This window comes from Neorhizobium galegae, assembly GCF_017877055.1.
GTDB classification, from domain to species: Bacteria; Pseudomonadota; Alphaproteobacteria; order Rhizobiales; family Rhizobiaceae; genus Neorhizobium; species Neorhizobium galegae_D.
On the sequence record NZ_JAGIPG010000003.1, the window covers coordinates 690,439 to 747,538 of the forward strand.

A 57,100-nucleotide genomic window follows, 5' to 3' on the forward strand; every position below is an offset into this window, starting at 1 on the left:
CCCGACAAGCGCTGGGTGGAGCCGGTCGCCGAGGCGTTTGTCCTTCAATCGGCCGTCGAACCGGTCCTTGAAAGCATGACGCCGACCGCTGAAATTGCCGTGATCGACCCGTCGACGACCTTGCGCCACTGGGCACCGGAAGAACGTCACGCGGCGGAAAAACACGATCTCGGCGTCTACCACGCCCTGGTCGAGGCGCGCCTTCCCTTCGAACTCCTGTCCGATCAGGTGCTCACCAAGGACAATCTCGACCGCTTCAAGGTGATCATCCTCGCCAACGCGTCCTGCCTTTCGGATGCACAGAACGAGGCGATCCGCGCCTATGTGGCGCGCGGCGGCAGCGTCGTCGCCTCCTATGAGACCTCGCTTCGCGATGAATTCGGCAAGACGCGGCCCGAATTCGGGCTGTCGGACGTGCTTGGCGCGAAATTCGTCTCCGGTCCGCGCGGCATCGTCAAGAACACCTATGTGGCCCTGTCCGGCGACCACCCGGTCAACAAGGGTTTTGATGGAGCCGAACGGATCATGGGCGGCACAAGGCTGATCCATGTCGAGCCGACGGCAGGCGCTGAAACGCCTTTCCTCTACGTTCCCGATTTCCCGGATCTTCCCATGGAAGAGGTCTATCCTCGCAAGGCGCCGGAAGGGGCGGCGGTCATCGCCTGCGAAACCGGCAAGGGTGGCCGCACGGTCTATATTCCGTGGAATATCGGCGAAATCTTCTGGGAAGTCTTTGCGGTCGATCACGGTCGCCTGTTGTCCAATTCCGTCCACTGGGCGCTCGGCAAGACCCCGCGCGTCACCGTCAAAGGCCCGGGCGTCATTGACCTGGCACTTAGGGAAAACGCCGAGGGTATCGCCCTCAGCCTCTTCAACCTCACCAATCCGATGATGATGAAAGGGCCGATCCGCGAAAATTATCCGCTGGCGGCCCAGACCGTTTCAGTGGAAGTTCCAGAGGGCAAGTCAGTTACGAAAGCCTGGCTGGTGGTTGCGGACAGGACGGCAAGCTTCAGCGTGAAGGACGGACGCGCGGAAGTGGAGGTGCCTGGAATAGAGCGGCTGGAAGTGCTGCATCTCACCTGGAAATAGGGTGGGAGACTGAAATGGAGGAGCGTTTCCGGCCTGGAGGGGCCGGAAGCGGATGGAGATCCGAAGGTGACGCCGAAACGGCGTCTTCAACGGGAGGAGAACTATTCCGATGCTTGGCTACATCTTCAAGCGCGTGCTCTACATGATCCCGACCTTGTTCGGCATGTCGCTGATCTCGTTCCTGATCATTCAGCTGCCGCCGGGTGACTACCTGACGTCGATGATCGCCACGATGAGCGACAGCGGCCAGGCGGTCGATCCGGCCCAGATCGAGCGGCTGAAGGAAATCTACGGCTTCGACGATCCCTTCTACATCCAGTATCTCAAATGGATCTGGGGCATCGTCAGCCGCGGCGACTTCGGTCATTCGTTCGAATGGAACCAGCCCGTCTCCGGCCTGATCTGGGGCCGGATGGGTTCGACGCTGGTCATTTCGCTCTTAAGCCTGCTGTTCGTCTGGATCGTCGCGCTGCCGATCGGCATCTATTCCGCCGTCCGCCGCCATTCGATCGGCGACCACGTCTTCACCTTCTTCGGCTTCATCGGGCTTGCCGTGCCGAACTTCATCCTGGCGCTGGTGCTGATGTATTTCGCCTACCGCTATCTCGGCCAGAGCGTCGGCGGTCTCAACTCTCCCGAATATGCCGAAGCCCCCTGGAGCCTTGCCAAGGTCGGCGATTTCCTCGCCCATCTGTGGATCCCGATCATCATCATCGGGGCCTCGGGAACGGCGGCGCTGATCCGCGTCCTGCGCGCCAACCTGACCGACGAACTGCACAAGCCCTATGTGATCACCGCCCGCGCCAAGGGCCTGCCGGAATACAAGGTCATTCTCAAATATCCGGTGCGCATCGCCCTCAATCCATTCGTCTCGGCGATCGGCTGGGTGCTGCCGCATCTAGTCTCCGGCGTGACGATCACCGCCATCGTACTCAACCTGCCGACCGCCGGCCCGCTTCTGTTTCGGGCGCTGGTCTCGCAGGACATGTATCTCGCCGGCAGTTTCATCCTGCTTTTAAGTGCCCTCACCCTTGTCGGCATGCTGCTCTCGGATCTGCTGCTGGCGCTGCTCGATCCGCGCATCCGGTTCAACTGAGGGAGGCCGCATGAGCACGCACGAGACATTCGGAACCTATTCCGGCCCCGTTCATACCGTCGCCGACGGCCCCTCGATCAGTCCGCTGAAAGCGGGCAAAACCGTTTCGACCGCAACCGTCGGCCCCTGGAGGCTGATCGCCGGCAAGCTGGTCCGCCAGAAGGTGGCGATGTTCGCGGGTGCGGTGATCCTTATCCTCTATCTGATCGGCCTGTTTGCCGAATTCCTGGCACCCAGCCTGCCTTCGACCTCTCGGCCGCAATATACCTATGCGCCACCGCAGGGCTTGAGCTTCTTCGTCACCAAGCCGGACGGCAGTACTGAATTCAATTTCCATGTGAAGGGCTACAAGGTCGAGATCGAGAAGGTGGCGCTGCGTCGCACCTTCGTCGTGGATGACACCAAGGTCGTGCCGATCGGCGTGTTCGTCAAAGGCCCACGTTATGAACTCTGGGGCCTCATCCCGATGGACCGCCATTTGATCGGTCCGCTCAACCCCAACGACCCGATGTATCTGCTCGGCGCCGACCGCCTCGGACGCGACGTCTTCTCGCGGCTGGTCTACGGCACCCGGATTTCCATGTCGATCGGCCTGGTTGGCGTCGCCATGTCGCTTGTGCTGGGCGTCGTGCTCGGCTCGATATCGGGCTTTTACGGCGGCTGGGTCGATACCGTTATCCAGCGCATGATCGAGGTGGTCAGCGCCATGCCGACCATCCCACTCTGGCTCGGTCTTGCGGCGGCGATCCCGCTCACATGGTCGCCGGTCAACGTCTATTTCGTCATCACCATCATCGTGTCGCTGCTCGGCTGGACCAGTCTTGCGCGCGAGGTGCGCGGCCGTTTCCTGGCGCTGCGAAGCGAGGATTTCGTGACCGCCGCCATGCTCGACGGATCGAGCGAGAAACGGCTGATCTTCCGCCATATCCTGCCGTCGCTGACGAGCCATATTCTCGCCGTCGTGACGCTTGCCGTGCCGACCATGATCGTTGCCGAAACCTCGCTGTCCTTCCTCGGCATCGGCCTGAAACCGCCGGTCGTCAGTTGGGGTGTACTGCTGCAGGACGCCCAGAACATCCGCACGGTGGCAACCGCCCCATGGCTGCTGATCTGGCCTTCTCTTGCGGTGATCGTCGCCGTGCTGTCCTTCAATTTCTTCGGCGACGGCCTTCGCGATGCCGCCGATCCCTATGACAATTGAGGAGGAACCCATGACCGATCCTGCCGAAGACGTCGTCCTCTCCGTCGAAAACCTCTCGATCGATTTCCGGTTGAGAACCCATATCCTGCATGCCGTCGAGAATGTCAGTTTCGAGCTGAAGCGCGGCCAGACGCTCTGCCTCGTCGGCGAGAGCGGCTCGGGCAAAAGCGTCACCGCCCGCTCACTGCTGCAGATTGTCGATAGGCCCGGCAGCATCGTCGGCGGGCGCATCCTGTTGCGCAACGGCAGCGCGGTCACCGACATCGCCAGGCTCGATCCGGATGGCCAGGCCATGCGCGCCATTCGCGGCCGCAGGATCGGTTTGATCTTCCAGGAACCGATGAGCTCGCTGTCGCCGGTCCATACGATCGGCTCGCAGATCATCGAAGCAGTCCGCCTGCACAGCGATCTCGACAAACGCGCCGCGCGGGCGAAAACGGTCGAATTGCTGCGCCAGGTCGAAATCCCCAATCCGGATCAGATGGCCGACCGCTACACCTTCGAATTTTCCGGCGGCATGCGGCAGCGGGCAATGATCGCCACGGCGCTCGCCGGCAATCCCGATATCCTCATCGCCGACGAACCGACGACGGCGCTCGACGTCACCACCCAGGCCGAAATCCTCGACCTGATCAAACGGCTGCAGGTGGAACGCGGCATGGCGATGCTACTCATTACCCACGACATGGGCATCGTCGCCGAGGTCGCGGACGATGTTGCCGTGATGCGCTTCGGCCGTATCGTCGAGCGCGGCCCCGTCGATGCGATCTATCACGAGGCCCAGCATCCCTATACGCGGCAACTTCTCGCCTCGACGGTGAAGCTCACCCGCCATGTCGAAGGTCGGGTGCCGGCGGCGGCTGCATCGTCGCAGCCGCTGCAACCGATCCTCTCCGTCCGCAATCTTGGGAAGACGTTCGGCTGGCACGGCAAAACCAGTTCGCTTCGGGCGGTCGATGACGCCAATTTCGATCTCTATCCCGGTGAAAACCTCGGCATCGTCGGCGAAAGCGGTTCCGGCAAGACGACGCTCGGCCGGCTGATCCTGCGCACCGTCGAACCGACAACGGGCAGCGTCATCTACCGCGACAAGGATGGCGGCGAAGTCGAGGTCACCAGCCTGACCAAGAAGGAGCTGCGCGGTTTTCACCGGGAAGTCCGCCTCGTCTTCCAGGATCCGTTCGCCTCGCTCAATCCGCGCATGACGGTCAAGGACGTGATCGGCGATCCGCTGATCGTCAACGGCCTGGCCAAGGGCAAGGCGCTCGAAGAACGCGTCGCCGAACTGATGCGTCTCGTCGGGCTCGATCCGATGGGCATGGAACGTTATCCGCATGCCTTTTCCGGCGGCCAGCGGCAGCGCATCGGCATTGCCCGGGCGCTTGCGCTCGATCCGCGCATCATCATCGCCGATGAGGCGACGTCGGCGCTCGACGTGTCGATCCGCAGCCAGATCCTCGACCTGCTGCTCGATATCAAGAAGCGCCTCAACCTGAGCTTCATCTTCATCTCGCACGACATTTCGGTGGTGCGCTATTTCTGCGACCGCGTTGCCGTCATGCATCGCGGCAAGATCGTCGAGCTCGGCGAGGCCGAGCAGATTTGCACCGCCCCGCAGGAGGCCTATACCAAGAGCCTGATTTCCGCCGTTCCCAATCCCGACCCCCGCGACAAGCGCATGCTGCACCGGCACCGCTTCGTCGCGCCCGTACTCTGAGGACAGTGCCAGTGCCGAAATTCTCCGCCAATCTCTCCTTTCTCTACCAGGACCTCCCTTTCCTCGATCGTTTCGCCGCCGCCGCGAAAGACGGTTTCGGCGGGCTCGAATATCTCGGCCCTTATGCGGAACCGAAGGAAAAAGTCGTCTATGCATTGAAGGCGAGCGGCCTCGTCCAGGCCCTCTTCAACGTGCCCTCGGGCGACTGGGCCGCCGGCGAGCGCGGCATCGCCTGCCTGCCGGACCGTATCCAGGAATTCCGCGACGGCGTCGCCCTGGCGCTTGACTACGCCAAGGCGCTCGGTTGCGGGCAAGTCAACGTCATCTCCGGCCTCGTGGCCAAGGGCGCCGATGTCGAGACCCTGGAAAAGGTGCTGGTCGAAAATCTGAAATATGCCGCGCCGCGCTGTGCAGACGCCGGCGTCAAGCTGCTGATCGAGCCGATCAACCTGCGCGACATTCCCGGCTTCTTCCTGACGACGACCGATCATGCGCAACGCATCCTCGATAGGGTCGGCTCCGACAATCTCTACATCCAGTACGATTTCTACCACATGCAGATCATGCAGGGCGATCTCATCCCCACCTTCAGCCGCCTGAAGGACCGGATTGCCCATGTCCAGATCGCCGACAATCCTGGCCGCAACGAGCCGGGCACTGGCGAGATCAACTATGATTTCATACTCCGGGAGCTCGACCGCCTCGGTTACGACGGCTGGGTCGGCTGCGAATACAGGCCGAAAGCCGGCACCAGCGACGGCCTGACGTGGATGAAGCCCCATCTCGCCGGAGGGCCTCGCTAAGATCAACGCTTTTCGGAACTAACCGGACGCCATCTTCGCCGCTTCCAAACCGGAGCTTTTCTTCGGAGGGCGGAGCCATGTCCGAACATCGATGAAGAAGGACAGGACCATGCTTAGAAACGATATCCAATTCCCCTACGGCGCCGTCTATTTCCGCAAGTCCAATCCGCCCCGCGAAGACTGGGAGCGTGATTATGCAACGGCGGGAGAAGACGGCCTCAACATCTTCCGTCACTGGTTCATGTGGAGCGCGATCGAGACCTCGCCCGGCGTCTATGACTGGGAGGAATACGACCGGCAGATGGACCTCGCCGCCCAAAACGGCATCAAGACGGTTATCGCCGAGCTCATCCATGCCGTGCCCGACTGGGCGGTGCGAAAATATGCCGATGCGCTGCAGGTCAATGCCGACGGCACCAGGCTCGGCTCCTATATGGGCGTCTCGGCGGCGACCGGCGGCTTTTCAAACAATGGCGGCGGCGCCGGCGCGCTGACGCTCAACTGCCCCGAAGTGAAGGAAGCTGCCGGCAGGTTCCTCACCGCACTCGCCACCCGTTACAAGGACCATCCGGCGATCTATGGCTACGACGTCTGGAACGAGTGCAACTATTCCGCCGATGTCGATTACAGCAGCTATGCGAAATCCGCCTTCCGCACATGGCTGGAAAAGAAATACGGCACGCTGAAAACGCTCGCCAAGGCCTGGCATCGCTACAGCTATGCGGAATGGGAGGACGTGGAGCCGCCGGTCCACATAGCGCCCTATCCCGAATGCATCGACTGGCTGCAGTTCAAGCGCGACAATTTCTACGACCAGATGCAGTGGCGCATCGACACGATCCGCGCCGTCGACCAGAAGAATACAATCGCGGCCCACGGGATATCAGGCGCGATCCCCAATATGGCGGCGAACGGCTGCGACGACTGGCTTGCCGCCTCCAAGGTCGAGGTCTACGGCTTTACCTGGATCCAGGCCCGCAAGGGTTCGGAGGCCTGGAAGAACTGGTACGGCGTCGACATCAACCGCGCCGCGGCGCGTGGAAAGCCCTTCTGGCATGCCGAGCGCCAGGGCGGGCCGCTGTGGCTGCAGCCGCAGGTGATCGGCCGCGACAAGGACGACGGCCGCGTCGCCGAGCCCGAGGATATCCGCCTGTGGAGCATGACCTCATTTGCGGGTGGTGCCCGCGGGGTGCTGAACCTGCGCTGGCGCCCGCTGCTCGACGGGCCGCTTTTCGGCGCCTTCGGTGCATATGGCATGGACGGCGCCCGCACGCCGCGCTCGAAGATGCAGAGCCACATGGCGAGATGGGCGAACGATCCGGCACAGGCCGCTCTTTGGGAGGCAAAGCCGGTGTGCGGCGAAATCGGCATCCTGGTCGTTCCCGAGACGCAAGAATGGGATTACCTGCTGAACTATGACCGCAAGGAAAAACCTTACCCGGAAGCCATGTGGGGTGCCTACCGTGCTTTCCTCGAAAACGGCGTCCAGCCGGACTGGGTGCATATCGACGATATCGATGCCTATGACCGCCTCTATTTCCCCTATCCGATCATGTTCACCGCCGAGCAGGCAAAACGGCTTACCGCCTGGGTGGAAAAGGGCGGCACGCTGATTGCCGAAGCCTGCCCCGGTTATTTCGGCGACCGCGGCCATGTCGGGCAGGTGCAACCGAACATGGGCCTCGACAAGGTGTTTGGCGCCCGCGAGGATCAGGTCGAGTTCATGCCGGATATCGGCGACCGCATCCATTTCGAGTTGGGCGGAGCGGCGGTCGATGGGGGAGGTTTCCTGCAGTCCTATGTGCTAACCGGCGGCACCGCGCGCGGCAATTTCGACGACGGACGGCTTGCCGTGGTCGAGAACGCTTATGGCAAGGGCCGCACGCTGCTGATCGGCACCAATCCGTCGGTCGCCTATTACAAGTCGCAGGGCAAGGCGAACGGCGCCTTCTTCGCCGAATTGCTGCGCTGGAGCGGCTGCGCGCCGCATGCGGCCCTGTCGAACAAGGCGCTGTTCGCACGTATCCATAAGAGCGAAAAGGGCAGCTTCCTCTGGCTCGTCAATCCGACCCGCGCGGCGCAGGCGACCGAGGTGAAGCTCGCCGAAGGCCATGGCCGGCTTGCCGCCGGCAAGGCCGTCTGGCCGGTCGGACATGCCCGTGACGGCGGCAAGATCGAGGTGCCGGCCCGCGATGTCCTGATCCTGCCGCTCGACTAACCGGTCCGCCGCCCTCGGGTATCGATGCCCGAGCGCGGCGTGATCCTGATCGCTCCCTTCCGGCCTGATGGACGTCCTCAACCACTTGCGGTAATGGCAAAGGCAGGAAGATCGTCGGAGAAAAGAATGCCTGAGCGGGATGCCATCGTCGTCGGCGCGGGGTTCACGGGCCTGAGCGCCGCGCTGGAGCTTGTCGATGCGGGGCTCGACGTGCTGCTGATCGAGGCGCGCGACCGGGTCGGCGGCAAGGTCGAGTCCGAGACGCTGTCGGACGGTACGCGCGTCGATACCGGCGGGCAGTTCTTCTGCCGTGATATGAGCCAGCTGATGGCGCTGATCGGCGAGAGCGGCAAGACGCCGGTCATGACCCACTATGACGGCGAAATGATCTACCGGCCGCCGGTCTCGCCGCAACAGGGTTTCGCGCGCTGGCAGGGGGTCGATGCGCTTCGCGACAGGATGATCGCCACCGATCCGGATGATCCGGATCTCGCGAGACTGACGGTGGCCGATTGGGTGGCACGACAGGACGACGTGTCGGCCGACATCAGGAAAAGCTTCCTGCGGCTGATCAAGGGCCTCTGGTGCCGCGCGCCTGAAGAAGTCGCTTTCACCTGGCTCGCCTCGAACGATCGGCGCATCACCAATACCTATTCGGAAATGGAAATGTTCCTGCCGGACACGCTGCATGCGCTGGCCGACCAACTCGCCGCCAGGCTCGGCGACCGGCTGCGCCTTGGCATCGCGGTGACCGGCATCGACTATTCCGATACCGGCGTCACTGTCATTGCCGGCGATCAACAGTTCTCGGCGAGACGCCTTATCCTGGCGGTGCCGCCGGTGATGATCCGCCGGCTTGCGTTTTCGCCCGCTCTTCCAGAGCGGCTGCAGAAGGCGCTTTCCACCTGGGCGCCCGGCCTTTCGATCAAGTTGCAGGTCAGTTACGACAAGCCGTTCTGGCGCGAGCAGGGGCTTTCCGGCGCCGTCATGTGGCACGAACCCCAAGGCCTCTACGCCTGCGACGCCAGCCGTGGCGACTATGCGGGCCTGATCATCTTCATTGGTGGCCCGGAAGCTCAGCAATGGCACGGGCGGCCGCGCAAGGAACTCACCGCCTTCATCCGCGAGCAGCTGACCGAAGCTTTCGGCCCCGAAGGCGGCAATCCGCGCGACATCCATGTCCGCGACTGGGTCGACGATCCCTGGAGCGGCGGCGCCTATAGCGACGTGATCATCGATCTGGATGCGCGTTATGCGGAAGAGATCATCAACGAAGGCGTTTCGCCGGTACATTTCGCGTCGTCGGAGCTCTCCCCGTCCTATCCGGGTTATGTCGAAGGCGCGATCGTCGCGGGCAGGCTGGCGGCAGCGCGGGTCATCGCTGCCACGCTAAGAGGCCAGCCCGAGGTCAGCGATTGAGGCTCGCAGGACATCGATGCAATCAAACTGCACCACATCCGTTCTCTCATCCTGAGGGCTTTCCTGTCGACAACACGTGTGCAATTGTCCTGCCGCATTGGCTTGCGACGCGGATACGGTAAACGATGGCGAAGAACGAACCTGCAGAAACGGATATCCCCCGCACCCGCGGCTCCGGGACGCAGAGTGTCTATACGATCCTGCGCCGGGAAATTCTCGCCATGACCTTGGCCCCTGGCAGCCCGCTCGACGAGGTTCGGTTGTCGGAGCGTTTCGGCATGTCGCGCACCCCGATCCGCGAAGCATTGCTGCGGCTTTCCGGCGATGGCCTCGTCACCACGCTGCCGAACCGCAACACCATCGTCGCGACGATCGATTTCGCCTCTCTGCCTCCTTATTTCGATGCGCTAACGCTGATGTACCGCGTCACTACCCGCGGTGCCGCCATGCGCGCGACGCCGCAGGCGATGGGCGAGATTCGCAAGCGGCAGGCGGAGTTTGCTGCAGCGGTTGCCGCCCACGACGCCTTCGCGATGATCGAGGCAAACCGGGAATTCCACGTGGCAATCGCCGAACTTGCCGGCAATTCCTATTACACCACCTTCTTCGCCCGGCTGCTCGACGAGGGGCGCCGCATCCTGCGCCTCTATTATCGTACGTTCGATGATCGGCTGCCTCGCCAGTATGTCGACGAACACGAGGAGATGATCGCCGCCATCGAAGCGCGCGACGTCGAGCGCTCCGACAGGCTTGCCATCAAGCATGCGGAACAGATCGTCCGGCAAATCCAGGATTATATCGCCCGCGATCTCGGCAATCCGATCGATCTTGCCGCTTCCTGACCCGCCACCTTCCGCATTCGTTTCACAGGACAGAAATCATGGATTCCACTTCGGTCGACGCCGTTGTCATCGGCTCGGGCATCATCGGCACGATGTCGGCGCACTACCTGCTGGAGGACGGCCGTTCGGTGCTGATCATCGAGCGAGGCGAAGTGGCGCGGGGTGCGAGCAGCGGCAATGCCGGCATTCTCGCCTTTCCCGAGATCATCCCGATCGCCGCACCCGGCATGATGTGGAAAGCGCCGAAATGGCTGCTCGATCCGCTCGGCCCCCTCAGCCTGCCGCCTTCCTATGCGCTCAACATGGTGCCGTGGCTGTGGCGCCTCTGGCGTGCCAGCGCCCGGCCGGCCTATGAGCGCACCGTGGGCGTGCATGCCAGGATGATGCCCATGGCGCGCAGCGAAATGCTGCAAACCGTCGAACGCGCTGGCCTTCGGGCAATGGTGAAGCAGACCGGCACGCTCGATCTCTACGACAGGGAGGCAAGCCTCAATGCCGCATCTGACGACTGGCAGGCGAAACGCAAGGCCGGTTTTGAATTCCAGAAGGTTGGCCGCAGCGAGATCGATTCCCTGCAGCCGGGCCTTGCGCCGCAGTTCCGGCATGGCATCTTTACGCCCTCCGGGTTGCAGGTCTCCGATCCGCTGGAATTCACCCAAGCCCTGTTCGGTAACGCCATGTCCCGGGGCGCATCGCTGAGAATTGGTGAAGTCATCCGCATCGAGCCGATAAACGATGGCGCCAGGGTTATCCTTGCGGATGGCGCAGTCTTCGACGCGAAGACCGTCGTACTGGCCGGCGGCGCCTGGTCGAAGAAGATCTTAACCGGCCTCGGTGACCATGCCCCGCTCGAAACCGAGCGCGGTTACAACACAACGCTGCCGCTAGGCGCCTTCCCGCTCCACCGTCAGCTCTATTTCAACGACCACGGCTTCGTCGTCACGCCGCTCTCCTCCGGTATCCGCGTCGGAGGCGCCGTCGAGCTCGGCGGGCTGACACTGGCGCCGAACTACAAGCGCTCGGAGGCGATGCTGAAAAAGGCGAAAAGCTTCCTGCCCGACCTGAAGACCGAGGGCGGTCGCCAATGGATGGGTTTTCGTCCCTCCATGCCCGACTGCCTGCCGGTAATCAGTGCCTCGACCGCGACGCCGGCGATCATCTATGCGTTTGGCCACGGGCATCTCGGGCTCACGCAGTCGGCGGCGACCGGCCGGCTGGTCGCCGATATTGCCGCACGCAGAACCCCCGCCCTCGATATCGAACCTTACAGCATCAGCCGGTTTCGCTGACATCGGCGACAGCAGAATGCCGGGCCGCCGAGCTGCGCCAAATATCTCTGTCGACAAACTGACTACAAAGCGATATAACCGCGGCGAAATCGAAAGGAAGCGGAATGGTCTGGTCTCACCCCGTCCCGAAGATCACCGACAACGAGCGGCGGCAGCGCCTTGTCCGACTGCAGGCGTCGCTGGAGGAAAAGGGACTGGGCGGCATTTTGCTCGGCGCGAGCGAGAGCCTGCGTTATTTCACCGGCCTCGTCTGGCACCAGAGCGAGCGCCTGCTCGGCGCGCTGGTGACGCCGAAATCGGTGACCTACATCGTGCCGGGGTTCGAACAGAGCCGGGTCGAGTGCCTGCCCCATCTACCGGGCGAGATCGCCGTCTGGCAGGAGGATGAAGCGAGCGCGGTGCTGGTCGCTTCGCTTCTGCCTTCCAATATGAAGCTTGCGCTCGACGACGCGCTGCCGCTGTTCGTCTACCACCAGCTCGCCGCCGTCTTCGGGGCCGACCGGCTCGTCGACGGCGGCCGGCTGATCCGCGATCTGAGGCTCCGGAAGTCGAAGGCCGAGATCGACCTCATCCAATACGGCATGAACCTGACGCTGGAAGTGCATCGCCGCGCCCATGCCTTCATCAAGCCCGGCGTGCTTGCCTCCGACGTGGTCCGCCATATCGACGAACAGCATCGCGCACTCGGCGCCTCCGGCGGATCGAGCTTCTGTATCGTTTCCTTCGGGGTCGCGACCTCGCTTCCCCACGGCGCCGACGGCGACCAGGTCTATGCGCCCGGCGACGTGGTGCTGGTCGATACCGGCTGCAGGCTCGACGGTTATCATTCGGATCTCACCCGCACCTACGTGCTGGAGGAGCCAACGAAGGAATTCGCGGCCGCCTGGGCGATCGAGCGCGAGGCGGAACAGGCCGTTTTCGAGGCCGCCCGCCTCGGCGCCACCTGCGGCAGCCTCGACGACGCGGCCCGCGAGGTGCTTGCCAGGCACGCGCTCGGCCCGGACTATGTCCTTCCCGGCCTGCCGCACCGCGCCGGGCACGGGCTGGGCCTCGAAATCCACGAGGAGCCCTATATCGTGCGAGGAAATGCAACCGTGCTCGAACCCGGCATGTGCTTCTCGAACGAACCGATGATCGTTTTCCCGGACCGTTTCGGCATCCGTCTGGAAGACCATATCCACATGACCGAAACCGGTCCGCAATGGTTCACCCAGCCGAGCAAGGGGCCGGCCGAACCCTTCGCGTGACAGATATCAGCGCGACCGCGCATAGTATGACCCATCAACCAGAGGAGTGCTTTTTATGACCACAGGCTGGAGCGGCGTTTTCCCCGCAGTGACGACACAATTCAACGAAGACTTCTCGATCGATCTGAAGGCGACGCAGGGCGTGCAGGATGCGCTCGTCAATGACGGCGTCAACGGCCTGATCGTCATGGGCACCTGCGGCGAGAACAACTCGCTCGATCCGGAGGAAAAGCGCACCATCCTGAAGGCCGCCGTCGAGGTGGTGAACGGCCGCGTGCCGGTCGTAACGGGCGTCTCCGAATTCGACACCCGCCGCGCCGTCGCCTATGCCCGCGACGCCGAAAAGCTCGGCGCCGATGGCCTGATGCTGCTGCCGGCCATGGTCTATGTACCGAAGCCGGAAGAACTGGTCGCGCATTTCAAGACGGTCGCTGCAGCCACCTCGCTGCCGATCATGCTCTACAACAACCCGCCGGCCTACCGCGTCAATATCGGCGCCGACGTGCTGCGCCAGCTCGAAGACGTGCCGAACATCAAGGCCGTCAAGGAAAGCGCACCGGATCCGCGCCGCTTCACCGACCTGATCAACGTCTTCGGTGACCGCTTCGATATCTTCGCCGGCCTCGACGACGTGGCCCTCGAAGGCCTGATGCTGGGGGCCAAAGGCTGGGTCTCTGGCCTGACCAGCGCCTTTCCGCAGGAATCGGTTGCCCTGGTGGCCGCCGCCGCCCGCGGCGACTGGGTCGAGGCCCGCGCCATCTATCGCTGGTTCATGCCGTTGTTGCATCTCGATGCCGAGCACGACCTCGTCCAGTCGATCAAGCTCGCCGAGCAGATCATGGGCCGCGGCTCCGAGCGCGTTCGCATGCCGCGCATGCCGCTGACCGGTGCGCGCCGTGCAGAAGTGACGGCGATGGTCGAGAAGGCGGCTGCGACGCGGCCGACGCTTGCCAAGAAGGCTGCTTGAGGGAGCTACTCGCTCCTCTTTCAATAAAGAAGAGGGCGCGTCTTGCCGATCTCCCCCTTGCGGGGGAGATGCCCGGCAGGGCAGAGGGGGGTGACGCGGCACACTCTTCAGCAGTTGAGCTCGTAGCGCCACCCCCTCTGTCATCTCCGATGACATCTCCCCCAAGGGGGGAGATCAAGGAGGCGCGCTGTCGCGCCGAGACGACGGTGACAGAATTATCTCTGTCCGCCCGGCTCGCCGCTCTGGTCCAGAACCCGGCTGAGGCTGAGCGCAGCGATGGTGCAGATCGCACCGGAGATCAGATATCCGCCGATGAAGATGATGCCGAAACTGCTGGCGAGGCCGAGTGCCACCAGCGGCGCGAAGCCGGCACCGATCAGCCACGCGAGATCGGAAGTGAGTGCTGCACCGGTATAACGGTAATATTGCCCGAAGCGCGACGAGACGGCGCCCGAGGCCTGGCCGAAGGAAAGGCCGAGGATCCCGAAGCCGATGATGATGAAGGCATCCTGCCCCTTGCCGCCGGCATCGAGCAGGAACGGCGCCGAGAACGAGAAAATCGCGATGATGATAGCGCCGATCATCAACTGGCTACGGCGACCGATGCGGTCGGCGATCAAGCCGGACAGGATGATACCGATAATGCCGACGGCAGCGCCGATCACCTGAACGAACAGGAATTCCGCCGCCGACTGTCCACCATAGAGCGTCACCCAGCTCAATGGGAAGATCGTCACCAGGTGGAACATGGCGAAGCTGGCAAGCGGCACGAACGCGCCGAGCACGACGTCATGGGCGTGCTTGCTCAGCATTTCGAAGATCGGCCGGGCCTGTAGCTCGTTGGCTTCGAGCGCCGAGCCGAACTCCTTGCTGGCGACAATGCGCAGGCGGGCGAACAGCGCCACAACATTGATCGCAAACGCCACGAAGAACGGATACCGCCAACCCCAGGAAATGAAATCCGCTTCCGAGAGATTGGCGACGAAATAGCCGAACAGGATGCTCGCCAGCGCAAAGCCGATCGGTGCGCCGAGCTGTGGGATCATCGCATACCAGCCGCGCCGGTTGGGTGGCGCATTGAGGTTGAGCAGCGAGGCGAGCCCGTCCCAGGCGCCACCGAGCGCGAACCCCTGCCCCATTCGGAACAGCGCCAGCAATGCCACGGCCCAGTAGCCGATCGTGTCGTACCCCGGCAGGAAGGCGATCGAGGCCGTCGAGCCGCCGAGCAGGAACAGCGCGATCGTCAGCTTGGTGCCGCGCCCATAATTTCGGTCGATCCACATGAAGACGAACGACCCGACGGGCCGCGCCATGAAGGCGAGCGGGAAAATCGCGAACGACATCAGCGTTGCGGCGACCGGGGTCGGCGCAAACGGGAAGATCAGCTTTGGAAAGACGAGGACGGAGCCGAGCCCGTAGACGAAGAAGTCGAAGAACTCCGACATGCGACCGATGATCACGCCAAGCGCGATGCTGCCCGGTGAAATCGGCTTGTCGTCATGAATGCGGCGGGCGTCCCTTTCGAGGCCGGACGATGTCGGGCCTGTTGACGCGGGATTGACGACCGTGGTCATGAATTCCTCCTGGCGATAGTTCGCCTCGTCCCGAAATGTTGATCAACATGCACCCGAGATCAAGGAACAAGGCTAAAAAAACCTGACATTTGCGGCAAGCCGCCACCGTCTTCTCGTCCACACCCTCTGGTCAGCCCGGTCGGTTGTCCTAGATTTCCGGTTGGCGGAGGTAGATGCCGAGTATGCCGGTCGTGCCGCAAAACGGTGCTGAAGGCCATGCGGTTTTTTGCTGCACTGCGACAGATTGCTGCACTGCGACGAACGACCTCATTTCAGCCTGGACCGGAACAAGCCTATTCCGAACTAGACAAAACGCAAATTTGAGCCCGAGATGACCCCTCAGTTGAAAATCGTAGCACGGTTGTTCGCTCTCTTGGTCCTTGTAGGCCTTTCCGGATGTGATCTGGTCGTCATGTCGCCCGCCGGCGATATCGCCAAACAGCAGGCCAACCTGATCATCGTCGCCACGGTGCTGATGCTGATCATCATCGTACCAGTCATCTTCCTCACGCTGTTCTTCGCCTGGCGCTATCGCGGCTCCAACACCAGTGCGCCCTATGATCCCGAATGGCACCATTCGACGTGGCTCGAAGTCATCATCTGGTCCGCACCGCTCGCCATCATCATCGCGCTCGGCGCCGTTACCTGGATCAGCACCCACAAGCTCGATCCTTACCGGCCGCTAGAACGGCTGGACGCCCAGCGCGCCGTGCCGGCGGAGACAAAGCCGATCACGGTAGAGGTCGTGGCGCTCGACTGGAAATGGCTGTTCTTCTACCCGGACTACGGTATCGCCACCGTCAACGAGATGGCGGCCCCAGTGGACGTGCCGATCAACTTCAGGATCACCGCCTCGTCGGTAATGAATTCCTTCTACGTGCCGGCGCTTGCCGGAATGATCTACGCCATGCCTGGTATGGAGACCAAGCTGCATGCCGTCATCAACAAGCCGGGCGAATTCGAAGGCCTCTCCTCGAACTACAGCGGCGACGGTTTTTCTCACATGCGCTTCAAGTTCCATGGCGTCGACCAGGCCGGTTTCGACCAGTGGGTGGCCCGCGTCAAGCAGAACGGCACGGCGCTCAACCGCGACGCCTATCTGAAGCTCGAGAAGCCGAGCACCAAGGAACCCGTGCGCTATTTCGCCAATGTTGAGTACGGTCTCTACAAGACCGTACTCAACATGTGCGCCACGCCCGGCAAGATGTGCATGGACGAAATGATGCATATCGACATGACGGGCGGCGGCGGAATTGAGAGCCACGAAAACCGCGCCAGGCTAGAGCATGACAACCGCCATGCGGGCGAAGCGAGCCATGCGGCACCTGCCGCGACCTTTCCGGCGACGGGCAACCCGGCCCGCAGCGATCAGCCGGCCGAGGGCGTCGACCAGAATTCCGGGCAGCCGCAATCGCAGGCGCCATCGGCAAACCACGACATGCAAGGCCACACGATGCCCGGAGGCAATCCGGGCGGCGCGGCGCCGGCGCAGCTCAACAACAATGCCCCGGCGCGGCCGTAAGGCCGCGTTTCAACAGATCTGGTAGAGACCCATGTTCGGTAACACCACCCTGACGCAATTCCTTTTCGGACGGCTCACGCTTGAAGCCATCCCCTATCACGAGCCGATTCTCGTCGTGACCTTCATCGTCGTCGCGCTGCTCGGCATCGCCATTCTCGGGCTCGTGACACGATATCGGCTCTGGGGTTATCTGTGGAGCGAGTGGTTCACCAGCGTCGATCACAAGAAGATCGGCATCATGTATATCGTGCTCGCCATCGTCATGCTGCTGCGCGGTTTTGCCGATGCGATCATGATGCGCATCCAGCAGGCGATCGCCTTCAACGGAAACGAGGGCTACCTCAACCCGCATCACTACGACCAGATCTTCACTGCCCATGGCGTGATCATGATCTTCTTCGTGGCGATGCCCTTCGTTACCGGTTTCATGAACTACGTGGTGCCGCTGCAGATCGGCGCGCGCGACGTCTCCTTCCCCTTCCTCAACAACTTCTCCTTCTGGATGACCACGGCCGGCGCCGTCATCATCATGATGTCGCTCTTCGTCGGCGAATTCGCCCGCACCGGCTGGCTCGCCTATCCGCCGCTCTCGGGTGCCGACTACAGTCCGGGCGTCGGCGTCGATTATTACATCTGGGGCCTGCAAGTGGCGGGCGTCGGCACAACGCTATCGGGCATAAACCTGATCGCCACGATCGTGAAGATGCGCGCGCCGGGCATGACCTTCATGAAGATGCCGATCTTCACCTGGACCTCGCTCTGCACCAACGTGCTGATCGTTGCAACCTTCCCGATCCTGACCGCAACGCTCGCGCTGCTGTCGCTCGACCGCTATGTCGGAACGAACTTCTTCACCAACGACCTCGGCGGCAATCCGATGATGTACATCAACCTCATCTGGATCTGGGGCCATCCGGAAGTCTACATCCTCGTGCTGCCGGCCTTCGGCATCTTTTCCGAAGTCGTCGCCACCTTCAGCGGCAAGCGGCTGTTCGGTTACGCCTCGATGGTCTATGCCACCTGCGTGATCATGATCCTCTCCTACCTCGTGTGGCTCCACCACTTCTTCACGATGGGCGCGGGCGCGAGCGTGAACGCCTTCTTCGGCATCACGACGATGATCATCTCGATCCCCACTGGCGCGAAGATGTTCAACTGGCTTTTCACCATGTATCGCGGCCGCATCCGCTACGAGCTGCCGATGTACTGGACGATCGGCTTCATGGTCACCTTCGTCATCGGCGGCATGACCGGCGTCATGCTGGCCATCCCGCCGGCCGACTTCGTGCTGCACAACTCGCTCTTCCTGATCGCCCACTTCCACAACGTCATCATCGGCGGCGTGCTCTTCGGCCTCATGGCGGGCGTCGTCTACTGGTGGCCGAAGGCCTTCGGCTACAAGCTTGACAGGTTCTGGGGTCTCATAAGCTTCTGGTGCTGGCAGATCGGCTTCTTCGTCGCCTTCATGCCGCTCTACGTGCTCGGCCTGATGGGCGTCACCCGCCGCGTCAATCAGTTCGAGGATCCTTCCCTGCAGATATGGTTCGTCATCGCCGCCATCGGCGCCGGGATCATCGCCTGCGGCATCGGAGCCTTCATCATCCAGCTTGTCGTCTCATTCATGCGCCGCGACCAGCTGCGCGAGACCTCTGGCGATCCATGGGACGGGCGCACGCTGGAATGGTCGACTTCCTCGCCGCCGCCGGACTACAACTTCGCCTTCACGCCGGTCGTGCATGATCATGACAGCTGGTACGACATGAAACTCCGCGGCTACGAACGCCCGCTCGGCGGCTTCAAGCCGATCCACATGCCGAAGAACACCGGCACCGGGATTATCCTGGCTGGCATCAGCATCGTCTTAGCCTTCGCGATGATCTGGTACATCTGGTGGCTGGCGGCCGTCTCCTTCATCGCGATGGTCGCCACGGCGATCGGCCATACCTTCAACTATAACCGGGATTTCCACATTCCCGCCGAAACCGTGACGGCAACAGAGGACGCGCGCTCGAAGCTGCTCGCGGAACGGGCCTGACACCATGAGCCAGACGCAAGTTCAATCCAACGGCATGGAAACCGAAAAGCCGCAATTCTACCTCACGGAAGATCATCATCCGGAAGGCAGCACGATGCTGGGCTTCTGGCTCTACCTGATGAGCGATTGCCTGATCTTCGCGGTGCTTTTCGCCACCCATGGCGTACTCGGCCGCAATTATGCAGCCGGTCCCTCGCCCGCCGACCTGTTCGACCTGCCGCTTGTCGCCATCAACACGGCAATGCTGCTCTTCTCGTCGATCACCTACGGCTTTGCCATGCTGCAGATGGAAAGGGGCGCGAAGACCGAGACCCTGTTCTGGCTCGGCGTGACGGGCGTGTTCGGCGCCGCCTTCCTCGGCCTAGAGCTTTACGAGTTCAATCACCTGATCCACGAGGGCGCCGGGCCGACCCGTTCGGCCTTCCTCTCCTCCTTCTTCACGCTGGTCGGTACCCACGGCCTGCACGTCACCTTCGGCATCATCTGGCTGATCACGCTGATGGTGCAGGTCGGCAGATACGGCCTGATCCCGGAAAACAAGCGCCGCCTGATGTGCCTTTCGATGTTCTGGCACTTCCTCGACGTCGTCTGGATCGGCGTCTTCTCCTTCGTTTATCTCATGGGAGTCCTTGGATGAGTTCGCACGGCCAAACCCCGCACGCTCCCGCTCACGAAAGTGCCTCCCAGGCCCATCATGGCCATAGCAACGGCCACCAGGCCGGCCACGGCACGCTAAGAAGCTACCTGATCGGCTTCAGCCTGTCGGTGATCCTGACGGCCATTCCGTTCTGGCTGGTGATGAGCGGCGCCATCGACAGCAAGCTGTTCACCGCCTTCCTCGTCATGGGGCTCGGCGTCATCCAGATCGTCGTGCACATGGTCTATTTCCTGCACATGAACCCGCGCTCCGAAGGAGGCTGGACGATGATGGCGCTGCTGTTTACCCTGGTTCTGGTCGGCATCACGCTTGCCGGGTCGCTGTGGGTCATGCATCATCTGAACACCAACATGATGCCGATGTCGCCGGAGATGATGAAGAACATGCCGTGATCCCCGGAGGGGATGAGCCTCGAAAGGATAGACGCATGGCTGTCGATCATCCTTTGACCGGAGAAACGGTGGATGCGGAGCCGGCCCGTTCCCGGCTCATCTTCACGGGGGCGATGCTCTTCCTGACGCTGATCTTTATCGGGCTCGGCACCTGGCAGGTGCAGCGGCTTTTCTGGAAACTCGATCTGATCGCCCGCGTCGACGCTCGCGTCACCGCGACGCCGGCACCCGCTCCCTCATTGCCATCCTGGCCCGCGATCAACGCGGAAAACGACGAATATCGCCGCGTCACCGCCGCCGGGGTTTTTCACCACGGCAAGGAAACACTGGTTCAGGCCGTCACCGACCTCGGTCCCGGCTTCTGGATCCTGACGCCGCTGGAACAGAAGGACGGAACCACCGTCCTCATCAACCGCGGCTTCATCCCCGCCGACCGCCGCGATCCGGCGGCACGCGCGGACGGCGCGATCGAAGGCCCCGTGAAGATCACCGGCCTCATCCGCATCAGCGAGCCGGGCGGCGCCTTCCTGCGCTCCAACGACCCCGCCAGCGGTCGCTGGTACTCGCGCGACGTGGCCGCGATCGCGGCAACAAAAGGCCTCGAAAAGGTGGCGCCCTATTTCATCGACGCCGACGCGACGCCGATCCCGGGCGGCCTTCCCGTCGGGGGATTGACGGTGATCCGCTTCCGCAACAGCCACCTCGTTTATGCCGTCACCTGGTATCTGCTGGCGGTGATGAGCGCGGGCGGCGCCTACGCAATCCAGCAAAAGCGGCTTGCCTGAACTCGGGCGTGGATTTCCACTGAATAGCAGGCTGGCAACCTGTTCATCTCGCCCCGAATTTCCCATAGTCCGAGAAATGGCCTTTGCCCGCGCCGCAGGCGGCCAGTTTAGAGCGGATCGATATATGCGCCAGTTTTTCAACTCGAAATACAAGATCATCCTGGCGGCAGCGCTGTTCATCCTGACGTCGATCTTCATGTCGATTTCCGCGACAGGGCATGTCAGCGGCAGCTACATCGCCATCGTCTTGGTCGCGTTCCTGTTCACGATCCTGTCGCTATATTCGACCGCCCGATCGCAACATGCCGAATACCTTATCATCGGCAGCCTGCTTCTGTCCCTTTCGACATTGGTCGGGATTACCGAGGTGCTGACCAAGAAGATCTCCAACATGGAGTACGGAATTTACTTCTTCGCCTTCCTCGGCTGCGTCGGCCTGGTTTCGCTCGGCCTGATCGCACGCTACCTCACCAGCGAGGGATGGGGTGTCAGCTCCGAAAAGACCCGCGAAGCGCTATCCGTCTGCGCCACGATCCTCGGATTCGTGCTGGCGATCGCCTCGGCTTTCGTGCCGACCTGAAAAGTCCGCCATTTTAACAGCATTGAAAAAGGTACCCGGACGTAGCTCCGCTACGTCCGGGCGATTTTGGTCGATCAGACGAGATCGAAACGATCGGCGTTCATGACCTTGGTCCAGGCCGCGACGAAGTCCTTGACGAACTTTGCCTTGGCGTCGGACTGGCCATAGACTTCGGCGATCGCACGAAGCTGCGAGTGCGAACCGAAGATCAGGTCGACGCGGGTGCCTGTCCACTTGGGTGCCTTGGTCTTGCGGTCACGGCCTTCGTAAACGCCATCCTGACCGGCAACAGGCGACCATTCGGTGCCCATGTCGAGCAGGTTGACGAAGAAGTCGTTCGTCAGCGTCTCGGGCTTGTCCGTGAAGACGCCATGTTCCGGCTGTCCGGCCTTCAGCACGCGCAGGCCGCCGAGGAGAACCGTCATTTCCGGTGCTGTCAGCGTCAGCAGCTGGGCGCGATCCACCATGGCCTCTTCAGCCTTCATAAACTGCTTCCTGCTGTTGTTGACATAGTTGCGGAAAGCGTCGGCACGGGGTTCCAGGGCGGCGAAGGAAGCGGCGTCGGTCTGCGTTTCGGACGCATCCATGCGACCCGGCGTGAAGGGCACGGCGATGTCATTGCCACCTGCCTTTGCAGCCTTCTCGACACCGGCAGCGCCGGCAAGCACGATCAGGTCGGCCAGCGAGATCTTCTTGCTCCCGGTATGGGTCGCGGAAAAATCCTTCTGGATGCCTTCGAGAACGCCCAAGACCTTGGCGAGCTGCGCCGGCTGGTTGGCCTCCCAGTCCTTCTGCGGTGCAAGCCGGATGCGTGCGCCATTGGCACCGCCGCGCTTGTCGGAACCGCGGAAGGTCGAGGCGGAAGCCCAGGCGGTCGAGACCAGTTCCTGCACCGTGAGGCCGGATGCCAGGATCCTGGACTTCAGGTCGGCGACATCATGGTCGTCGACCAGATCGTGATCGACCGGCGGGATCACGTCCTGCCAGATCAGGTCTTCGGCCGGCACTTCCGGACCAAGGTAGCGAACCTTCGGCCCCATGTCGCGATGGGTCAGCTTGAACCAGGCGCGGGCAAAGGCATCGGCGAACTCAGCCGGGTTTTCGAGGAAGCGACGCGAGATCTTCTCGTAGGCCGGGTCGAAACGCAGTGCCAGGTCGCTGGTCAGCATGGTCGGGAGCTGCTTCTTCGACGGGTCGAAGGCGTCCGGAATGGAAGCTTCGGCATTCTTCGCCACCCATTGCTTGGCGCCGGCGGGGCTCGTGGTCAGCTCCCATTCGAAGCCGAACAGGTTTTCGAAGAAGTAGTTGCTCCACTGGGTCGGGGTCTGTGTCCAGGTCACTTCCAGGCCGCTGCCGATCGCATCGCGACCAATGCCAGTGTTGAACTTGCTCGCCCAGCCGAGGCCCTGGGCTTCGAGTTCGCCGCCTTCCGGGTCGATACCGACAAACGACGGATCGCCAGCGCCATGGGTCTTGCCGAAGGTGTGGCCGCCGGCGATCAGCGCCACGGTCTCTTCGTCGTTCATCGCCATGCGGGCGAAGGTTTCGCGGATGTCACGGGCGGATGCCAGCGGATCCGGCGTGCCGTTCGGGCCTTCCGGATTGACATAGATGAGGCCCATCTGCACTGCGCCGAGCGGTTCTGCCAGCTCGCGTTCGCCGCTGTAGCGCTCATCGCCCAGCCATGTGCCTTCAGGACCCCAGTAGAGCTCTTCCGGCTCCCAGACGTCGGCGCGGCCGCCGGCGAAACCGAACGTCTTGAAGCCCATCGATTCGAGCGCGACATTGCCGGTGAGGATCATCAGATCCGCCCAGGAAATCTTGTTGCCGTATTTCTGCTTGATCGGCCAGAGCAGGCGACGGGCTTTGTCGAGGTTGACGTTGTCCGGCCAGCTGTTGAGCGGTGCGAAACGCTGCTGCCCCTGACCAGCGCCGCCGCGGCCGTCGGTGATTCGGTACGTGCCGGCGCTGTGCCAGGCCATGCGGATGAACAGGCCGCCGTAATGACCGAAGTCGGCCGGCCACCATTCTTGGCTATCGGTCATCAGGGCATGAAGGTCTTTCTTCAGGCCCTCGAGATCGAGCGTCTTGAACTCTTCGGCATAGTTGAACGCCTCGCCCATCGGATCGGAGCGCACTGAGTGCCCATGAAGGATCTGGACATTCAGCTGATTAGGCCACCAGTCGCGGTTCGATCTGCCGCGAGGGGTATGGGCGACCGGACATTTGCCGGCGTTTTCGCTAGATTTCGCATCCATGACTATCTCCTTGATTACTTTTATTATCTGCCGTGCAAAAGAGGGCAATTTCTCCCGGACCGCCCGGTCCGGCTGCGCTGTTTTCGACTGTAGTCCCCGCCTGCTGGTCGGAGCAAGCCAATCGCGCACCCTCCCTCGTATCCCTTCTTATCGGAAGCGGCTCATAAATTTAAGTTGGATTTACTGATCGCTGCGATAAGCTGGGGTTATGAAAAATCTTACCCTCAAGCAGCTCCGTTATTTCGAAGCCCTGGCGCGGGATGGGCGCTTTCGCCGCGCGGCAGACGCCTGTGCGATCTCTCAACCGGCCTTGTCGATGCAGATCAAGGAACTCGAACAGGAAGTGGGCGGCGACCTCTTCGAGCGGAATGCCCGCGAGGTGAAACTGACCGCCTTCGGCCAGACCTTCGCGCTGCGGGTTCGCGACATCCTGCGGGCTGTGGATGAACTGGCGGACCTCGCTCGGGCTTCGCGCGATCCTTTCCTGGCGCGCCTGCGCATCGGCATCATCCCGACGATCGCGCCCTATCTGCTGCCGGCGATCATAAACGATCTGAACAGAACTTTCGACGGAATTGAAATACAGGTGCGCGAGACACAGACGGCAAAGCTGGTCCAGGAACTGGCTCAGGGCGAGCTGGATCTCGCAATCGTCGCCCTGCCGGTATCGGAACCGTTCCTGACCGAGCTCACATTGTTCGACGAGGAGTTTGTTCTGGTCCGGCGGCGCGAGGACGAGGGCAAGCCGGTACCCGAGCGCGAGGCTCTGCGCGAAATGCGCCTGCTTCTGCTGGAGGAAGGCCACTGCTTCCGCGATCAGGCTCTGTCGTTCTGCAAAATAGGGACGACCCGCCTCCGCGAGGTGATGGAAGGCAGCTCGCTGTCGACGCTGGTGCAGATGGTCAGCGCCGGTATCGGCATCACACTGATACCGGAAATGGCTGTGCCGGTGGAAACGCGCTCGGCACAGGTTTCGATCTCCCGCTTCCAAGCGCCGCGGCCCTCACGCACCATCGGAATGATCTGGCGCAATTCAACGCCCTTGGTCACCCAACTCCTGCAGATTTCCGAGGTGGTTCGCGGCTCGGCCGACACCATGCGCAGGCAACACGCCATGCAACCCTGAGACCTCAGCGAAGCGGCTCCCGAAGGGAGCCGGCGGGCTACGCGCAATTGTTTAGAAAGGCGTTAAGTATTTGATCTTGGTAGGGATCAAATCGGAATGGTGCCCAGAAGAGGACTCGAACCTCCACACCCTTTCGGGTACCAGCACCTGAAGCTGGCGCGTCTACCAATTCCGCCATCTGGGCGACGGAGAGCCATGTACGGGTGTGACCTTCCCCTGTCAACTGGCTTTTTGAAGTTTCCGTGCCTGTCGCCAAAAAACCTTCACGGATCTGTCACGGGCGGCCTCGGCTCTCGCTGTCTTCCCTCGCCTTGCGGTCCAGGTGGCCGAGATCGCGGTCCGGGTCGATCATGTCGCGCACCCGCTGCTTCAGCTCCTTGGGTCCGGGAAACCCACCGTCTCGCTTGCGTTCCCAGATGAGTTCGCCATTCACCTGGATCTCGAAATTGCCGCCGGTGCCGGGGATCAGCGCCACTTCGCCGAGCGCGTCGCCAAAGGTCTGCAGAAGCTCCTGCGCCATCCAGCCGGCCCTGAGCAGCCAATTGCACTGGGTGCAATAGAGAATCGTAATGCGCGGTTTTTCCATCATGTTTTGCCTTCTACCCTAGTCAATTCGGTCTCACAATAATGTCAACCAGGACGGTCAGGTTTTGAACGCGCGCATCTCGACAGAAAGGGCGCGAACGTCAATTTGGGCTGCACCACGATAGTCTCGTCGTTTTCATAAAAAGAGGTCCCATGGCTCTTCAATCCACCACCCGCTCCCGCCTGATCATTCCGGCGCTCGCCCCTGTCTATACCTCCGCCCATGAGATCGTCGAGACGATCCTGCGCGTGACGGCCGGCGTGCTGCTGGTCACCCATGGTTTCGGCAAGATCACCAATCCGTTCGGCGCGGTCGGCATGGTGGAAAGTCTCGGCTTCTATCCGGGCGCCTTCTGGTCGCCGCTGCTCTCCGCCACGGAATTCTTCGGGGGCATCCTCGTCGCCATCGGCCTCTTCACCCGCCCGGCCTCCTTCGCGGCGATGATCGTGCTTCTGGTCACCGTTTATTTCCATGGCATCGCACAGAACCAGGGTCTCGCCGGCGCGGAGAAATCCATTCTGTGGGCGGCAATCTTCCTGTTCTTCGCCCTGCGCGGCGGCAATAGCCAATCGGTCGACGCCCGCCTCGGCCGGACGTTCTAACCTCGCTATCACGGCTGAGCCTCGCCCGGGCTCAGCCTTTCCCTTCGAGCGCCAACCGCACGACGGTGCCGAGATCAGCCTCGGCAAACCCAAGCGCCGCCGCTTTCTCGAAGCTGGCGCGCGCCGCCTGAATGGCCGGGGTCGCGACGCCAAGCCCGCGGGCAAGATCAAGAACCACCTCCATGTCCTTCAGCACGCCGGCGACCGGAAAACCGACCGCCTCGGTCTCGCCGAGTATGACAGGAAGCCGAGACCGCATGGCCGGGCTCGCCGCCGGGCTGCCGGAGAGGATTTCGATCATCTTGTCGCGCCCAAGCCCCGCCTTGCCACCGAGTTCGACGGCTTCCTTCATGATCTGCCACAGCCCCATCAGCATCATGTTGTTGACGAGTTTGGCGGACGCGCCGTCGCCCAGCGTCCCGACATGGTGAATCCTGTTGGAGAGACTTTCCGCGACCGGCAGGAATCGCTGAAAATCCTTCTCCGCGCCGCCGATATAAAGGCCGACCGTGCCCGCCAGCAGCATTTCCGGCCCGCCGGAAATCGGCGCATCGAGGAGGGCCGCCTCCGCCTCGCCCATGGCGGCTTCATGGGCGCGCAGCGTCTGGGGACTGACGGTGCTGGTATCGACGATCAGCTTGCCAGCGAGATCGGCGGCAGTGAACTCACCGAGCATGGCGTGCACCGCGGCATCGTCGAGCAGTGCCAGAATGACGATATCCGAAGCATCGAGAAGTGCGGCCAGATCGTCGGAGGCGGCGATCCCGAGGGTCGTCGCCTTGTCGGGCGAAAGACCGCTGCGCGTCCATCCCGCCACCGCAAATCCCTGCGTTGAAAGGCGCCGGGCCATGGCGCTGCCCATCCGGCCGAGGCCGACGATACCAATCCGCTCTTTAATCATGCGTTTGATCCTGCTCATGTCGTGTTCGCGAACTTTAAAGCAGAACATGCCGATCTCGTCTTGTTCATTTTGCGTTGCGGGAGGATTGAGGAATATTTCATATTCGACATGAGTAATCTGAGGGAGCGGACAGACCATGAGTGAAATATTCGAAGGCGGCTGCTTCTGCGGCAAGGTCCGCTATCGCATGCATGGGCGGCCGATGTTCATTCATTGCTGCCATTGCACCGATTGCCAACATCAGACAGGCGGCGCCTTTGCCATCAATGCGCTGGTCGAGGCCGACCGGGTCGAGATCACCGAGAGCCGGCCGGTCGCAGTGGCCATGAAGACCGATAGTGGCTTGCCCCACGATATCTACCGCTGTCCGCAATGCCAGACAGCGGTCTGGAGCGACTATGGCCGGCGCCAATGGATGCTGTTCGTCCGGGTCCAGACGCTCGAAAGGCGCGCCGAGTTCTCACCCGACGTCCATATATTCACCCGCTCGAAGGTCGCCTGGGTCGGCCTGCCGGAAGGCGCCAATGTCTTCGAGGAATATTATAGTACGAAGGCGATGTGGCCGCCCGAAAGCCTTGCGCGACGCGAGGCCGCCCGGGTAAAGGCCGGGGCGGAACGCTGAAGCGGGAAGAGCCACGAGACAGGATGGCAAGCGAACGCGAAAAGATGGCGGCCGGCGAATGGTATTGCTGCCTCGATCCGGAACTCGATGCGCTGAGGGACAAGGCGCGGATGGCCGTGCATGCGCATAACACCATGTCGCCCGCCGCGCGGGGTGCGATGGCACCTGCCCTGGGCAAGTTGTTCGGCGCAGCGGCCGACGCGTTTCTGGAAGCGCCCTTCCACTGCGCCTACGGCTTCAATGTCTTTCTTGGGCAAGGCGTCTATCTGAATGCCGGCTGCACGATCCTCGATACCGCACCGGTCAGAATTGGTGCCCGCTCGATGCTGGGGCCGGGCGTGCAGCTTTATTGCGCGGATCACCACCGCGACCCCGTCCTGCGCGCTCAGGGTCTTGAGATCGGCCGCCCGATCAACATTGGCGCCGACGTCTGGATCGGTGGCGGCGCGATCATCCTCGGCGGCATCACGATCGGCGATGGGGCGATCGTCGGGGCTGGCTCGGTGGTGACGCGGGACGTGCCACCGGGCGCCACGGTTGTGGGAAATCCGGCGCGGTTGATCCCGCCGCGCGGCTGATATCAGAACATCTCCGCGCGTAAAGATTGGATTCAGCATTTTTTGGTAATTTTCCGTTAGCAATTCCTGTCAGGGGTTTATCGACGGCAGGGGCGGCCGTCTTTGTTGTCTTGCGTACGGGTCTCAAAATGCGTTTATCGGCTGTGCCAGCACTCCTCGTCACCTGCCTCGCCTTGGCGGGCTGCGCCTCGGCATCCGGTCCGGACGAGTTGGTGGCCAATGTCGCAACCCAGGAGAAGACGGGCTCAGTCGATCTGCCCGCCGCCCCCGTCCCATCGGTCGGTGTCGGCAAGACCTCGCGGATCGGCGCGGTGCAAGCGCCCCGGCAGCAGACCTTACCGCAACAGCAGGATATCGCCTGGACCGGCGCGATGCCGGCGCCGCAGGCCTTTGCGCGGGAAACCACGGTCGGCATGCCGCTTCCAGCCGAGCGGCCGGTTGCCATGCTGGTGCCCGACGAGCCAGCGCTGGAAACCGTACCCCGCAGGGGGCGCATGCAGATCTACAGCCGCCAGTTCCGCGATGCCAAGCCGATCAATTTCGGCAGGGTCTCGCCGAGAAGCTATCCGGTGCACGGCGTCGACGTGTCGCGCTGGCAGGGCGACATCGACTGGGCGAGGCTTCGGACCCAGGGCGCCAACTTCGCCTATATCAAAGCCACCGACGGCGGCGACCACCTCGATCCGATGTTCAGGACCAATTGGCGAAGAGCCAAGGAGGCCGGCATCAGGCGTGGCGCCTATCATTTCTTCTACTGGTGCCGCACCGCCGGCGAACAGGCCGACTGGTTCATCCGCAACGTCCCGCGCGATCCCGACGCGCTGCCGCCCGTGATCGACGTCGAATGGAATGGCGAGTCGAACTGCAAGGCGAAACTTTCCCGCGCCCGGGTGCTCGAAAAGATGCAGGTCTTCATGGACAAGCTGGAGCGCCATTACGGCCAGCGGCCAATCATCTACACGGCACCGGATTTCTACGAGGACAACCTGTCCGGCGAACTGCTCAACTATCCCTTCTGGCTGCGCGCGGTCGCCCAGCATCCCTCGAAGGTCTATCCAGGTCGCAGGTGGCTGTTCTGGCAATATTCAGGCTCAGGCCTGTCGCACGGCGTCGACGGCAAGATCGACCTCAACGCCTTCCACGGTTCGGAAGAGCAGTGGCACAACTGGGTGTCACCGCGCACGACGATTGCGCAGAATTAGACGCCCAGAACGAGAGACACAAAAGAACAGGCGCGCAGGACCTGCGAAAACCGGCCCCGCGCGCTCCCCTGGAGGTAACGTCAATGTGGCTGGCGACGTTTCCAAATCCCGGGTTACGCGCGCTCGGACAAGAATAGCTGACGAGTGAGCCCCGGCTGACAACTCACGGCCCGCTATCCGCCGAGGTCGTCGAGCGCCCGCCCGAGGCTCTGGAATATCCTCGCATCCTCCGATTGCGCCACGTTGAAGCGCAGGAAGCTGCCGGCGTTCTGGGAGAGGCTGAATGCGTTGCCCGGAGCCATCACGATATTGTCGGCAAGGCAGGCGCGCGCCACATCTGCCGCCTCTATCCCGTCCGGAAGCCTGCACCAGAGAAACAGGCCTGCGCGCGGCTGAAGCCAAGGCGTGATGCCAAGCGTTGCAAGACGCCCTGTCGTCGCCTCCATTGCCCGCGAAAGCCGGACGCGCAACTCTTCCAGATGTTTCCGGTAGCTGCCGTCGGTCAGCAGCAGCAATACGAGATCGGAAGACAGCCGGCCCGCCGCGAAGCTCGTGGCGATCTTCAGATCGACGAGGCCCTCGATCCATTCCCGCCTGGCGGCGATGAAGCCGCAACGCGCCGAAGCCGACAGCGTCTTCGAAAAGCTGCCGATCTGCACCACCCGGTCGAGCCCGTCGAAGGCGGCAAGGCGCGGCGACGGCTCATGTTCCAGATCCGCGAAGATGTCGTCCTCGATGATCGTCAGCCCGGCCCGGTCGGCGAGTTTCAGCAACCGGTGCGCCACCACCGGCGAAAGCGTCGCGCCGGTCGGATTGTGGATCGCCGAATTGGTGATGTAGAGCCGCGGCTTGTGTTCCTCGAGCGCCTTTCCGAAAGCCTCGATATCCGGCCCGGCCGGCGTCATCGGCACGCCGACGACTTTTGCGCGATGCGCACGCAGCAGCGCGTGGAAATTGAAGTAGCACGGATCATCGACCAGGACCGCATCGCCGGGCTCGATCAGAAAACGGCAGAGAAGGTCGATCGCCTGGGTGCCTGATTCCGTGAGGATGATCTGGTCCGGGGCGGCCGGTATGCCGTGCTTGCCCATGCGCCGGGAAAGGAGCTGCCGCAATTGCGGCGAACCGAGCGGCGTGCCGTAGTCCGACAGGACCCGGTCCTCGCTGCGCGACAGGCTGCGCAAAGCCCTTCGGATCGCCGCCTCGGGCATCCAGGAGGGCGGCAACCAGCCGCAACCGGGCTTCAACAGGTCGCCATCCTCCAGCGCCTGGCGTGATACCCAGAATGGATCGACGGCCCGGTCGAGTTTCGGGCCGATCTCGGAGAGCGACAGGGGCGCCAGCGGGCTCGACACGTAGAAACCCGACCCCGGCCGGGAGCGGATCAGCCCCTCCGCGGTCAGCCGCTCATAGGCTTCCACCACCGTCGAGGCGGAGACATGCATCGCCTTGGCGAAGGCGCGCACCGAAGGAAGCCGTGCGCCGGGCACCAGCCCGCGGCCGGCGATGCGGCTGCGGATCTCCCCCATGACGGCCCCGATACGCTGGCCGCCGCCCTTCTGTTCCGCCCTTGTATCCACCGTACTGCTCCACAAACCATAACAGTTTCTGGAAATTGTATCGCATTGTCTCTGGCGCCGCCATGGCTTGCGGCCGATAGCGGGAAATACCCAAGGAATGCCTGCGATGAACGTCAAAGGGAGACGTTCAGGGCGATGCTTGGCAAAAATACAGGAGACTTTGGATGAACAACACGACAAGCGGCTGGATCAGCGGTTTCGTTGGCGTTTTGATCTTCAGCGGGTCGCTTCCCGCCACCCGAATTGCCGTTGCTGATTTCGATCCGCTGTTCCTGACCGTGGCGCGCGCCACGATCGCCGGGCTGCTCGCCATATGCCTGCTTTTGGCCTTTCGCGAAAAACGCCCGGCCCGGTCCGATCTTCTGCCGCTGGCCGTCGTCTCGCTCGGCGTCGTCATCGGCTTCCCGCTGCTGACGGCGCTGGCGCTGAAACACATCACCTCGGCTCACTCCATCGTGTTCGTCGGCCTGCTGCCGCTGTCGACGGCGACCTTCGGGGTGCTGAGGGGCGGCGAGCGCCCGAAAGCCGTCTTCTGGTTATTCTCCTGTCTCGGCAGTGCCATCGTCGTCGGCTTCGCGCTGTTTCAAGAAGAGGCTGCGTCCTCGGTCGGCGATCTCCTGATGCTGGGGGCGATCATCGCCTGCGGGCTGGGCTATGCGGAAGGTGCCAGCTTGTCGCGCAAGCTCGGCGGCTGGCAGGTCATCTCCTGGGCGCTGGCACTTTCCCTGCCGGTCATGCTAGCTCTGTCGCTCGCCGCGATGCCGGCTTCATTCCCGGATATCGACAGCACGTCCTGGTTCGGTCTCGCTTATGTCTCGCTGTTCAGCATGCTGATCGGATTCATCTTCTGGTACCGCGGCCTGGCGCTCGGCGGCATTGCGGGGGTAAGCCAGCTGCAGCTTCTTCAGCCCTTTTTCGGCCTGGTTCTGGCCGCCGCCCTTCTCGGCGAAAAGGTCAGTCTCGGCATGTTCGCGGCGACGCTTGCGGTGGTTGCCTGCGTAGCAGGCGCCAAGCGATTTGCACGTTAATTCGGCACGATCTGCTTTCGTCGTTCACGAATTCGGGAACCAAACGCGCACCGGGGCATTGTCAGGCTGCAGAAGGAGGAAGCAATCATGACTTTTGATCCCAATGACAGAAAGTTCGAAACGCGCGATCCGGACCTCCGGGCAACGGAAGTCCGTCGCAGTAGCAGCTCTTCGTGGGTGCCGTGGGTCGCCGTGATCGCCGTCATTCTGGTCGGCGCATTCGTATGGTCGCAGATGGGCGGTTCCTCGACCGACCCGCAGACCACGTCTTCGACCAACCCGCCGGTAACCGACAACTCCAAGTCGTCACCCGCACCGGCACCGATCACCCCGGCGGCTCCGCCGGCAGCTAGCCCTGCTCCGGCCACTCCGCCGGCCGGTGGTGCAACTGGCGGCACCGGTACGCAGCCGTAAGATTGGTGCTTGAGAGATACCCAAAGCTGTCCGCCTTTCGAGGCGGGCGGCTTTTCCAATTGGCAGAGAATGCCCGAGAGGCTTCTTTCCAAACTGTGCGGGGCTATTCGCCGATATCGTTTGGCAGGGTCTGCCCGATTTGGCCCGACACCGTTTGCGGCCAGCGCTCCAGCGCCTGCCGCCCCACATCCGTCAGTCCATAGATCCCCTTGTCGATGCGCTCGAACCAGCCGTAATAGTTGGCGCGAAGGATCGTGCCGGCAGTGGGCGCCGCCTGCTTCATGTCGCGCGGCCGAAGCGGGCCGCAGGCAAGCGCCGAGGCGCAGGCGAGCGCCTGCTGACGATAGGCGGTCATCACCGGCACCTTCGTGCTGCCACCGACGGCTGGATCGCCTTTGCGTTTCCGATGTTCATTGACCAGCCGCGTGCGCCGTTTCGGGTTGGTGCGCGGCATGGGCGAAACCGAACTGACCAGCACGCTCACATCGCCCTGATCGGAGACGCCGAGCATGCCGATTCCGAGCCGGCGGCAGAGATCGCGATACCGCTTGTCGGCCTCCCGGCCCCTGCCATTGGCGGAAATCCGGGCAGCGATCCAGACCTCGTCCGAAACCCCAGCCCGGTCGACCGCCTGCAGGATCAGTTCGAGATTGAACGTGAGCTTCAGCTCGCAGATCACCACGACCGGCGGATCAGCCTCGCTCAACCCCACCAGATCGCAACCACCCACCTCCCCCTTAACCTCGTATCCGAAGCTCTCGAGAAAGGTTTTGACGGGGAGATAAAGCGAAGTTTCCATGCGATCCGGCGGCAGTGAATCAGTCCATGGACATTATCACATCATCCCCGTCTGCGCCGCGTGAAGTCTGGTATAGGCGCCGCGTTTGGCGATCAGGTCCTGATGCGTGCCCTCCTCCAGGATGCCGTTACCGTCGATGACGACGATGCGGTCGGCGCCCTGGATGGTGGCAAGCCGGTGGGCGATGATCAACGTCGTACGACCTTGCGAGAGCTCGGCAAGCGAGCGCTGGATGGCGCGTTCCGTCTCGGTGTCGAGCGCGGAGGTCGCCTCGTCCAGGATCAGGATCGGCGGGTTTTTCAGGAACATGCGGGCGATTGCGACGCGCTGCTTCTGCCCCCCTGAGAGTTTCACGCCGCGCTCGCCGATCAGCGTGTCGAGCTCTTGCGGCAGGCCGGCGAGCATTTCTTCAAGCCGCGCCCGCCGCGCCGCCTCGATAATATCCGTTTCGCTGGCGCCGAGGCGCCCATAGGCGATGTTTTCACGGAGCGTGCCGCCGAACAGGAAGACGTCCTGCTGGACGATGCCGATCTGCTGGCGCAGTGACACCTTCGTCATCCTGCGAATGTCCATGCCGTCGATGGTGATGCTGCCGGCACCGATCTCGTAGAAGCGCGGCAGCAAAGAGCAGATCGTCGTCTTGCCGGCACCTGATGGACCGACAAAGGCGATCGTTTCGCCGGCGCGGATCGCCAGGTTGACGTTTTCGAGCACCGGCTTGTCCGGGCTGTAGCCGAAGGAGACGTTCTGATAGGCGATCTCGCCCCTGAGATGATCGATGTCGACCGCATCAGGCGCATCGGCGATATCCGGCTCGGTATCGATCAGTTCGGTGAAGCGCCGGAAGCCGGCGATGCCCTTCGGATAGGTCTCGATCACCGAATTGATCTTCTCGACCGGGCGGAAGAAGACCCCGACCAGCAGCAGGAAGCCGATGAAGCCGCCGGCCGTCAGTTCGCCCGACAGCACGAAATAGGCGCCGGCGACCATGACCACCATCTGGGTCAGCCGCATGCTCATGTAGCTGAGCGAGCTGCTGGCCGCCATAAGCTTGTAGGCATCGAGCTTGACGCGGCGGTAGTTCTGGTTGTCCTGTTCGAAGAGCTTTCGCTCGTGACTCTCGTTGGCGAAGGCCTGCACCACCCGGATGCCGCCGACATTCTCCTCGATGCGGGCGTTGAAATCGCCGACGCGCTGGAACAGGCGGCGGAAATTATGGGTCATGCGGCCGCCGAAATGGCTGGTGACCCAGGCGGTCAGCGGCACGACGACGGCGGTGATCAGCGCCAGCTGCCAGTTGACCGAGAACATCAGGGCAAGCGCACCGATGAAGGTCATGATCGCGATGAACAGGTCTTCCGGCCCGTGATGGGCGACTTCGCCAATCTCTTCCAGGTCCTTGGTGAGGCGCCCGACGATATGGCCGGTCTTCTGGTTGTCGAAATAGCTGAACGAGAGTTTCTGCAGGTGGTTGAAGGCCGCCCGGCGCATGTCCGTCTCGATATTGATGCCGAGCATGTGGCCCCAGTACGTGACGATCGCCATCAGGCCGGTATTGATCACATAGATAACCAGGAGCGCCGCCGAGGCGAGCAGGATCAGCAGCCATTCCTGGCTGAGGAGAAGCCGGTCGACGAATAGCTTCACTGCCATCGGAAAGCCTAGTTCCAGCATGCCCGAAATGATCGCACAGCCGAAATCCAGGATGAACAGGCCGCGATAGGGCCGGTAATAGGCAAAGAAGCGACGAAGCATCGGACACTCTAGGAAATCAATAGATGGAGAAGCAGGAATAGGTTTTTGAAAACGCTTAGCCGGGTTCTCCAGCGAGGTAAACCTCGGTCTCGTGGTCGCCCGGACAATAGATAGGGTGATAGATATCAGGCGCGGCGGCTGCGCAACAGGGTGCGCGCCGAGGTATGCGGTTCGGCGAGCTGGTCGGCCTCCAGCGAGGCGAAAAGCCAGTCGATGAACACCCGCACGATCGGCGCCGAACGCATGGCCGGCCGGCAGGCGACGTAGAAGGCGTCGTTGGCGGGAACGCTCAAGTCGAAAGGAACGACCAGTTCGCCGCGCGCGATCAGCTTGCTGGCGGTGATCGTGTCGCCGAGCGCGATCCCCTGGCCGTGCAGCGCCGCTTCCGTCGAAAACCGGGCGTCGCCCATGAAATATTGCTGCCGGCGCGGCAGGTCGACGGCATCCGCGGCGGAAAGCCAGGTGTTCCATTCACGCCCGTCCGCATCGCCATGCAGCAGGATATGGTCTTCGAGATCGCGCGTCGAACGCAGCGGCCGGCTGTTGAGCAGGGTCGGGCTGGCAACCGGAAAGAGCTGCAGGTTGCTCCAGAGCCGCGTCCAGGCATCCGGCCAGTTGCCGTCGCCGTAAAGGACGGCAACATCGACATCCGAGGAATGCAGCACGGCCGGATCATTGGAGGCGGCGAGCTTCAGCCTGACACCCGGGAACTGCTCTGTAAAGGAATTGAGGCGCGGCACGATCCAGAAGGAGAGAAGTGCCGGCACGCAGGTGATCGACAGTTCGCCTGAAGTCGCCGGCCGCTTCATCTGCGCGGTCGCGGCGGCGATCTCACCGAAGGCCTGGCTGACGGCGGGCAGCAAGAGAGCCCCCTCGGAAGTGAGCTTCAGTCGCTTGGCGCCGCGCTCGAACAGCGAGACCTTGAGCGAGCCTTCCAGCGCTTTGATCTGGTGGCTGACCGCGCCATGGGTAACGTTGAGTTCTCGGGCTGCCGCCGAAACCGAGCCTCGGCGGGCCGTCGCCTCGAAGGCGCGCAGCGGATTGAGGGGTGGCAGGCGGTTGGTCATATCGATCCCAAATTGATCTTAAGTGTTAGTTTTTCTCACAGCTACTGCTAGAACAATCTCAATTGCTTTTCCACCCGCACCTGACGGATAATGATGAAAACAAGGGCGACAAGCCCGGCGGAACAAAAATTAGGCTGCACACAAGCAGCCGGCAGACAGGCGAGGCGATCATGACATTCGACGCGAAGAAGCTCGGCGAATTGCGCGCAAAATATCTCGACAGCCCCGGCGGCGAGATCTTCGATCCGAAGTTCAAAAAGGTCGGCGAGAAGATCTTCGATAAGGCCGGTACCCGCGTCGCGCCCTATGCGGGCATTCCGACACTTCTCGATGCGCCCTACAGGCCGCTCGATGCGGAAAACCCGGATTTCGGCGACCTGCAGGTGGCGATGGTCGGCATGCCGATGGATCTCGGCGTCACCAACCGGCCAGGTTCGCGCTTCGGGCCCCGGGCGCTGCGCACCATTGAGCGCGTTGGCCCCTACAACCACGTGATGGAATGTGCGCCGATCTATGAGCTCAACGTGGCCGATATCGGCGACGTGGCTTTCCGCAGCCGATATCGGCTGGAAATGAGCCACGACGACATCGAGAAGCGCATCAACCAGATCGTTGATGCTGGCGTGCTGCCGCTGTCGGTCGGTGGCGACCATTCGATCACCCATCCGATCCTCAAAGCAGTCGGCAAAAAGACGCCGGTAGGCATGATCCATATCGACGCCCATTGCGACACGAGCGGCTTTTTCGACGAGACCAAGTTCCATCATGGCGGACCGTTCCGCAACGCGGTGCTCGACGGCGTGCTCGACCCCACCCGGACGATCCAGATCGGCATCCGGGGTGCTGCCGAATACCTCTGGGAGTTCTCCTACGAGTCCGGCATGACAGTCATCCACGCAGAGGAAGTGACCGGCATGGGGCTTCCGGCGATCATCGAGAAGGCGAAAAAGATCGTCGGCGACGGACCGACCTATGTCTCCTTCGATATCGACAGCCTCGACCCGAGTTTTGCGCCCGGTACCGGCACGCCGGAGATCGGCGGGCTCACCACCCGCGAAGTGCTGGAGCTGATCCGCGGCCTCAAGGGCATCAACATCGTCGGCGGCGACGTAGTCGAGGTCGCACCCCAATATGACGCGACCAACAACACCGCCCATGCGGGCGCCCAGATATTGTTCGAAATTTTGAGCCTGATGGTCTTCAGCCCTTCCGTGAAGGGCCGCGCCTGACATAAACTGCAGACAACAAGGGAACTCGCCAACCGGGCAAAAACCGGCGGGCCTAAAAACAAAGGAGAAAATCATGCGTGACATTCTGAACGCCAAACTCGGCCGCCGCGGCGTGCTCGGTGCCGGCCTTGCCGGCGCCTCCATGCTGGCCATGCCCTCGGTGCTGCGCGCCCAGGAGAAGTCGCTGAAGGTCGGCGTCTATGGCGGCTACTTCAAGGATTCGTTCGACAAGAACATTTTCCCGGACTTCACCAAGGCGACCGGCATCGCCATCGAATCCGTCGCCGAGCCGACCGGCGAAGCCTGGCTGGTTCAGCTCGAACAGGCCGCCAAGGCGGGTGCCGCTCCGGCCGACGTCTCGATGATGTCGCAGGTCGCCATGCTGAAGGGTCAGTCGACCAAGCTCTGGGCACCGCTCGACGCCGCCAAGCTGCCGAACTCCAAGAACCTCATCGACCACTTCGTCAACAAATATCCGGACGGCAAGATCGCCGGCATCGGTGCCGTTTCCTGGTACATCACGCTGGTGACCAATACGCAGGTCTACAAGGAAGCCCCGACCTCCTGGGCAGCTCTTTGGGACAAGGCCAATGCCGACAAGCTCGGCCTGCTCGCGCTCGTCTCCAACTCCTTCCTGCTCGAAGTGACGGCAAAGACCTTCATGGGCGGGACCAAGGCTCTCGACACCGACGAGGGCATCCTCAAGGCGCTCGAAAAGCTCGCGGAAGTGAAGCCGAACGTCCGCCTCTGGTATCGCGACGAAGCGCAGTTCGAACAGGCGCTGAAGTCGGGCGAAATTCCGATGGGCCAATATTACCACGACGTCACCGGCCTTGCCGCCTCGCAGGGCAGCCCAGTGCGCTCGACCTTCCCGAAGGAAGGCGGCATCCAGGATTCGGGCTGCTGGGCGCTGTCGCGTGCCTCGAAGAAGAGCGAGGAAGCGCACACGTTCATCAACTACATGTGCCAGCCGGCCATTCAGGCGACTCTCTCGCGGAAAGTCGGCACCTCGCCGACCGTCAAGCGCGACCTCCTCGACCTGACCGCCGCCGAATTCGCCTCCGTCTCCTCCGATATCGAGCCGATCATCCCGCGCTACGATCTCTACCAGACCAAGTCCGACTTCCTGAACCAGAAGTGGACGGAGATGATCGCGGGATAAGGTCATCATCTGGGCTGCCCCTCACCCTTTCCCCCAGGAGGAGAGGGTGAGGGGCAATTCATGTTATCTACAACCGCCCAAAGACGCGCGGAGACCGAATGTCCGGATTGAACCTCAGCCACGTGACGAAGCAGTTCGGCAATTTCACGGCCGTCAACGACGTGAGCCTTTCGGTTCCTGATGGCACGTTCGTCTGCCTGCTCGGGCCGTCCGGCTGCGGCAAGACCACGCTGATGCGGATGATCGCCGGCCTGGATTTGCCGACCGGCGGCTCGATCGAACTCGGTGGGGCCGATATCACCACTGTCCCGACCCATAGGCGCGAGCTCGGCATGGTCTTCCAGTCGCTGGCGCTTTTCCCGCACCTGACGGTCGGCGAGAACATCGCCTATTCGCTGCGCATCCGGGGTACGCCCAAGGACGCCCAGAAAAAACGCGTCGATGAACTGCTGGCGATGATCCATCTGCCGGGCTTTGCAGATCGTTCCGTAGCCAAACTCTCCGGGGGCCAAAGGCAACGCGTGGCGATCGCGCGCGCGCTCGCCATCTCGCCAAAACTCTTCCTGCTCGACGAGCCGCTATCGGCGCTCGACGCAAAACTGCGCGAGGCGATGCAGGTGGAGCTGCGCCAGCTGCAGCAGCGGCTCGGCATCACCACCATCGTCGTCACCCATGATCAGCGCGAGGCGATGACGATGGCCGATACGGTCGTCGTCATGAACGGCGGCGAGATCCGCCAGGCAGCCGCCCCGGTCGATATCTACCGCCGCCCGGCCGACAGTTTCGTTGCCGACTTCATCGGCCAGACCAACCTCCTGCCCGTCGAGGCCGATAGCGCCGGCCGCGCCAGTGTACTCGGAGAGGTGGTCGAAGGCATCGCGCTACCCGCCGGCACGGCGAAAGGCCTGTTGTCGGTCCGGCCGGAAGACGTGCAGCTCACCGCCCCCGGCCACGGCGCTATTGCCGGCACCGTCACCTTCATCCGTGATCTCGGCGGCGCCATCGAAACCTTCATGGAGGCAGGCGGAGCCCAGGTGATCGCCGTATCCGCGCCGCGCAACCGGCCGGACGTCTCGGTCGGGCAGAGCGTCGGCATAAGGCTCGATCCCGCCACCAGCGTGGTGCTCGCCAGATGAGACGCGAACCGCCGCAGCGTCTTGCCGATTACGGACCGCTCTTTTTCCCGGCGGGCATGCTGACCGTATTCTTCGTGGTGCCCTTCGCCACGATGATCGCCGTATCCTTCTTCCAGCGCGAACAGGGCGGCTTTTATACGGCCGCCTTCGTGTTCGACAATTACGCGCGCTTCCTCAGCCTGTTCTTCGGCAAGGTGCTCGGGTTTTCGCTGTTCCTCGCCGTCGCGGTCGCCGTCGCCTGCGTGGTAATCGGCATTCCCTTCACCTATCTCCTCTCCCGCTCGCCCCGAAAAATCCAGATCGTCTGGCTGGTGGCGCTGCTCTCCATCCTTTCGCTTTCGGAAGTGATGATCGGCTTTGCCTGGTCGACGCTGTTTTCACGCACCGCCGGCATCACCAACCTGTTCGTCTGGCTGGGGCTGATGGTGCAGCCGCAGGCGCTGACCCCGAGTTTCGGCGCCGTCATGACCGCCATGACCTATCAGGCCTTCCCCTATACGGTCCTGGTCCTCTATCCGGCGCTCGTCCGCCTCGACCCGACACTGACGGAAGCGGCGCGCACGCTCGGCGCCTCGCCCGTCAAAGCCTTCTTCACCGTCGTGGTTCCCGCGCTGCGCAACACCATTCTGGCGACGCTGATCATGGTCTTCATCTTTGCGCTCGGCTCCTATCTGCTGCCGCAGCTGCTCGGAAGGCCGCAGCACTGGACGCTGTCGGTGCTGATTACCGACCAGGCGATCTACCAGTCGAACATGCCGTTCGCCGCCGCCATGGCCGTCTTCCTGGTGCTGGTGTCGCTGGCACTGGTGGGGCTTGCGCTTTATGCCGGACAGCAGAGGCAAGCGAAATGACAGCACTGCGCCGCCTGTTCTTCTTCGTCGTCGGCCTGTTCCTGGCCCTGCCGCTGATCGTCGTCGCCGGCGTCTCGATCAATGCGCGCCAGACGCTCGCCTTCCCGCCGCAGGGTTTTTCGCTTTCCTGGTACGGCCAGATATTTACCAATGCCGAATGGCGCAATGCGCTGATCGCCTCGCTGACGCTTGCCGCCTCTTCGGCGCTTCTGGCACTGCTGATCGCCCTGCCGCTCGCCTGGTTCCTGTGGCGGCGGATCGCGCCCTGGGCCAATATATTCCAGCTTCTCGGCGTCGCGCCCTTCACCCTGCCGCCGGTCATCACCGCGCTTGGCCTGCTGACCTTCTGGGCGACCACCGGCTTTTACGGCCAACCATGGACGGCGGTGATCAGCCACGGCATCTTCTTCGTCACCCTGCCGCTGGTGACCCTGTCGCTCGGCTTTTCGGCCATCGACCGTTCGCTGGTAGAAGCGGCCGCCACGATGGGCGCCGACGACCGCACCGTGTTCCGCACCGTCGTGCTGCCGCTGATCCTGCCCTATCTCGTCTCGGGTTATGCCTTTGCCTTCGTTCTGTCGCTGAACGAGTATATCGTTGCCTACATGACCGTCGGTTTCACCATGGAAACCCTGCCGATCAAGATCTTCAATGCGCTGCGCTACGGCTATACGCCGACCATGGCGGCGGTGACGGTGCTGTTCCTGGTGATCGCGGCAGTGGTCTTCGGTCTGGTGGCGCGGTTCGGCGACCTGCCGAAACTGCTTGGCGCCATGTCGGACGAGCGCTAAAGGAAAAAGCCCATGAAGATCGCCGGTTTCCAGATGCAGCCTGTCGTCGGTGACGTCGAGGCGAACCTCGCCAAGATCGAAGCGGCGGCCGAAAAGGCTGCCGCCAAGGGCGCGGCACTGCTGATCGCGCCGGAACTGGCGCTGACCGGTTATGGCGCGGCGGAGGAATTTCCCGATCTCGCCACGCCCGCCCATGGCCCGGTGACCGACCGGCTGTCGGAGATCGCCGCGAACCATGGGCTCGCGATCGTCGCGGGCTTTGCCGAAAAGACCTTCGAAAACACCTTCAACAGCATCTTCTTCACCGACGGCAGAGGCCAGACGGCCGTCTACCGCAAATGCAACCTCTACGGTCCCTATGAACGCAAGTGGTTCGCCCAGGAAGACCGCCGACAGGTTCTGGTCACGCTCGGGGGCATCAGACTCGGCTTCCTGATCTGCTACGACGTCGAGTTCCCGGAAAACGTCCGGCAACTGGCAAAGGGCGGCGCCGATCTTATCGTCGTGCCTACGGCGCTGCCGACCGGCTGGTCGGGTCAGTTCATCGCCGAACACATGATCCCGGTCCGCGCCTTCGAGAACCAGGTTTTTGTCGCCTATATCAATCACGCCGGCTCCGACGATCTGTTCGCCTATGCCGGCCTGTCGCGGATTGCGGCACCGGACGGCAAGCTGATTGCCGAGGCGCCTGCCGAAGGTGAGGCCCTGATCATCGCCGAGATCGACCCGGCGGCTTACGCGCTGTCGCGGGCGGAAAACACCTATCTCGCAGATCTGGTATGAGTTCCAGGCCGGATATATGGCCCTCAAGTCAATACGACCTTAGCTAAACTCCCATTTCCTTTGATAATGTTGTATAGCATTCGACGCTACAGCATTCCGGGGGGAGTCATGACGCGTATATTCCGGGCGCCGGCCTTTTATATTCAAGGCCCAGGAGCTCTGAGCCAGCTCGGCGAAAAGGCGGCGACGCTCGGCCGTTCGGTCGTCGCGATCTGCGATTCGCTCGTGCTTCCCCATATCGAGCCGGATCTGACCGAGGCTCTCAACCGGCAGGATATTTCGCCGACCGTCATCCCCTTCGATGCGGACGTCACCTACAGGGAAATGGACCGCCTCGCCGAACTGGTGCGCGCCGGGGGCGGCGAAGTCGTGGTCGGCATCGGCGGCGGCCGCACGCTCGATGTCGCCAAGGGCGTCTCGCGCCGCACCGGCCTGCCCTTCGTCAGTGTCCCGACAGTCGCTTCCACCGACGCCCCCTCGACGCGCGGTATCGTCATCTACGACGACCATCACACAATGATCGCCGTCGAACAGATGGACCAGAACCCGGCATTTGTCATCGTCGATACGGCGATCATCGCCAAAGCCCCCGCCCGTCTGCTGCTCGGCGGCATCGGCGATGCGCTGACCGCGAAATTCGAGACCGAAGGCACCTGGAAGGGTACCGGTCTTTCCAAGCAGGGCACTCGGCCGCTGAAGACGGGTGTGATGCTCGGCGATGTCTGTTATCGTATGCTGCTCGAACACGGGCCCGGCGCCATGCGGGTGGCCGGCACCGGCGAGGTGACGCCGGATCTCGAAGCCGTCATCGAAGCGATCCTCTGGCTCAGCGCCGTCGCGTTCGAAAACACCGGCCTTTCCATCGCCCATGCCGTCGCAACCGAGCTCGGGGCAATTGAAACGGTTCGAAAACACTCGCTGCATGGTGAACATGCCGCCTATGGCACACTGGTGCAGGCCGTTGCAGAGGGCCGTGCTGAGCAGGAACTGACGACACTGCTCGGCTTCTACGACGAGATCGGCATGCCACGCCGGCTTTCGGCACTTGGCATGCCGGATATCGACGAGTGGGCGATCGAAAGCCTTGCCGTCCGATGCGCAAAAAGCCCGTTCATGGTCAACCAGGAGCGGATGCTCGACGCGAATGACCTTGCTGCCGCCTTTCGGACTGTGGAAAACTACGCATAAAGCCGGCTCGACCTGCTGCAAATATAGATATAATCATCTGGGAACACAGGGGATTTAGGATGCCGTCAGATAAGGCCAAGGCGCCGGAGGAATGGACCCAGCGCCGCATTCAGTCGATCGAGGTCGGCTTCCAGGTCATCCGCGCCATGGAGGCGGCGAACGGCCCGCTGCCCCTGCGTGACATTGCGGCCGCCGCCGGCATGCCGCCAAGCAAGGCGCATCTCTACCTCGTCAGCTTCGTCAAGGAAGGCGTCGCCTTCCAGGATCCGGTCACCGGTCACTACGGGCTCGGCCGCTTCGCGATCCAGCTCGGCCTGTCCGCCATCCGCCAGCTCGACGTGGTGGAGTTCGCACGCGAAGAGCTTGCGGCCCTGCAGCGCACCGCCGGCTTCGCCACCTATCTTTCGCTCTGGGGTGATCGCGGCCCGGGCATCGTTTCCAAGGTAGACGGCGAGCGGCAGGGATCGCTTGCCGTGCGCCTCGGCTACGTGCTGCCGCTCCTCACCTCGGCAACCGGGCAGGTCTTCCTCACCTATCTCAACGAGAGCGAGACCATGGCGGTGCGCCAGGACGAGATCGCTGCTGCCAAGCGGGGTGCGTCGGATGACGCAGCCTCGCTCTCGCCGCGCGTCACCACGACCAAGGAAATCCAGAAGATCATCGAAACCGTGCGCCACCAGGGTTATGCGATGACGGTCAACAGCATCAATTCGAGCTTCGCCGCGGTCGCCGCGCCGGTCTTCGACTATAGCGGCCGGATCGTCGCGACCATGACCGTGCTCGGCTCCGACAAACAGCTCGCCGGCCCCCGCAAGAAGCCGACCATCGACGCTCTGCTCGCCGCAGCGCACCGGCTTTCGGAGCGGCTGGGCGCACCTGGGAGGGGGGCGAAGAGCGAGGACAATGTCAAGCCCCCCGTGCCGCCGAAGCCGACGCGGGTGAAGAGCCCCGCGGGGCGGTGATCAAAGAACTTCCGGGAAATTGAAATGCCCCTCATCGGGCTGCGGCCACCTTCTCCCATTTTTCACGGGGAGAAGGGATATGCCGCAACGTGGCCGCGCCCCCCGGCGCGGAGTGAGGGGCGATCACGCCTGCTTCGCCAATTGACCCCGCCAAATTAATTAGTATACCTTACGATCTCCGGCTGGAGGAGCCGAAGAGGAGGGTTTCATGCACGAGGTCGATGCAGCCACCGCTGCGAAACGGGAAGAGTTTTATGCGCGGATCAAGCCCCACAACATGGCGCCCCTCTGGGAGGTGATGAAGGGCATGCTGCCGCCGGAGCCGACCTCCAGGGCGCAGCCGCATCGCTGGCGTTATGGCGACATCCGCCCGCTGATCCTCGAATCCGGCAGTCTGCTGACCGCCGAAGAGGCCGAGCGCCGGGTGCTGATCCTCGAAAACCCCGCTTTCCCGGCCCAGTCGCGGGCCACGTCGACGCTTTATGCCGGCATCCAGATCATCATGCCGGGCGAAGTGGCGCCGGCCCACCGGCACACGCCCTCGGCGCTGCGCTTCATGCTGGAAGGCTCCGGCGCCTATACGACCGTCGGTGGCGAGCGCACCCGCATGGCCTTCGGCGATTTCGTCATCACGCCGGTCTGGGCCTGGCACGACCACGGCAATGACGGCACCGACCCGGCCGCCTGGCTCGACGGTCTCGACGTGCCGATGATCGCCTTCTTCGAAGCCGTGTTCCGCGAGGACTATAACGACGCCGAACAGGAGATCCTGCGGCCGGAAGGCGACTCTCTTGCCCGTTTCGGTTCCGGCATGCTGCCGATCGGCAGCACCAGCCCCTATGGCCAGACGACGCCGATCTTCAACTATCCGTACGAGCGCAGCCGCGAGGCACTTTACCGCGTATCGCGCGGTGAGGAGATCGATGCCTATATCGGCACGACGCTGCGTTACGCCAATCCGCTCGATGGCGGCTGGACGATGCCGACCATGTCCGCCTGGCTCAGCCATTTCCCGAAGGGCATGGAAACGGCAAAGATCCGCTCGACGGACCATATCGTCATGTGCATCGCCGAAGGCACCGGCTCGATCACGATCGGCGCGAAAACCTTCGACTTCGGACCGAAGGACGTGATCGTCGTGCCCGGCTGGTCGTGGCGCTCGTTCAAGGCGAACGAGGACGTCGTCGTATTCTGCTTCTCCGACCGCGTGGCGCAGGAGAAGCTCGGCTATTTCCGCGAAGACCGCACCCGCGTCTGAGCGGACACCAGGATCAGGGAGAGAAATCATGCGTTTTTGCCGCTATGACGATAATCGTCTCGGCGTGGTCGTCGGCGATCAGGTGAAGGACATCACGAGCGTCCTCGACCGCCTGCCGAACTACCGTTACCCCTTCCCGCATGGCGACCAGTTCATGGCCCATTTCGCCGAGCTGCGGCCGGTCATGGAAGAGATGGCGAAGACGGCGCCTTCCAAGCCGCTGGCCGACATCGCACTGCTGAGCCCGATCGCCAATCCCGGCAAGATCGTCGGCGCGCCGGTCAATTACCGGCTTCATCTCGACGAAGTGCTGGACAGCGACCAGCTGCATCACGGCATGAAGATCAAGCCAATCGCCGAGGCCGGCGTGTTCCTGAAGGCGACGAGCTCGCTGATCGGCCCGTCGGAAGGCGTCGTCGTCGACTGGGCCGACCGCCGCACCGACCACGAGATCGAACTCGCCGTCATCATCGGCAAAAAGGCGTTTCGCGTGTCGGAAGCCGATGCGCTGGATTACGTCGCCGGCTACGCGATCTGCTACGACATCACCATCCGCGGCCCGGAAGAGCGCAGCTACCGCAAGTCGCTCGACACGTTCAGCGTGCTCGGCCCCTATGTGGTGACCGCCGACGAAATCCCGAACCCGAACAATCTCGATTTCGAACTGACGATCGGCGGCGAGAGCCGCCAGAAGTCGAACACCAGTATGCTGATCTTCAACGTCCAGAAACTGATCGAATTCGCCAGCAAGGCATACACGCTTCATCCGGGCGACATCATCATGACCGGCACGCCGGAAGGCGTCGCGCCAATCGCTCCCGGCGACGTGATGCACGGCACGTTCGAAGGCATCGGCAAGATGGACGTGAAGGTCTACGGCAACTGGGACAAGACATGAGTTCGGACCCTAACCCATCGGCAGAGGGGGACGGGCATGCCGTCCTTCTCGACGGTGTCGTCGGTATCCGCATCCGGCGCCTGCAGGCGCTGTTCGGCAGCCACTGGCAGAACTGGTTCCGCGCCCGCTCGCTGGCGGTCACCCCGGTCCAGGGCGGCGTGCTGCTGCTGATCCGCCGGTATCCGGGCATCAGTCAGATCGCGCTCGCACGCCGCCTGCGCATCGAACCACCGACGCTGATCCAGACACTCGCACCCCTCGTCAAGCAGAAGCTGGTCGAACGCGATCGCGCCGCTGATGACGGCCGCGTCTATGAACTGCGGCTCACCAAGGCAGGGTTCGAGGCCGCCGCCCTCGTGGAAACTTCGATGCCGCAGCACGAGGCGGATTTGTTGCGGTTTTTGTCTGCCGAGGAGCGGCAGGTGTTTCTGGAACTGCTGGACAAGGCGATTGCAGGTGCAGAGGCGGCGATCGAGGGGCAGGAGAAGGCGGAGTAGCCTGCACCCGCCTGGAGGAAGGCCTGGCGTCTCCCCTCCTCATCCCTGTGCTCGTCACAGGAACGATGGAAGAATATATGGGGCATCCCAGCCCCTCAGGCCATCTTCTCAAGCCAGCCACCCATTTCCCGATTGCCACATAACAGGCGGCCTGATATTCATTCCCATGCATCTGGGAGGAGCGGCATCATGCGGTCATGGAAGGTCTTCGAGGCGTCGGAAGTGTTGCGGGAGGTCGAGGAGGCGAACCCGCAGCCCACGGGCAGTGAAGTCGTCGTTTCGGTGTCCCATTGCGGGCTCTGCCATTCGGACCTGACCCTGTGGAAGGGCATTTTCGACATGGGCGACAAAAAGGTGTCGATCGACAGCATCGGCATGAAACACCCGCTCACCCTCGGCCACGAAATCCTCGGCACCGTCACTGCCGTCGGCCCTGAAGCCACCGACGTCAAGGTCGGCGACATCAGGCTCGTTTATCCCTGGCTCGGCTGCGGCGAGTGCGATGTCTGCCACGCCGAGCAGGATAACCTCTGTATGCAGGGCCGGCCGCTTGGCATGCGCAGGCCCGGCGGTTTCGGCAGCCATGTCGTGGTACCGCACAGCCGCTATCTCATCGACATCGGCGATCTCGACCCGGCACTTGTCGCCACCTATGCCTGTTCCGGCCTCACCGCCTATTCGGCAATCAGGAAGGCCATGCCGGTCCGGCCCGATGAAGCAATCGTCGTGGTTGGCGCCGGCGGGTTAGGCCTCAGCGGCATCGTCATCCTCAAGGCGCTCGGTCACCAGAACATCGTCGTGGTCGACGTTTCCGAGGACAAGCTGAAGATCGCCGCGGATGCCGGCGCCCACAAGACCATGCTATCCACCGGCGACGACGTGACGAAGACGATCGTCGATGCGGTCGGCCGACCGGTGGGCACCATCATCGATTTCGTCAACAACAGCCAGACGGCGGCCTTTTGCTTCCCGGCGCTGGCACGCGGCGGCCGCATCATCATGGTCGGCATGTTCGGCGGCCAACTCACCATCCCGACCATGCGCATGGCGCAGGGGGGCTTCAGCCTGATCGGCAGCATCACCGGCACGCTACAGGAACTGCGCGACCTCGTGGAGCTCGCAAAAAGCGGAAAACTCGATGCCATTCCCTACGAGGCAGTGCCTAAATCATCGATCAACGACGCGATGAACCGGTTGTCCAGAGGTGAGGTCAAGGGACGTATCGTTCTGGAGGAGGAGCCGGCGTGAGTGCACAGCAAGACGAAATGCATGAAGTCTGGCGCGGCAGTGTGCGCCAGTGGGAAGTTGACGAGAACGCTCACTGGAACACGCAATATTATGTAGCCCGCGCCAACGAGGGTCTCGCGGTTCTGTTCGGTCTCAACGGCCTGTCCGGCCTCCTCTCGCCCTCGTCCGCCACGACGATCGCCTATAACGAGCATCATATCCGCTTCCATCGCGAGGGCCATGCGGGCACCTCGCTGCACATGACCGCAGGTTTCCTCGATATCGGCGAGACGACGGCGTTTGCGGTTCTCATGCTGCACAACAGCCATTCCGGCCAGCTTGCCGCGAGCTTCAGGGTGCGGCTGACCCATGTGGATACGGCTGACCTGAAGACGCCGCGCCCCTGGCCCACGGCCTTCCGCGAAAAGGCCGCCAGCTCGCTGGTCGAGGCCCCGAGGGAGTCGCTCGCCCGCGGCACCGGCGACGAACCGGTGACGATCAGCGCCTCCCGCGACCGGGCGGTTGCGCTCGGCCTGAAGCGCACTGCGATGAGCCTGATCGAACGGGAAGCCTGCGATGCCTTCGACCGCCTCGGCCCGCAGAAATTCATCGGCGCGGTCGGCGGCGGCGTGAAGCAGCTCACCGGCCCGATCCGCGAAATCGTCAGCAAGCACGCTGAACCGCCGCCCGGCAAGATCGGTGGAGCGGTGCTGGAATTCCGCATTCTCTATGGCGAGACCCCACGCGTCGGTGACTGTTTCGAGATCTGGGGTGGTCTGCAGAAGACCGACCAGCGCGTCATGTCGCTGATCTTCTGGATGGTCGATCCGTTCACCGGCCGGGTGTTCGGCACGATGCAGTCGATCGCGGTGGTGTTCGATCTCGATGCGCGGGCGATCGTGCAGATTTCTCCGGCGGCGACGGAGGCTTTGGCTCCACTGGTGACTGAGGGGTTGGCGCTTTAAAGCTGCAGTTCCTGGCGCGATCCGATAGTCGATTGGCATCTCTCGCCAGTGCGCGTGGCGCGGTCTGCCCCTACCTTTGTGTTCATCAACACGAAGGAGAACCCCATGACCAAGACCATCCTCATCACCGGCACGTCCAGCGGCCTCGGACGCGCCACCGCCAAGCTCTTCCACCAGAACGGCTGGAATGTCATCGCCACGATGCGCACGCCCGAGCGGGAGACCGAACTGACCCAGCTCGACAACGTGCTGGTTACCCGTCTCGACGTTCAGGACGCCCCCTCCATCCGCTCGGCTGTCGATGCGGGCATCGCCAGGTTCGGGCGGATCGACGCTCTAGTGAACAATGCAGGCTATGGCGCATACGGTCCGCTGGAGGTGACACCTTTCGACAAGATCCGTCGCCAGTTCGACGTCAACGTCCTCGGCCTGCTGGCGACGACGCAGGCCGTGCTTCCTCATTTCCGCGCCAACCGCAGCGGGACCATCGTCAACATCTCGTCGATCGGCGGCCGCATGGCCTTCCCGCTGGGCACGCTCTATCACGGTACGAAGTTCGCCGTGGAGGGCCTGTCGGAGTCGATGCAGTATGAACTCGCGCCGCTGGGGATCGCGGTCAAGGTCATCGAACCGGGTGGGATCAGGACCGACTTCGGCGGCCGCTCGTTCGACATGAGCAATGACGAGAGCCTTGCCGAATACCAGCCGCTCGTGCAGTCGCTGTTCGGCTTCTTCGGCCCGATGATGGAGAAGGCTTCTGAGCCTGAACTGGTGGCCGAGGTGATCTACGGAGCTGCCACTGACGGAACGGACCAGCTTCGCTATGCGGCAGGCGCGGACGCGGTCCAGATACTCGCAAGTCGGGCGGCATCCGACGACGCGACCTTCTTCGGCGGCATGAAAGCGCAGTTCGGGCTCTGACACTCCTCCTGTCGCTCCGCGCCATTCCTGACGCGGAGCGATAGACAATTGGCGCGACGAGATTCTAAGGTTCCTCATGCAAACGCTCACCTACGCCCTCGACACGACCTGGCGCACCTTGCTCGCGGACCTCGGCATCGTGCCGGCGAATGTGCTGCGCCGTGCCGGCCTTCCGGACGATTTGCTGCACCAGCCTTCGGTGCGGCTTGAGCCGGAGGATTACTATCGTCTCTGGGAAAGTGCCGAACAGGAGAAGGGCGACCCTCTTTTTCCCATTCGAGTCTGCGAGGCCGTCCGCGCCGAATCCTTCTCTCCGCCCCTGTTCGCGGCGCTGTGCAGTCCCAATCTGCTGGTGGCCACCCAGCGCGTCGCCAAATACAAGAAGCTGATCGGCCCGATGCAGATGGAAGTACGCGAAGACCGCGACATGCTGACCATCGAGTTCGCCTGGCTGGATGGGCCGCGGCGCCCTCCGGCGTCCCTGGTGACAATGGAGCTGCTTTTCTGTGTCACCCTTGTCCGAATCGGCACCCGAGAGAGCATCTCTCCGATCGATGTAACCACGACAGACCTGCCGTCGCCGTCAGCGCCCTATGAGGATTTCCTGGGCGCTCGTCTCCACCGTGGCCCTCGTCATACGATCAGGTTTGCAAAATCCGATGCCGTCCGCCCGTTCCTGACGTCGAACGAGCCTCTTTGGGCGGCGTTCGAACCTGACCTGCGCCAGCGTCTGGCAAACCTCGACGCATCGGTGAGCGTCGCGAAACGGGTCCGGGCCGCACTTCACGAGGCCATCCCGAGCGGCCTGACGACCATGGAGGCCATCGCCAACAAACTGGCGGTGAGCAAGCGTACGCTCCAGCGCCGGATCGAAGCCGAGGGTACGAGCTTCCAGCAGATTCTGAAGGAGACGCGGGAAGCGCTGGCGCGCCATTATCTGGAAAAAACGGCCCTCCCGGCGTCGGAGATTTCATTCCTGCTGGGCTTCGACGAGCCCAACTCCTTCTATCGGGCATTCCGCAGCTGGACGGGGAAAACCCCCGACAGCATCAGGCAGCACGCCTAATCCCGCAATGACCGAGTTGGGGCCGGAGACACCGACTTTGCATGTCTGAGCGACGGGGCTGTGCATCTATCCGCGGGCCGGCCCTGACGCCACCGGCAATTCGTGGCGTCAGGGCTTCACTCCGGCTTGTGCACCCGAAGCAGCTCAGGCTCGCAGACGCAGGCTATTCACACTTCCGGCGGGCGAGCGAAACCCCGTTCAACATGATCTTCGAAGTGGTGGTCGCCAAGCACGACGAGAACGCCGGACACGCCAGCGCCGAGATCGCCCACCAGGCGACCGACAAGTGCATCGACTTTCTGCATATCAGCTTCCTGCATAGCATCCTCCCTAGATGCGCCAGCCCCAGCCCTGCGGGATTCCACGCCGAGGCGGCACACCGTCAATGATCGGAAGGCTTACCACCTGACCGAAGGGTATTGGTTTCGAGATTGCCCAATCCGCAGCACCGTCTATCAGCGGGAGAAGATGAGGGGGTCTCACAGCGGCGATGGAATCAGCGGAACTTCTCCCCCGTCGCGACGCAGTTGATCAGCGCCGCCAGTTCCTTGCGCGATGCAAACGAGGTTTCCGGGCTCATCGACAGGAAGGCCTTGATACCGCGAACGGTCGGCACCGAGTTCTTTTCGAGCTGGCCGACGACGCGTTCCACTTCCGCATCGATGCCGGCATCGGCAACCGTGATGCCGACGATGCCGAGCATCTTGGCTTCGGTGGCGGGGATCACATCGCGGGTGAAGACCATGCGCGCGAGCGTGGCGCGCGAAACCCGGTCGGCGAGCGCATTCAGAACCAGCGTCGGGGCGATGTCGTGGTTCATTTCCGGCACCTGGAAGGTGGCGCTTTCGGCAGCAATCGCCACGTCCGCGAGGGCGGCGATGGCGCAACCGACGCCGGCGGCCTTTCCGCGGATGGCGGTGATGAACGGAACCGGGATTTCGCGCAGCACTTCATAGAAATCGAGAACCGGATCCGAGATCGCGTTGCGCAGGTCGAGCGCGGTGGCACGAGAACCGGCGGCCGGCATGGCGGCGCTACGGCCAGTGCAGAAATCACCGCCCTTGGCGTTCATCAGCACGACGCGGGTTTCCGGCGACAGCGACTTCAGCGCGGCGGTGATCGCCTGCGCCATCTCGGGCGTCAGCGCATTGCCCTTGTCGGGACGGTTGAGGGTGATCTCGAGGACGTTCCCCCGGGTATTAATCAGGACTTCGGACAATGTTTTCTCCTCACGCTTCTTGTTTGGCTTTTGCCGTCCGGATCGCTTCCCAGATCCGGGCCGGCGTTGCCGGCATTTCGATATGGGTCACGCCGAGATCGGCGAGTGCATCGGTGATGGAGTTGATCGTCACGCCGAGCGACGGTGTCGTACCACCCTCGCCGCCCGGACGGAAACCGAGCGGATGGCTTTTGGCCGGCACTTCGCTGATATGGGTGTCGAAGCTCGGGAAATCCGACGCCCGTGCCACCTGATAGTCCATGAAGGTGGCGGACAGGTTCTGGCCGGTCTCGCGGTCGTAATGCGACCATTCGAACAGCGCCTGGCCGGCACCCTGGACGATGCCGCCATGGGTCTGGCCGTCGACGATCATCGGGTTCAGCGCCTTGCCGACATCGTCAACCGTTGAATAACGTGGGATATGGAAGAAACCGGTTTCCGGATCGATCTCGATTTCGCAAACCGCGGCGCCATAGGGATAGGCAAGCCCGTGGGTGGTCTCGTCGGAAATCGCCGCAAGCACGCCCCGCAGCTCGTCCGGCAGGCCGAGATCGTTTTCCGCGGCCTGGGCCGCCTCGAACAGGCTGACCACGCCGTTCGACCCGCGGGCCCGAAAATGGCCATCGGTGAAGTCGATCTTCTCCGGCTCGACGTTGAGCATGAAGGCGGCAATCCTGCGGCCGCGCTCGATGATCTCGGCGGTCGCATTGTGCATGACGATGCTAGCGAAACGCAGCGAGCGGCCGGAATGCGAACCGCCACCGGCCGAGACGAAATCCGTATCGCTAGCGCGGATCTGCACGACCTCATGGGAAATGCCAAGGAAGGAGCCGACCAGCTGGGCGAATGCCGTTTCGTGTCCCTGTCCCGTGTTCTGCGTCCCGATGACGACATCGACAATGCCGGCGGTCGGGTCCACAGTGATCTCTGCACGCTCCCGCGGCACGCCGCTGGTGCCCTCGATATAGTTGGAAAGGCCAATGCCGCGATACATGCCGCGTTGACGGGCTTCAGCGCGTCGCGCCTCGAAACCCTTCCAGTCGGCCATGTCGAGCACCTTGTCCATGCAACCGATATAGTCGCCATTGTCATAGATGACGCCCATCGGGTTCGAATAGGGCGAAGCCTCTTCGGGGATCATGTTGATGCGGCGCAGCTCCACCCGGTCGAAACCGAACTTGCGGGCGGCAAGATCGATCATCCGCTCGATGATGTACATGGCTTCCGGACGGCCGGCGCTACGGTATGGGATGGTCGGCACGGTGTTCGACATCGCCGCGCGGAATTCCACATGCGCGACCGGCACGCGGTAGAGGCTGGTCATCAGCTGGATGCCCTTGTTGAGGGGCGTGTAGGAGACAGTGTGGGCGCCGATATTGCTGGTATTGACCGAGTGGAAAGCGAGGAACTTGCCGTCCGCGTCGAGCGCCAGGCGCGCTTTGACATGCAGGTCGCGGCCCTGGAAATCCGACAGGAACGCCTCGATGCGCTCCGCCTGGTGTTTGACAGGCCGGCCGGTGAGCTTGGCGGCATAGGGCAGCAGGACGAATTCCGGATAGGTGGCGTTGCGGGTGCCGAAATTGCCACCAACATCGCGGGGCGCGACAACGCGCACGAAGGCCATGTCGACGCCCAGGGATGCCGCAATCTGCTCGCGCATCATCACCACGCCATGGCCGCCGGAGGCGTGGATGGTGAACTTGCCGGTCTCCGGATCGTATTCGGCGGAGGAGGAACGGGGTTCCATATGGACGCCGGTGACGCGCTGAGCCCAGCTCGTGAATTCGAGAACATGCGCCGCCTTGGCGAAGGCCTCTGCGGTGCCGGCCTTGTCGCCGACTTCGCCGTCCATCGCCTTGTTGCCCGGGACATGGTCCCAAAGCTGCGGCGCGCCCTCTTCCAGCGCGTCGACACCACGCACGACGGAGGGCAGTTCCTCCCAGTCTATCTCGATCGCTTCGGCGGCATCCTTGGCGAGATTGGTGCTTTCGGCGACGACCATGGCGACTGCCTCGCCGACAAAACGCGCCCGGTCGGTCGGCAGCGCCTGGTGATGGGTGCGGGCGCGCTCGGTGCCGTCATGGTTCTTGATGCGGATGTCCGAGCCGAATTGCGAACTGCCGATCGCATGCGGGATCGGCGCGATGCCGGCGGCAACGATATCCTCGCCGGTCAGGACGGCGAGCACGCCCGGCATATCGCGGGCAGCTGACGTATCGATGCTGCGGATGATCGCATGGGCATGCGGCGAACGGACGAAGGCGGCATAGGCCGTGTTCTCGAACTTGAGGTCGTCGGCATACTGGCCCTTGCCGGTGATCAACCGGTTGTCTTCCTTGCGCCTGACTTCTTCACCGATCATGCCGTTCCTCCCATTCACATCGTCCCACATATCCCGGACGATGGCATTCCGCATGCGGCTCTTGGGCCGTCCTGAAGCGAAACGCAAATCAATTCATAATAGACACATTATATCCGTCAATGTTGAAAAACCATATCCGCGGAAATTGGCTTCGAAAGCCTTTCCTTTTGAAAACAGTCGAGCCCCCGGGAATGGGGGAAACCGAAGGGTCCTACAAGAAAAAAAGCCCAAACCGAGGTCTGGGCCAAGCTTCCCTGGGAAGGGACTCACGTCTCAGGCGGCCTCAGGCCCCTGGTTGAGCACGTAGCCGGGGCCGCGCTTCAGGAAATCGGTCCAGAGCCGCAACGTACGTTCCGGCTGGTCGACCTCGATCGAATGGGCGGCATCGAAGATGAAAGCGCGCTGCGATGTCGGGATATTGCGCTTCAGGTGCGCGCCTGCCTCCGCCGGCACGACCGTGTCCTCCGTACCGAGCAGGATCAGCGTGACCGCCTCGATCGAGGGCAGGCGCGCACTGAGTGCCTCGTCAACCTGAACATTATTGGCGAGACGCTCGTAGGTTTTACCGTTATTGGCCATGACTTCGGGCGATTTCGGCGTGGACTTGATCTTCTGCGGATGGGCGTAGAGTGCCTTGAAACGCTCTTCCGGATCTGCGGGCAAACCGCCCTTGCCCCCGAAGCGGAAGCCGGCCGGCACTCCGAGGATCAGGTGATCGACCATTTTCGGATGTTCGGCGGCAAGCCACAAGGCGGTCCAGCTGCCGAAGGACGAGCCGATGACGTCGAAACGCGGCCCGACCAGCTTTTCGGCGAACTCGGCGACCATGGCCACCCAATCCTGCACCGTCTTCAGGTTTTCATTGCCCTCCGTGCCGTCGAAGCCGGGGCAGATCGGCGCATAGACCGTGTGGCTCCCGGTCAGCGCCTTCAGTGGCTCGGTCAGCATCACGCCGCCGGCGGCATGCAGGTAGACGACCGGCGTGCCGGTGCCGCCGACATGATGGGAGAGCTTGCCGCGGGAAAGCTCGATCGTCTTCAATTCAAAGGTCATGGATCAAACTCCTCTTACAGGCCAGCGACTTCGGGGGCGATGCGGTCGCGGAACAGTTCCATGCCGCGGCGGACAACGCTGCCCGGCATGTTGCCGACCTTGATCGTCAGGTTCAGCAGGCCGCAATCGAGTTCCTGGCGCAGGCGCTTGATCTGCTTGATGACCGATTGAGGACTGCCGCAGATGATCGAACCGGCTTCAATCTGCTCTTCCACCGTGCGGCCGCGCAGCGTGGCGAGGCGCTTCTGGAAGTTCTCGCCGGCATCGGCCTCAGTGTAGTAGCGGCTCTGCCCCAGAACGAGCTGCTGGGCGGAGCGCTGCGGGCGCATCAGCGTCTGGTGGAAATAGGTCTGCGCGGAGGCCATGTGATGCCTGGCCTCCTCGTCCGTATCGGCGATGCAGATCTGCTGGCCGACCAGGATGTCGTCCGGCGTCGGCTCCCAGCCGTAGGACCGCGCGGTCTTCTTGAAATTCTCGACGGCAGCCTTGGCGATCGACAGGTCCTGGATCAGCGTGATGCCCATGATGGCGCGCATCTTGGCGACGAATTCGGCGGATTCCGCATTGCTGGCGGACATCAGAATGCGCGGATGCGGCTTCTGGATCGGCTTTGGCCAGATCGAGATGGCCGGGAACTGATAGTGCTCGCCTTCCCAGCCGAAGGGCTCGTCTTCGGTCCAGCATTTGATGATCAGCTCGGTTGCTTCGCGCAGCCGGCTGCGGGATTCGCTCGGGGGGATGTTGTAGGCGATGTATTCGTGCGGGATGCCGCGCAGGAAGCCGGCGACGAGGCGCCCGCCCGACATCACGTCGATCATCGCATATTCTTCGGCAACGCGGACTGGGTTCAGGAGCGGTAGCAGGTTGCCGACGATGGCGATATTCGCCTTGCTGGTCTGGCGGGCGAGTGCGCCGGCGATCAGGTTCGGGTTCGACATCAGGCCGTAGGGGCTGAAATGGTGCTCGTTGCAGCCCACCCAGTCGAAACCGTAGTTCTCCGCGTCGACCATCTCGTCGATATATTCGTTGTAGAGCGCCTGGATGCGGGTGCTGTCGATCCCGTGGGTGCTGACCGGCCATTCGTGCGGCAGCTTGTCGTAGTCGGGATAAGGCATCAGGTGGAAGAAATTGAACTTCATGGAAAGCTCCGCTGAGACCGCCGCCGGATGAGGGCAACGGATCCGACGATGGTGATTGAAAATTGGATCAGTTGCTGGCAACCAGACGCGGCGCGACATCTTCGACGCGGCTTGCCATGGCCATTCCGGCGAAGCTGACGACCTGCGACGCGACGATTTCGAGCGGCTGAGCAACCTCGCGGCGAGCCGGTTTGCCATCGACGAAAGGTTTCTCGTTGGACTTGATGGTCGCCGCATAAGGGGTAGGCCAGCCGCGCAGCGCATGCACGATCGAGCGCAACCCGATCAGCGTCGAGCCGAGCGCCTGATCGCCGGCTGCGCAGACGATGCAGCCTACGGCACGGCCGTCGAAATAGGAGCGGGCGTCGCCTCGCATGTCTTCCATATAGTCGATGGCGTTCTTGATCGTGCCGGACATGCCGCCGTGATAACTCGGCG

Annotated in this window: 53 protein-coding genes and 1 tRNA gene (2 of these 54 running past the window's edge); 39 read left to right on the plus strand and 15 right to left on the minus strand. The window is 62.7% G+C overall.

Annotated elements, in window-relative coordinates; all coding sequences use genetic code 11:
• The 11 genes from J2857_RS22375 to J2857_RS22425 form a co-directional block, all read left to right on the plus strand.
• On the plus strand, nt 1-1,092 hold the 3' portion of the coding sequence (locus J2857_RS22375) for an alpha-amylase family protein (RefSeq protein ID WP_210012275.1). It extends 1,017 nt beyond the left edge of the window; 1,092 of the gene's 2,109 nt are visible here — the last part of the coding sequence; the start codon falls outside the window, past its left edge; the stop codon is at nt 1,090-1,092.
• 109 nt (nt 1,093-1,201) lie between these two features.
• The gene (locus J2857_RS22380) at nt 1,202-2,188 is read left to right on the plus strand and encodes an ABC transporter permease (RefSeq protein WP_037083921.1); all 987 of its coding nucleotides are present in this window, start codon (nt 1,202-1,204) and stop codon (nt 2,186-2,188) included.
• Nucleotides 2,189-2,198: 10 nt separating this feature from the next.
• Nucleotides 2,199-3,389: an ABC transporter permease gene (locus J2857_RS22385; protein ID WP_210012276.1), complete on the plus strand. Its 1,191-nt coding sequence runs from the start codon at nt 2,199-2,201 to the stop codon at nt 3,387-3,389.
• Nucleotides 3,390-3,399: 10 nt separating this feature from the next.
• Nucleotides 3,400-5,106: an ABC transporter ATP-binding protein gene (locus tag J2857_RS22390; RefSeq protein WP_210012277.1), complete on the plus strand. Its 1,707-nt coding sequence runs from the start codon at nt 3,400-3,402 to the stop codon at nt 5,104-5,106.
• Between the two features lie 11 nt (nt 5,107-5,117).
• Nucleotides 5,118-5,909: a 2-oxo-tetronate isomerase gene (gene otnI, locus J2857_RS22395; protein ID WP_210012278.1), complete on the plus strand. Its 792-nt coding sequence runs from the start codon at nt 5,118-5,120 to the stop codon at nt 5,907-5,909.
• Between the two features lie 109 nt (nt 5,910-6,018).
• On the plus strand, nt 6,019-8,127 hold the full coding sequence (locus J2857_RS22400; protein ID WP_210012279.1) for a beta-galactosidase: 2,109 nt from the start codon (nt 6,019-6,021) through the stop codon (nt 8,125-8,127).
• Between the two features lie 93 nt (nt 8,128-8,220).
• Nucleotides 8,221-9,546 (plus strand): flavin monoamine oxidase family protein, encoded by a 1,326-nt coding sequence (locus J2857_RS22405; RefSeq protein WP_210012472.1) that lies wholly within the window; start codon nt 8,221-8,223, stop codon nt 9,544-9,546.
• 125 nt (nt 9,547-9,671) lie between these two features.
• Complete coding sequence (locus tag J2857_RS22410) at nt 9,672-10,388, plus strand: GntR family transcriptional regulator (protein WP_210012280.1); 717 nt, start codon at nt 9,672-9,674, stop codon at nt 10,386-10,388.
• 38 nt (nt 10,389-10,426) lie between these two features.
• Nucleotides 10,427-11,677: an NAD(P)/FAD-dependent oxidoreductase gene (locus J2857_RS22415; RefSeq protein WP_210012281.1), complete on the plus strand. Its 1,251-nt coding sequence runs from the start codon at nt 10,427-10,429 to the stop codon at nt 11,675-11,677.
• Between the two features lie 104 nt (nt 11,678-11,781).
• Complete coding sequence (locus J2857_RS22420) at nt 11,782-12,924, plus strand: M24 family metallopeptidase (RefSeq protein ID WP_210012282.1); 1,143 nt, start codon at nt 11,782-11,784, stop codon at nt 12,922-12,924.
• A gap of 55 nt (nt 12,925-12,979) precedes the next feature.
• Nucleotides 12,980-13,891, plus strand: a complete 912-nt coding sequence (locus tag J2857_RS22425) for a dihydrodipicolinate synthase family protein (protein ID WP_210012283.1) — start codon at nt 12,980-12,982, stop codon at nt 13,889-13,891.
• Nucleotides 13,892-14,106: 215 nt separating this feature from the next.
• Here J2857_RS22425 and J2857_RS22430 read toward each other — a convergent pair whose 3' ends face one another.
• Nucleotides 14,107-15,465, minus strand: a complete 1,359-nt coding sequence (locus J2857_RS22430) for an MFS transporter (RefSeq protein WP_210012284.1) — start codon at nt 15,463-15,465, stop codon at nt 14,107-14,109.
• A gap of 331 nt (nt 15,466-15,796) precedes the next feature.
• Here J2857_RS22430 and cyoA point away from each other — a divergent pair, with 331 nt between their 5' ends.
• The 6 genes from cyoA to J2857_RS22460 all read left to right on the plus strand — a co-directional run bounded on the left by cyoA (nt 15,797) and on the right by J2857_RS22460 (nt 21,437).
• Nucleotides 15,797-16,987, plus strand: a complete 1,191-nt coding sequence (gene cyoA, locus J2857_RS22435) for a ubiquinol oxidase subunit II (RefSeq protein WP_210012285.1) — start codon at nt 15,797-15,799, stop codon at nt 16,985-16,987.
• Nucleotides 16,988-17,018: 31 nt separating this feature from the next.
• Nucleotides 17,019-19,022 (plus strand): cytochrome o ubiquinol oxidase subunit I, encoded by a 2,004-nt coding sequence (cyoB, locus tag J2857_RS22440; protein WP_210012286.1) that lies wholly within the window; start codon nt 17,019-17,021, stop codon nt 19,020-19,022.
• A gap of 4 nt (nt 19,023-19,026) precedes the next feature.
• Entirely contained in the window at nt 19,027-19,659 is a 633-nt protein-coding gene (gene cyoC, locus J2857_RS22445; RefSeq protein ID WP_210012287.1) for a cytochrome o ubiquinol oxidase subunit III, read from the plus strand.
• Nucleotides 19,656-20,072, plus strand: a complete 417-nt coding sequence (gene cyoD / locus J2857_RS22450; RefSeq protein ID WP_037082809.1) for a cytochrome o ubiquinol oxidase subunit IV — start codon at nt 19,656-19,658, stop codon at nt 20,070-20,072. The genes cyoC and cyoD overlap by 4 nt, the downstream gene beginning before the upstream one ends.
• A 35-nt stretch (nt 20,073-20,107) precedes the next feature.
• A complete protein-coding gene (locus tag J2857_RS22455) occupies nt 20,108-20,857 on the plus strand; it encodes an SURF1 family protein (RefSeq protein WP_210012288.1) in 750 nt (249 codons plus the stop codon).
• Between the two features lie 124 nt (nt 20,858-20,981).
• Nucleotides 20,982-21,437 (plus strand): hypothetical protein, encoded by a 456-nt coding sequence (locus J2857_RS22460; protein WP_210012289.1) that lies wholly within the window; start codon nt 20,982-20,984, stop codon nt 21,435-21,437.
• A gap of 74 nt (nt 21,438-21,511) precedes the next feature.
• On the opposite strand, the gene katG is transcribed toward J2857_RS22460, so the two are convergent.
• Complete coding sequence (gene katG, locus J2857_RS22465) at nt 21,512-23,695, minus strand: catalase/peroxidase HPI (protein WP_210012290.1); 2,184 nt, start codon at nt 23,693-23,695, stop codon at nt 21,512-21,514.
• Between the two features lie 208 nt (nt 23,696-23,903).
• Between katG and J2857_RS22470 the strand changes: the two genes are divergently transcribed.
• Nucleotides 23,904-24,821: a hydrogen peroxide-inducible genes activator gene (locus tag J2857_RS22470; protein ID WP_210012291.1), complete on the plus strand. Its 918-nt coding sequence runs from the start codon at nt 23,904-23,906 to the stop codon at nt 24,819-24,821.
• 97 nt (nt 24,822-24,918) lie between these two features.
• Here J2857_RS22470 and J2857_RS22475 read toward each other — a convergent pair.
• Both J2857_RS22475 and J2857_RS22480 read right to left on the minus strand, forming a co-directional pair.
• Nucleotides 24,919-25,005, minus strand: a tRNA-Leu gene (locus J2857_RS22475).
• Between the two features lie 90 nt (nt 25,006-25,095).
• Nucleotides 25,096-25,410: a SelT/SelW/SelH family protein gene (locus J2857_RS22480; RefSeq protein WP_210012292.1), complete on the minus strand. Its 315-nt coding sequence runs from the start codon at nt 25,408-25,410 to the stop codon at nt 25,096-25,098.
• 149 nt (nt 25,411-25,559) lie between these two features.
• Here J2857_RS22480 and J2857_RS22485 point away from each other — a divergent pair, with 149 nt between their 5' ends.
• Nucleotides 25,560-26,009 (plus strand): DoxX family protein, encoded by a 450-nt coding sequence (locus J2857_RS22485; RefSeq protein ID WP_210012293.1) that lies wholly within the window; start codon nt 25,560-25,562, stop codon nt 26,007-26,009.
• Between the two features lie 31 nt (nt 26,010-26,040).
• Here the strand turns inward: J2857_RS22485 and J2857_RS22490 are convergent, their stop codons facing one another.
• Nucleotides 26,041-26,958 (minus strand): NAD(P)-dependent oxidoreductase, encoded by a 918-nt coding sequence (locus J2857_RS22490; RefSeq protein ID WP_210012294.1) that lies wholly within the window; start codon nt 26,956-26,958, stop codon nt 26,041-26,043.
• A gap of 88 nt (nt 26,959-27,046) precedes the next feature.
• Here J2857_RS22490 and J2857_RS22495 point away from each other — a divergent pair, with 88 nt between their 5' ends.
• The 3 genes from J2857_RS22495 to J2857_RS22505 all read left to right on the plus strand — a co-directional run bounded on the left by J2857_RS22495 (nt 27,047) and on the right by J2857_RS22505 (nt 29,312).
• Entirely contained in the window at nt 27,047-27,532 is a 486-nt protein-coding gene (locus tag J2857_RS22495) for a GFA family protein (RefSeq protein WP_210012295.1), read from the plus strand.
• A gap of 23 nt (nt 27,533-27,555) precedes the next feature.
• Nucleotides 27,556-28,110: a sugar O-acetyltransferase gene (locus tag J2857_RS22500; RefSeq protein ID WP_210012296.1), complete on the plus strand. Its 555-nt coding sequence runs from the start codon at nt 27,556-27,558 to the stop codon at nt 28,108-28,110.
• A gap of 128 nt (nt 28,111-28,238) precedes the next feature.
• Nucleotides 28,239-29,312: a glycoside hydrolase family 25 protein gene (locus J2857_RS22505; protein ID WP_210012297.1), complete on the plus strand. Its 1,074-nt coding sequence runs from the start codon at nt 28,239-28,241 to the stop codon at nt 29,310-29,312.
• Between the two features lie 173 nt (nt 29,313-29,485).
• Here J2857_RS22505 and J2857_RS22510 read toward each other — a convergent pair whose 3' ends face one another.
• The gene (locus J2857_RS22510; RefSeq protein ID WP_210012473.1) at nt 29,486-30,841 is read right to left on the minus strand and encodes a PLP-dependent aminotransferase family protein; all 1,356 of its coding nucleotides are present in this window, start codon (nt 30,839-30,841) and stop codon (nt 29,486-29,488) included.
• Between the two features lie 215 nt (nt 30,842-31,056).
• On the opposite strand from J2857_RS22510, the gene J2857_RS22515 reads away from it, so the two are divergent.
• Both J2857_RS22515 and J2857_RS22520 read left to right on the plus strand, forming a co-directional pair.
• The gene (locus tag J2857_RS22515) at nt 31,057-31,920 is read left to right on the plus strand and encodes a DMT family transporter (RefSeq protein WP_210012298.1); all 864 of its coding nucleotides are present in this window, start codon (nt 31,057-31,059) and stop codon (nt 31,918-31,920) included.
• An 87-nt stretch (nt 31,921-32,007) separates the two neighbouring features.
• Nucleotides 32,008-32,334: a hypothetical protein gene (locus J2857_RS22520; RefSeq protein ID WP_210012299.1), complete on the plus strand. Its 327-nt coding sequence runs from the start codon at nt 32,008-32,010 to the stop codon at nt 32,332-32,334.
• A 103-nt stretch (nt 32,335-32,437) separates the two neighbouring features.
• On the opposite strand, the gene J2857_RS22525 is transcribed toward J2857_RS22520, so the two are convergent.
• The 3 genes from J2857_RS22525 to J2857_RS22535 all read right to left on the minus strand — a co-directional run bounded on the left by J2857_RS22525 (nt 32,438) and on the right by J2857_RS22535 (nt 35,955).
• On the minus strand, nt 32,438-33,133 hold the full coding sequence (locus J2857_RS22525; RefSeq protein ID WP_210012300.1) for a DUF2161 domain-containing phosphodiesterase: 696 nt from the start codon (nt 33,131-33,133) through the stop codon (nt 32,438-32,440).
• Nucleotides 33,134-33,169: 36 nt separating this feature from the next.
• Nucleotides 33,170-34,888 carry an ABC transporter ATP-binding protein gene (locus tag J2857_RS22530; protein ID WP_210012301.1) on the minus strand — a complete coding sequence of 573 codons (1,719 nt, stop codon included), beginning with the start codon at nt 34,886-34,888 and terminating at the stop codon, nt 33,170-33,172.
• Nucleotides 34,889-35,013: 125 nt separating this feature from the next.
• Nucleotides 35,014-35,955: a LysR substrate-binding domain-containing protein gene (locus tag J2857_RS22535; RefSeq protein ID WP_210012302.1), complete on the minus strand. Its 942-nt coding sequence runs from the start codon at nt 35,953-35,955 to the stop codon at nt 35,014-35,016.
• A gap of 170 nt (nt 35,956-36,125) precedes the next feature.
• On the opposite strand from J2857_RS22535, the gene speB reads away from it, so the two are divergent.
• From speB to J2857_RS22610, 15 genes are all read left to right on the plus strand, one after another.
• Nucleotides 36,126-37,184 (plus strand): agmatinase, encoded by a 1,059-nt coding sequence (gene speB / locus J2857_RS22540; RefSeq protein WP_210012303.1) that lies wholly within the window; start codon nt 36,126-36,128, stop codon nt 37,182-37,184.
• 73 nt (nt 37,185-37,257) lie between these two features.
• Nucleotides 37,258-38,346, plus strand: a complete 1,089-nt coding sequence (locus J2857_RS22545; protein WP_210012304.1) for an ABC transporter substrate-binding protein — start codon at nt 37,258-37,260, stop codon at nt 38,344-38,346.
• 98 nt (nt 38,347-38,444) lie between these two features.
• Nucleotides 38,445-39,482, plus strand: coding sequence for an ABC transporter ATP-binding protein (locus J2857_RS22550; protein WP_210012305.1), 1,038 nt, complete (start codon nt 38,445-38,447; stop codon nt 39,480-39,482).
• A complete protein-coding gene (locus J2857_RS22555; protein WP_210012306.1) occupies nt 39,479-40,333 on the plus strand; it encodes an ABC transporter permease in 855 nt (284 codons plus the stop codon). Before J2857_RS22550 ends, J2857_RS22555 begins: the two co-directional genes overlap by 4 nt.
• Nucleotides 40,330-41,124, plus strand: a complete 795-nt coding sequence (locus J2857_RS22560) for an ABC transporter permease (RefSeq protein ID WP_210012307.1) — start codon at nt 40,330-40,332, stop codon at nt 41,122-41,124. The genes J2857_RS22555 and J2857_RS22560 overlap by 4 nt, the downstream gene beginning before the upstream one ends.
• A gap of 12 nt (nt 41,125-41,136) precedes the next feature.
• Complete coding sequence (locus tag J2857_RS22565; protein WP_210012308.1) at nt 41,137-41,907, plus strand: carbon-nitrogen hydrolase family protein; 771 nt, start codon at nt 41,137-41,139, stop codon at nt 41,905-41,907.
• A 108-nt stretch (nt 41,908-42,015) separates the two neighbouring features.
• Nucleotides 42,016-43,095, plus strand: coding sequence for an iron-containing alcohol dehydrogenase (locus J2857_RS22570; protein ID WP_210012309.1), 1,080 nt, complete (start codon nt 42,016-42,018; stop codon nt 43,093-43,095).
• Nucleotides 43,096-43,154: 59 nt separating this feature from the next.
• Entirely contained in the window at nt 43,155-44,057 is a 903-nt protein-coding gene (locus J2857_RS22575) for an IclR family transcriptional regulator (protein ID WP_210012310.1), read from the plus strand.
• A gap of 208 nt (nt 44,058-44,265) precedes the next feature.
• Entirely contained in the window at nt 44,266-45,315 is a 1,050-nt protein-coding gene (gene gtdA, locus J2857_RS22580; protein WP_210012311.1) for a gentisate 1,2-dioxygenase, read from the plus strand.
• A 28-nt stretch (nt 45,316-45,343) separates the two neighbouring features.
• A complete protein-coding gene (locus J2857_RS22585; protein ID WP_210012312.1) occupies nt 45,344-46,213 on the plus strand; it encodes a fumarylacetoacetate hydrolase family protein in 870 nt (289 codons plus the stop codon).
• Nucleotides 46,210-46,710, plus strand: a complete 501-nt coding sequence (locus tag J2857_RS22590; protein WP_210012313.1) for a MarR family winged helix-turn-helix transcriptional regulator — start codon at nt 46,210-46,212, stop codon at nt 46,708-46,710. The genes J2857_RS22585 and J2857_RS22590 overlap by 4 nt, the downstream gene beginning before the upstream one ends.
• Before the next feature lie 189 nt (nt 46,711-46,899).
• Nucleotides 46,900-47,958 (plus strand): alcohol dehydrogenase, encoded by a 1,059-nt coding sequence (locus J2857_RS22595; RefSeq protein ID WP_210012314.1) that lies wholly within the window; start codon nt 46,900-46,902, stop codon nt 47,956-47,958.
• Complete coding sequence (locus J2857_RS22600) at nt 47,955-48,902, plus strand: thioesterase family protein (RefSeq protein ID WP_210012315.1); 948 nt, start codon at nt 47,955-47,957, stop codon at nt 48,900-48,902. The genes J2857_RS22595 and J2857_RS22600 overlap by 4 nt, the downstream gene beginning before the upstream one ends.
• Before the next feature lie 105 nt (nt 48,903-49,007).
• Nucleotides 49,008-49,823, plus strand: coding sequence for an SDR family oxidoreductase (locus tag J2857_RS22605; protein WP_210012316.1), 816 nt, complete (start codon nt 49,008-49,010; stop codon nt 49,821-49,823).
• A gap of 76 nt (nt 49,824-49,899) precedes the next feature.
• Nucleotides 49,900-50,889 (plus strand): AraC family transcriptional regulator, encoded by a 990-nt coding sequence (locus tag J2857_RS22610; protein WP_210012317.1) that lies wholly within the window; start codon nt 49,900-49,902, stop codon nt 50,887-50,889.
• A gap of 167 nt (nt 50,890-51,056) precedes the next feature.
• On the opposite strand, the gene J2857_RS22615 is transcribed toward J2857_RS22610, so the two are convergent.
• The 6 genes from J2857_RS22615 to J2857_RS22640 all read right to left on the minus strand — a co-directional run.
• Nucleotides 51,057-51,194 (minus strand): hypothetical protein, encoded by a 138-nt coding sequence (locus J2857_RS22615; protein WP_210012479.1) that lies wholly within the window; start codon nt 51,192-51,194, stop codon nt 51,057-51,059.
• A 191-nt stretch (nt 51,195-51,385) separates the two neighbouring features.
• Complete coding sequence (locus tag J2857_RS22620) at nt 51,386-52,108, minus strand: enoyl-CoA hydratase/isomerase family protein (protein ID WP_210012318.1); 723 nt, start codon at nt 52,106-52,108, stop codon at nt 51,386-51,388.
• Nucleotides 52,109-52,118: 10 nt separating this feature from the next.
• A complete protein-coding gene (locus tag J2857_RS22625) occupies nt 52,119-54,470 on the minus strand; it encodes a xanthine dehydrogenase family protein molybdopterin-binding subunit (RefSeq protein WP_210012319.1) in 2,352 nt (783 codons plus the stop codon).
• A gap of 273 nt (nt 54,471-54,743) precedes the next feature.
• Nucleotides 54,744-55,523: an alpha/beta fold hydrolase gene (locus J2857_RS22630; protein WP_210012320.1), complete on the minus strand. Its 780-nt coding sequence runs from the start codon at nt 55,521-55,523 to the stop codon at nt 54,744-54,746.
• Between the two features lie 14 nt (nt 55,524-55,537).
• The gene (locus J2857_RS22635; RefSeq protein ID WP_210012321.1) at nt 55,538-56,662 is read right to left on the minus strand and encodes an LLM class flavin-dependent oxidoreductase; all 1,125 of its coding nucleotides are present in this window, start codon (nt 56,660-56,662) and stop codon (nt 55,538-55,540) included.
• A gap of 67 nt (nt 56,663-56,729) precedes the next feature.
• On the minus strand, nt 56,730-57,100 hold the 3' portion of the coding sequence (locus tag J2857_RS22640; RefSeq protein WP_210012322.1) for an NADPH-dependent FMN reductase. It continues 241 nt past the right edge of the window; 371 of the gene's 612 nt are visible here — the last part of the coding sequence; the start codon falls outside the window, past its right edge; its stop codon occupies nt 56,730-56,732.

Excerpts from the sequence above, each read along its gene's own strand:
- J2857_RS22595 (WP_210012314.1), top strand. The coding sequence starts at position 46,900 with ATGCGGTCATGGAAGGTCTTCGAGGCGTCGGAAGTGTTGCGGGAGGTC.
- J2857_RS22480 (WP_210012292.1), bottom strand. The coding sequence starts at position 25,410 with ATGATGGAAAAACCGCGCATTACGATTCTCTATTGCACCCAGTGCAAT.
- J2857_RS22500 (WP_210012296.1), top strand. The coding sequence starts at position 27,556 with ATGGCAAGCGAACGCGAAAAGATGGCGGCCGGCGAATGGTATTGCTGC.
- J2857_RS22390 (WP_210012277.1), top strand. The coding sequence starts at position 3,400 with ATGACCGATCCTGCCGAAGACGTCGTCCTCTCCGTCGAAAACCTCTCG.
- J2857_RS22470 (WP_210012291.1), top strand. The coding sequence starts at position 23,904 with ATGAAAAATCTTACCCTCAAGCAGCTCCGTTATTTCGAAGCCCTGGCG.
- J2857_RS22560 (WP_210012307.1), top strand. The coding sequence starts at position 40,330 with ATGACAGCACTGCGCCGCCTGTTCTTCTTCGTCGTCGGCCTGTTCCTG.
- J2857_RS22535 (WP_210012302.1), bottom strand. The coding sequence starts at position 35,955 with ATGACCAACCGCCTGCCACCCCTCAATCCGCTGCGCGCCTTCGAGGCG.
- J2857_RS22615 (WP_210012479.1), bottom strand. The coding sequence starts at position 51,194 with ATGCAGAAAGTCGATGCACTTGTCGGTCGCCTGGTGGGCGATCTCGGC.
- J2857_RS22485 (WP_210012293.1), top strand. The coding sequence starts at position 25,560 with ATGGCTCTTCAATCCACCACCCGCTCCCGCCTGATCATTCCGGCGCTC.
- speB (WP_210012303.1), top strand. The coding sequence starts at position 36,126 with ATGACATTCGACGCGAAGAAGCTCGGCGAATTGCGCGCAAAATATCTC.
- J2857_RS22605 (WP_210012316.1), top strand. The coding sequence starts at position 49,008 with ATGACCAAGACCATCCTCATCACCGGCACGTCCAGCGGCCTCGGACGC.
- J2857_RS22630 (WP_210012320.1), bottom strand. The coding sequence starts at position 55,523 with ATGACCTTTGAATTGAAGACGATCGAGCTTTCCCGCGGCAAGCTCTCC.
- J2857_RS22510 (WP_210012473.1), bottom strand. The coding sequence starts at position 30,841 with ATGGGGGAGATCCGCAGCCGCATCGCCGGCCGCGGGCTGGTGCCCGGC.
- cyoC (WP_210012287.1), top strand. The coding sequence starts at position 19,027 with ATGAGCCAGACGCAAGTTCAATCCAACGGCATGGAAACCGAAAAGCCG.
- J2857_RS22555 (WP_210012306.1), top strand. The coding sequence starts at position 39,479 with ATGAGACGCGAACCGCCGCAGCGTCTTGCCGATTACGGACCGCTCTTT.
- J2857_RS22455 (WP_210012288.1), top strand. The coding sequence starts at position 20,108 with ATGGCTGTCGATCATCCTTTGACCGGAGAAACGGTGGATGCGGAGCCG.
- J2857_RS22525 (WP_210012300.1), bottom strand. The coding sequence starts at position 33,133 with ATGGAAACTTCGCTTTATCTCCCCGTCAAAACCTTTCTCGAGAGCTTC.
- gtdA (WP_210012311.1), top strand. The coding sequence starts at position 44,266 with ATGCACGAGGTCGATGCAGCCACCGCTGCGAAACGGGAAGAGTTTTAT.
- J2857_RS22420 (WP_210012282.1), top strand. The coding sequence starts at position 11,782 with ATGGTCTGGTCTCACCCCGTCCCGAAGATCACCGACAACGAGCGGCGG.
- J2857_RS22430 (WP_210012284.1), bottom strand. The coding sequence starts at position 15,465 with ATGACCACGGTCGTCAATCCCGCGTCAACAGGCCCGACATCGTCCGGC.
- cyoA (WP_210012285.1), top strand. The coding sequence starts at position 15,797 with ATGACCCCTCAGTTGAAAATCGTAGCACGGTTGTTCGCTCTCTTGGTC.
- J2857_RS22400 (WP_210012279.1), top strand. The coding sequence starts at position 6,019 with ATGCTTAGAAACGATATCCAATTCCCCTACGGCGCCGTCTATTTCCGC.
- cyoB (WP_210012286.1), top strand. The coding sequence starts at position 17,019 with ATGTTCGGTAACACCACCCTGACGCAATTCCTTTTCGGACGGCTCACG.
- J2857_RS22530 (WP_210012301.1), bottom strand. The coding sequence starts at position 34,888 with ATGCTTCGTCGCTTCTTTGCCTATTACCGGCCCTATCGCGGCCTGTTC.
- cyoD (WP_037082809.1), top strand. The coding sequence starts at position 19,656 with ATGAGTTCGCACGGCCAAACCCCGCACGCTCCCGCTCACGAAAGTGCC.
- J2857_RS22415 (WP_210012281.1), top strand. The coding sequence starts at position 10,427 with ATGGATTCCACTTCGGTCGACGCCGTTGTCATCGGCTCGGGCATCATC.
- J2857_RS22490 (WP_210012294.1), bottom strand. The coding sequence starts at position 26,958 with ATGTTCTGCTTTAAAGTTCGCGAACACGACATGAGCAGGATCAAACGC.
- J2857_RS22625 (WP_210012319.1), bottom strand. The coding sequence starts at position 54,470 with ATGATCGGTGAAGAAGTCAGGCGCAAGGAAGACAACCGGTTGATCACC.
- J2857_RS22585 (WP_210012312.1), top strand. The coding sequence starts at position 45,344 with ATGCGTTTTTGCCGCTATGACGATAATCGTCTCGGCGTGGTCGTCGGC.
- J2857_RS22495 (WP_210012295.1), top strand. The coding sequence starts at position 27,047 with ATGAGTGAAATATTCGAAGGCGGCTGCTTCTGCGGCAAGGTCCGCTAT.
- J2857_RS22515 (WP_210012298.1), top strand. The coding sequence starts at position 31,057 with ATGAACAACACGACAAGCGGCTGGATCAGCGGTTTCGTTGGCGTTTTG.
- J2857_RS22590 (WP_210012313.1), top strand. The coding sequence starts at position 46,210 with ATGAGTTCGGACCCTAACCCATCGGCAGAGGGGGACGGGCATGCCGTC.
- J2857_RS22570 (WP_210012309.1), top strand. The coding sequence starts at position 42,016 with ATGACGCGTATATTCCGGGCGCCGGCCTTTTATATTCAAGGCCCAGGA.
- J2857_RS22380 (WP_037083921.1), top strand. The coding sequence starts at position 1,202 with ATGCTTGGCTACATCTTCAAGCGCGTGCTCTACATGATCCCGACCTTG.
- J2857_RS22460 (WP_210012289.1), top strand. The coding sequence starts at position 20,982 with ATGCGCCAGTTTTTCAACTCGAAATACAAGATCATCCTGGCGGCAGCG.
- J2857_RS22385 (WP_210012276.1), top strand. The coding sequence starts at position 2,199 with ATGAGCACGCACGAGACATTCGGAACCTATTCCGGCCCCGTTCATACC.
- J2857_RS22505 (WP_210012297.1), top strand. The coding sequence starts at position 28,239 with ATGCGTTTATCGGCTGTGCCAGCACTCCTCGTCACCTGCCTCGCCTTG.
- J2857_RS22610 (WP_210012317.1), top strand. The coding sequence starts at position 49,900 with ATGCAAACGCTCACCTACGCCCTCGACACGACCTGGCGCACCTTGCTC.
- J2857_RS22635 (WP_210012321.1), bottom strand. The coding sequence starts at position 56,662 with ATGAAGTTCAATTTCTTCCACCTGATGCCTTATCCCGACTACGACAAG.
- J2857_RS22575 (WP_210012310.1), top strand. The coding sequence starts at position 43,155 with ATGCCGTCAGATAAGGCCAAGGCGCCGGAGGAATGGACCCAGCGCCGC.
- J2857_RS22565 (WP_210012308.1), top strand. The coding sequence starts at position 41,137 with ATGAAGATCGCCGGTTTCCAGATGCAGCCTGTCGTCGGTGACGTCGAG.
- J2857_RS22425 (WP_210012283.1), top strand. The coding sequence starts at position 12,980 with ATGACCACAGGCTGGAGCGGCGTTTTCCCCGCAGTGACGACACAATTC.
- J2857_RS22410 (WP_210012280.1), top strand. The coding sequence starts at position 9,672 with ATGGCGAAGAACGAACCTGCAGAAACGGATATCCCCCGCACCCGCGGC.
- J2857_RS22545 (WP_210012304.1), top strand. The coding sequence starts at position 37,258 with ATGCGTGACATTCTGAACGCCAAACTCGGCCGCCGCGGCGTGCTCGGT.
- J2857_RS22520 (WP_210012299.1), top strand. The coding sequence starts at position 32,008 with ATGACTTTTGATCCCAATGACAGAAAGTTCGAAACGCGCGATCCGGAC.
- J2857_RS22550 (WP_210012305.1), top strand. The coding sequence starts at position 38,445 with ATGTCCGGATTGAACCTCAGCCACGTGACGAAGCAGTTCGGCAATTTC.
- J2857_RS22405 (WP_210012472.1), top strand. The coding sequence starts at position 8,221 with ATGGCAAAGGCAGGAAGATCGTCGGAGAAAAGAATGCCTGAGCGGGAT.
- katG (WP_210012290.1), bottom strand. The coding sequence starts at position 23,695 with ATGGATGCGAAATCTAGCGAAAACGCCGGCAAATGTCCGGTCGCCCAT.